The 55,307-nt window shown below is 72.7% G+C and carries 51 protein-coding genes and 1 tRNA gene (1 of these 52 running past the window's edge); 28 read left to right on the forward strand and 24 right to left on the reverse strand.

Going from position 1 to position 55,307, the window contains the following annotated elements:
• The 4 genes from ACZ6EG_RS04505 to ACZ6EG_RS04520 all read right to left on the reverse strand — a co-directional run.
• A protein-coding gene (locus tag ACZ6EG_RS04505) for a cation diffusion facilitator family transporter (protein WP_469601440.1) crosses the window boundary here: on the reverse strand, positions 1 to 220 show its 5' end (the start). Its footprint begins 761 nt before the window's first position; only the first 220 of its 981 coding nucleotides appear in the window; it begins with the start codon at positions 218 to 220; its stop codon lies off the left edge, out of view.
• 4 nt (positions 221 to 224) lie between these two features.
• Complete coding sequence (locus ACZ6EG_RS04510) at positions 225 to 1,097, reverse strand: acyl-CoA thioesterase (protein ID WP_391968100.1); 873 nt, start codon at positions 1,095 to 1,097, stop codon at positions 225 to 227.
• A gap of 31 nt (positions 1,098 to 1,128) precedes the next feature.
• The gene (locus ACZ6EG_RS04515; RefSeq protein WP_356603641.1) at positions 1,129 to 2,286 is read right to left on the reverse strand and encodes an acyl-CoA dehydrogenase family protein; all 1,158 of its coding nucleotides are present in this window, start codon (positions 2,284 to 2,286) and stop codon (positions 1,129 to 1,131) included.
• 97 nt (positions 2,287 to 2,383) lie between these two features.
• Positions 2,384 to 3,046, reverse strand: coding sequence for a TetR/AcrR family transcriptional regulator (locus tag ACZ6EG_RS04520; protein ID WP_391968101.1), 663 nt, complete (start codon positions 3,044 to 3,046; stop codon positions 2,384 to 2,386).
• A gap of 98 nt (positions 3,047 to 3,144) precedes the next feature.
• Here ACZ6EG_RS04520 and ACZ6EG_RS04525 point away from each other — a divergent pair, with 98 nt between their 5' ends.
• From ACZ6EG_RS04525 to ACZ6EG_RS04570, 10 genes are all read left to right on the forward strand, one after another.
• A complete protein-coding gene (locus tag ACZ6EG_RS04525) occupies positions 3,145 to 4,761 on the forward strand; it encodes a carboxyl transferase domain-containing protein (RefSeq protein WP_391968102.1) in 1,617 nt (538 codons plus the stop codon).
• Between the two features lie 24 nt (positions 4,762 to 4,785).
• Positions 4,786 to 6,726, forward strand: coding sequence for an acetyl/propionyl/methylcrotonyl-CoA carboxylase subunit alpha (locus ACZ6EG_RS04530; protein ID WP_469601684.1), 1,941 nt, complete (start codon positions 4,786 to 4,788; stop codon positions 6,724 to 6,726).
• Entirely contained in the window at positions 6,723 to 7,670 is a 948-nt protein-coding gene (locus ACZ6EG_RS04535) for a hydroxymethylglutaryl-CoA lyase (RefSeq protein WP_391968103.1), read from the forward strand. The genes ACZ6EG_RS04530 and ACZ6EG_RS04535 overlap by 4 nt, the downstream gene beginning before the upstream one ends.
• Positions 7,671 to 7,674: 4 nt before the next feature.
• Positions 7,675 to 8,835, forward strand: coding sequence for an acyl-CoA dehydrogenase family protein (locus ACZ6EG_RS04540; RefSeq protein WP_469601447.1), 1,161 nt, complete (start codon positions 7,675 to 7,677; stop codon positions 8,833 to 8,835).
• 119 nt (positions 8,836 to 8,954) lie between these two features.
• On the forward strand, positions 8,955 to 9,998 hold the full coding sequence (locus ACZ6EG_RS04545; protein ID WP_469601451.1) for an ABC transporter substrate-binding protein: 1,044 nt from the start codon (positions 8,955 to 8,957) through the stop codon (positions 9,996 to 9,998).
• 26 nt (positions 9,999 to 10,024) lie between these two features.
• A complete protein-coding gene (locus tag ACZ6EG_RS04550) occupies positions 10,025 to 10,885 on the forward strand; it encodes a siderophore-interacting protein (RefSeq protein ID WP_391968106.1) in 861 nt (286 codons plus the stop codon).
• Positions 10,886 to 11,089: 204 nt separating this feature from the next.
• Positions 11,090 to 12,532, forward strand: coding sequence for a lysine decarboxylase DesA (desA, locus tag ACZ6EG_RS04555; protein ID WP_391968107.1), 1,443 nt, complete (start codon positions 11,090 to 11,092; stop codon positions 12,530 to 12,532).
• Positions 12,516 to 13,796 carry a lysine N(6)-hydroxylase/L-ornithine N(5)-oxygenase family protein gene (locus ACZ6EG_RS04560; protein ID WP_391968108.1) on the forward strand — a complete coding sequence of 427 codons (1,281 nt, stop codon included), beginning with the start codon at positions 12,516 to 12,518 and terminating at the stop codon, positions 13,794 to 13,796. The genes desA and ACZ6EG_RS04560 overlap by 17 nt, the downstream gene beginning before the upstream one ends.
• A complete protein-coding gene (locus tag ACZ6EG_RS04565) occupies positions 13,793 to 14,347 on the forward strand; it encodes a GNAT family N-acetyltransferase (protein WP_391968109.1) in 555 nt (184 codons plus the stop codon). The genes ACZ6EG_RS04560 and ACZ6EG_RS04565 overlap by 4 nt, the downstream gene beginning before the upstream one ends.
• Positions 14,344 to 16,116 carry an IucA/IucC family protein gene (locus tag ACZ6EG_RS04570; RefSeq protein WP_469601457.1) on the forward strand — a complete coding sequence of 591 codons (1,773 nt, stop codon included), beginning with the start codon at positions 14,344 to 14,346 and terminating at the stop codon, positions 16,114 to 16,116. The genes ACZ6EG_RS04565 and ACZ6EG_RS04570 overlap by 4 nt, the downstream gene beginning before the upstream one ends.
• A 69-nt stretch (positions 16,117 to 16,185) precedes the next feature.
• Here the strand turns inward: ACZ6EG_RS04570 and ACZ6EG_RS04575 are convergent, their stop codons facing one another.
• A complete protein-coding gene (locus ACZ6EG_RS04575; RefSeq protein ID WP_391968111.1) occupies positions 16,186 to 17,790 on the reverse strand; it encodes a beta-N-acetylhexosaminidase in 1,605 nt (534 codons plus the stop codon).
• 98 nt (positions 17,791 to 17,888) lie between these two features.
• Between ACZ6EG_RS04575 and ACZ6EG_RS04580 the strand changes: the two genes are divergently transcribed.
• From ACZ6EG_RS04580 to glmS, 3 genes are all read left to right on the forward strand, one after another.
• On the forward strand, positions 17,889 to 18,779 hold the full coding sequence (locus tag ACZ6EG_RS04580) for a DUF4429 domain-containing protein (protein ID WP_391968112.1): 891 nt from the start codon (positions 17,889 to 17,891) through the stop codon (positions 18,777 to 18,779).
• Between the two features lie 88 nt (positions 18,780 to 18,867).
• Positions 18,868 to 19,125, forward strand: coding sequence for a hypothetical protein (locus ACZ6EG_RS04585; protein ID WP_004987724.1), 258 nt, complete (start codon positions 18,868 to 18,870; stop codon positions 19,123 to 19,125).
• Positions 19,126 to 19,158: 33 nt separating this feature from the next.
• The gene (gene glmS / locus ACZ6EG_RS04590; RefSeq protein WP_356603668.1) at positions 19,159 to 20,976 is read left to right on the forward strand and encodes a glutamine--fructose-6-phosphate transaminase (isomerizing); all 1,818 of its coding nucleotides are present in this window, start codon (positions 19,159 to 19,161) and stop codon (positions 20,974 to 20,976) included.
• A 120-nt stretch (positions 20,977 to 21,096) separates the two neighbouring features.
• Here glmS and ACZ6EG_RS04595 read toward each other — a convergent pair whose 3' ends face one another.
• Positions 21,097 to 21,663 carry a GPR1/FUN34/YaaH family transporter gene (locus ACZ6EG_RS04595; RefSeq protein WP_391968113.1) on the reverse strand — a complete coding sequence of 189 codons (567 nt, stop codon included), beginning with the start codon at positions 21,661 to 21,663 and terminating at the stop codon, positions 21,097 to 21,099.
• A 129-nt stretch (positions 21,664 to 21,792) separates the two neighbouring features.
• Positions 21,793 to 22,320, reverse strand: coding sequence for a universal stress protein (locus tag ACZ6EG_RS04600; RefSeq protein ID WP_053131343.1), 528 nt, complete (start codon positions 22,318 to 22,320; stop codon positions 21,793 to 21,795).
• 293 nt (positions 22,321 to 22,613) lie between these two features.
• On the opposite strand from ACZ6EG_RS04600, the gene ACZ6EG_RS04605 reads away from it, so the two are divergent.
• The 4 genes from ACZ6EG_RS04605 (at position 22,614) to ACZ6EG_RS04620 (ending at position 25,766) form a co-directional block, all read left to right on the forward strand.
• Entirely contained in the window at positions 22,614 to 22,964 is a 351-nt protein-coding gene (locus ACZ6EG_RS04605) for a hypothetical protein (protein WP_391968114.1), read from the forward strand.
• 387 nt (positions 22,965 to 23,351) lie between these two features.
• A complete protein-coding gene (locus ACZ6EG_RS04610) occupies positions 23,352 to 24,542 on the forward strand; it encodes a helix-turn-helix domain-containing protein (protein ID WP_391968115.1) in 1,191 nt (396 codons plus the stop codon).
• 425 nt (positions 24,543 to 24,967) lie between these two features.
• Positions 24,968 to 25,570, forward strand: a complete 603-nt coding sequence (gene orn, locus ACZ6EG_RS04615) for an oligoribonuclease (protein WP_356603676.1) — start codon at positions 24,968 to 24,970, stop codon at positions 25,568 to 25,570.
• A gap of 123 nt (positions 25,571 to 25,693) precedes the next feature.
• Positions 25,694 to 25,766, forward strand: a tRNA-His gene (locus tag ACZ6EG_RS04620).
• Positions 25,767 to 25,864: 98 nt separating this feature from the next.
• Here ACZ6EG_RS04620 and ACZ6EG_RS04625 read toward each other — a convergent pair.
• Positions 25,865 to 26,920, reverse strand: coding sequence for a LacI family DNA-binding transcriptional regulator (locus ACZ6EG_RS04625; protein ID WP_469601467.1), 1,056 nt, complete (start codon positions 26,918 to 26,920; stop codon positions 25,865 to 25,867).
• Positions 26,921 to 27,284: 364 nt separating this feature from the next.
• Between ACZ6EG_RS04625 and ACZ6EG_RS04630 the strand changes: the two genes are divergently transcribed.
• The 4 genes from ACZ6EG_RS04630 to ACZ6EG_RS04645 all read left to right on the forward strand — a co-directional run bounded on the left by ACZ6EG_RS04630 (position 27,285) and on the right by ACZ6EG_RS04645 (position 32,100).
• Positions 27,285 to 28,610: an ABC transporter substrate-binding protein gene (locus ACZ6EG_RS04630; RefSeq protein ID WP_391968117.1), complete on the forward strand. Its 1,326-nt coding sequence runs from the start codon at positions 27,285 to 27,287 to the stop codon at positions 28,608 to 28,610.
• 5 nt (positions 28,611 to 28,615) lie between these two features.
• The gene (locus tag ACZ6EG_RS04635) at positions 28,616 to 29,626 is read left to right on the forward strand and encodes a carbohydrate ABC transporter permease (RefSeq protein ID WP_383640495.1); all 1,011 of its coding nucleotides are present in this window, start codon (positions 28,616 to 28,618) and stop codon (positions 29,624 to 29,626) included.
• 12 nt (positions 29,627 to 29,638) lie between these two features.
• On the forward strand, positions 29,639 to 30,550 hold the full coding sequence (locus tag ACZ6EG_RS04640; protein WP_391968118.1) for a carbohydrate ABC transporter permease: 912 nt from the start codon (positions 29,639 to 29,641) through the stop codon (positions 30,548 to 30,550).
• Between the two features lie 110 nt (positions 30,551 to 30,660).
• A complete protein-coding gene (locus ACZ6EG_RS04645; RefSeq protein WP_391968119.1) occupies positions 30,661 to 32,100 on the forward strand; it encodes a GH1 family beta-glucosidase in 1,440 nt (479 codons plus the stop codon).
• Between the two features lie 140 nt (positions 32,101 to 32,240).
• Here ACZ6EG_RS04645 and ACZ6EG_RS04650 read toward each other — a convergent pair whose 3' ends face one another.
• Together ACZ6EG_RS04650 and ACZ6EG_RS04655 are read right to left on the reverse strand one after the other, a co-directional pair.
• Positions 32,241 to 33,677, reverse strand: coding sequence for a sensor histidine kinase (locus tag ACZ6EG_RS04650; protein ID WP_391968120.1), 1,437 nt, complete (start codon positions 33,675 to 33,677; stop codon positions 32,241 to 32,243).
• Complete coding sequence (locus tag ACZ6EG_RS04655) at positions 33,674 to 34,402, reverse strand: response regulator transcription factor (RefSeq protein ID WP_391968121.1); 729 nt, start codon at positions 34,400 to 34,402, stop codon at positions 33,674 to 33,676. Before ACZ6EG_RS04655 ends, ACZ6EG_RS04650 begins: the two co-directional genes overlap by 4 nt.
• Before the next feature lie 130 nt (positions 34,403 to 34,532).
• Here ACZ6EG_RS04655 and ACZ6EG_RS04660 point away from each other — a divergent pair, with 130 nt between their 5' ends.
• Entirely contained in the window at positions 34,533 to 35,090 is a 558-nt protein-coding gene (locus tag ACZ6EG_RS04660; RefSeq protein WP_391968122.1) for a hypothetical protein, read from the forward strand.
• Between the two features lies 1 nt (position 35,091).
• Here the strand turns inward: ACZ6EG_RS04660 and ACZ6EG_RS04665 are convergent, their stop codons facing one another.
• The gene (locus ACZ6EG_RS04665) at positions 35,092 to 35,961 is read right to left on the reverse strand and encodes a spermidine synthase (protein WP_391968123.1); all 870 of its coding nucleotides are present in this window, start codon (positions 35,959 to 35,961) and stop codon (positions 35,092 to 35,094) included.
• 45 nt (positions 35,962 to 36,006) lie between these two features.
• Positions 36,007 to 36,390, reverse strand: coding sequence for a hypothetical protein (locus ACZ6EG_RS04670; protein WP_391968124.1), 384 nt, complete (start codon positions 36,388 to 36,390; stop codon positions 36,007 to 36,009).
• A gap of 297 nt (positions 36,391 to 36,687) precedes the next feature.
• Here ACZ6EG_RS04670 and ACZ6EG_RS04675 point away from each other — a divergent pair, with 297 nt between their 5' ends.
• Positions 36,688 to 38,172: a tetratricopeptide repeat protein gene (locus ACZ6EG_RS04675; protein ID WP_391968125.1), complete on the forward strand. Its 1,485-nt coding sequence runs from the start codon at positions 36,688 to 36,690 to the stop codon at positions 38,170 to 38,172.
• A gap of 263 nt (positions 38,173 to 38,435) precedes the next feature.
• Here ACZ6EG_RS04675 and ACZ6EG_RS04680 read toward each other — a convergent pair whose 3' ends face one another.
• Positions 38,436 to 39,032 carry a histidine phosphatase family protein gene (locus ACZ6EG_RS04680; RefSeq protein WP_391968126.1) on the reverse strand — a complete coding sequence of 199 codons (597 nt, stop codon included), beginning with the start codon at positions 39,030 to 39,032 and terminating at the stop codon, positions 38,436 to 38,438.
• A 194-nt stretch (positions 39,033 to 39,226) separates the two neighbouring features.
• On the opposite strand from ACZ6EG_RS04680, the gene ACZ6EG_RS04685 reads away from it, so the two are divergent.
• The 5 genes from ACZ6EG_RS04685 to ACZ6EG_RS04705 all read left to right on the forward strand — a co-directional run bounded on the left by ACZ6EG_RS04685 (position 39,227) and on the right by ACZ6EG_RS04705 (position 44,979).
• The gene (locus ACZ6EG_RS04685; protein ID WP_469601477.1) at positions 39,227 to 40,192 is read left to right on the forward strand and encodes a phosphatase PAP2 family protein; all 966 of its coding nucleotides are present in this window, start codon (positions 39,227 to 39,229) and stop codon (positions 40,190 to 40,192) included.
• Entirely contained in the window at positions 40,089 to 41,291 is a 1,203-nt protein-coding gene (locus ACZ6EG_RS04690; RefSeq protein ID WP_469601480.1) for a hypothetical protein, read from the forward strand. The genes ACZ6EG_RS04685 and ACZ6EG_RS04690 overlap by 104 nt, the downstream gene beginning before the upstream one ends.
• The gene (locus ACZ6EG_RS04695; protein ID WP_469601483.1) at positions 41,282 to 42,880 is read left to right on the forward strand and encodes a hypothetical protein; all 1,599 of its coding nucleotides are present in this window, start codon (positions 41,282 to 41,284) and stop codon (positions 42,878 to 42,880) included. The genes ACZ6EG_RS04690 and ACZ6EG_RS04695 overlap by 10 nt, the downstream gene beginning before the upstream one ends.
• The gene (locus ACZ6EG_RS04700; RefSeq protein WP_391968129.1) at positions 42,877 to 44,238 is read left to right on the forward strand and encodes an AAA domain-containing protein; all 1,362 of its coding nucleotides are present in this window, start codon (positions 42,877 to 42,879) and stop codon (positions 44,236 to 44,238) included. Before ACZ6EG_RS04695 ends, ACZ6EG_RS04700 begins: the two co-directional genes overlap by 4 nt.
• Positions 44,239 to 44,430: 192 nt before the next feature.
• Entirely contained in the window at positions 44,431 to 44,979 is a 549-nt protein-coding gene (locus tag ACZ6EG_RS04705) for a MarR family winged helix-turn-helix transcriptional regulator (RefSeq protein ID WP_356603706.1), read from the forward strand.
• Here ACZ6EG_RS04705 and ACZ6EG_RS04710 read toward each other — a convergent pair.
• The 11 genes from ACZ6EG_RS04710 to ACZ6EG_RS04760 are packed head-to-tail and all read right to left on the reverse strand — an operon-like array spanning position 44,958 to position 55,062.
• Positions 44,958 to 45,986 carry a Rieske 2Fe-2S domain-containing protein gene (locus tag ACZ6EG_RS04710; protein WP_391968130.1) on the reverse strand — a complete coding sequence of 343 codons (1,029 nt, stop codon included), beginning with the start codon at positions 45,984 to 45,986 and terminating at the stop codon, positions 44,958 to 44,960. The two genes, ACZ6EG_RS04705 and ACZ6EG_RS04710, sit on opposite strands and share 22 nt — an antisense overlap.
• Position 45,987: 1 nt before the next feature.
• Positions 45,988 to 46,212 (reverse strand): recombinase-like helix-turn-helix domain-containing protein, encoded by a 225-nt coding sequence (locus ACZ6EG_RS04715; protein WP_391968131.1) that lies wholly within the window; start codon positions 46,210 to 46,212, stop codon positions 45,988 to 45,990.
• A gap of 18 nt (positions 46,213 to 46,230) precedes the next feature.
• The gene (locus ACZ6EG_RS04720; protein WP_391968132.1) at positions 46,231 to 47,175 is read right to left on the reverse strand and encodes a PDR/VanB family oxidoreductase; all 945 of its coding nucleotides are present in this window, start codon (positions 47,173 to 47,175) and stop codon (positions 46,231 to 46,233) included.
• Positions 47,176 to 47,189: 14 nt separating this feature from the next.
• Complete coding sequence (locus ACZ6EG_RS04725; RefSeq protein ID WP_391968133.1) at positions 47,190 to 48,821, reverse strand: thiamine pyrophosphate-binding protein; 1,632 nt, start codon at positions 48,819 to 48,821, stop codon at positions 47,190 to 47,192.
• A gap of 9 nt (positions 48,822 to 48,830) precedes the next feature.
• Entirely contained in the window at positions 48,831 to 49,622 is a 792-nt protein-coding gene (locus ACZ6EG_RS04730; RefSeq protein WP_469601490.1) for an SDR family oxidoreductase, read from the reverse strand.
• A 59-nt stretch (positions 49,623 to 49,681) separates the two neighbouring features.
• Complete coding sequence (locus ACZ6EG_RS04735) at positions 49,682 to 50,434, reverse strand: SDR family oxidoreductase (protein ID WP_469601493.1); 753 nt, start codon at positions 50,432 to 50,434, stop codon at positions 49,682 to 49,684.
• Entirely contained in the window at positions 50,427 to 50,948 is a 522-nt protein-coding gene (locus ACZ6EG_RS04740; protein WP_217254410.1) for a cupin domain-containing protein, read from the reverse strand. The genes ACZ6EG_RS04735 and ACZ6EG_RS04740 overlap by 8 nt, the downstream gene beginning before the upstream one ends.
• Positions 50,949 to 50,953: 5 nt before the next feature.
• A complete protein-coding gene (locus ACZ6EG_RS04745) occupies positions 50,954 to 51,757 on the reverse strand; it encodes an alpha/beta fold hydrolase (protein WP_391968136.1) in 804 nt (267 codons plus the stop codon).
• Positions 51,754 to 52,554, reverse strand: a complete 801-nt coding sequence (locus ACZ6EG_RS04750; RefSeq protein ID WP_391968137.1) for an aspartate dehydrogenase domain-containing protein — start codon at positions 52,552 to 52,554, stop codon at positions 51,754 to 51,756. Before ACZ6EG_RS04750 ends, ACZ6EG_RS04745 begins: the two co-directional genes overlap by 4 nt.
• Positions 52,551 to 53,549, reverse strand: a complete 999-nt coding sequence (locus tag ACZ6EG_RS04755) for a VOC family protein (protein ID WP_469601498.1) — start codon at positions 53,547 to 53,549, stop codon at positions 52,551 to 52,553. The genes ACZ6EG_RS04750 and ACZ6EG_RS04755 overlap by 4 nt, the downstream gene beginning before the upstream one ends.
• 25 nt (positions 53,550 to 53,574) lie before the next feature.
• A complete protein-coding gene (locus ACZ6EG_RS04760) occupies positions 53,575 to 55,062 on the reverse strand; it encodes an aldehyde dehydrogenase family protein (RefSeq protein ID WP_469601501.1) in 1,488 nt (495 codons plus the stop codon).
• Between the last annotated feature and the right edge of the window lie 245 nt (positions 55,063 to 55,307).

The following is a 55,307-nucleotide window of genomic DNA, read 5'->3' on the forward strand; positions in this document are numbered from 1 at the left end:
CGGGGCGCACGCTGCGCTTCAGCGAGGTCAGCAGTAGCACCTCGGTGACGGTGTCGGCGACCGAGTGGGCGGCCTCCGACAGCATCGCGCTGGACCCGCTGACCACGCCGGCGACCGCCTTGGCGATGGCGATGCCCAGATTGGCGAAGGCGGCGACGAGCACCGTGAAGGTGCTCTCGCCGCCGTCCGTCTCACGTCTCCCGCGCGCAGGTTCCGCCATGCCCTCAGTGTTGCCGAGGGACGCGCACCACGCCTTCCTGGATGACCGTGAGGGCGAGCCGCCCGTCCTGCGTGTAGATGCGCGCCTGGCCGAGGCCCCGGCCGCCCGAGGCCGACGGCGACTCCTGGTCGTAGAGCAGCCACTCGTCGGCGCGGAACGGCCGGTGGAACCACATGGCGTGGTCCAGTGAGGCCCCGACGACGTCACCGACGGCCCAGCCGCCCCGGCCGTGCGCGAGCAGCACCGAGTCGAGGAGGGTCATGTCGGAGACGTACGTGGCGAGGACGACGTGCAGCAGGGGGTCGTCGGCGAGCTTGCCGTTGGTGCGGAACCACACCTGGGAGTGCGGCTCGCGGGGGGTGCCGAAGGCGCCGAAGGGCGGGTCGTCGACGTACCGCAGGTCCACCGCGGCCCGGGCCTGGAGGAAACGCTCCACGGTGTCGGCGGGCAGGTGCGGGTAGCTCCGCAGCCGCTCCTCGCCGGTGGGCAGCGTCGCCGGGTCGGGCGCGGCCGGCATCGGGGCCTGGTGGTCCAGGCCCTCCTCGTACGTCTGGAAGGACGCCGACAGGCCGAAGATCGGCTTGCCGTGCTGGACGGCGACCACGCGGCGGGTGGTGAAGGAGCGGCCGTCGCGCAGGCGGTCGACGTTGTAGACGATGGGGGCCCCGGGGTCGCCGGGGCGCAGGAAGTACGCGTGCAGGGAGTGCGCGAGCCGGTCCTCGGGGACCGTGCGCCCGGCGGCGACCAGCGCCTGGGCGGCGACCTGCCCGCCGAAGACCCGGGGGACGACGGCGGAGCGGGAGCGGCCGCGGTAGATGTCCTCCTCGATCCGCTCGAGGTCGAGCAGATCGAGGAGGGACTGGAGTGCTTCGCTCATGTCCGGTGGTTCGGTGGCTCCGGGGGACCCTCTACAGGCCCATGTCCTTCGCGATGATCATCTTCATGACCTCGCTGGTGCCGCCGTAGATGCGGTTGACGCGGTTGTCCGCGTACAGGCGGGCGATCGGGTACTCGTTCATGTAGCCGTAGCCGCCGTGCAGCTGGAGGCAGCGGTCGATGACGCGGTGGGCGACCTCGGTGCAGAACAGCTTGGCGCTGGCGGCCTCGGCGGGGGTCAGCTCGCCGGCGTCCAGGGCCTCGGTCGCGCGGTCGGCGACGGCCTCGGCGGCGTCCACCTCGGCCTGGCAGGCGGCCAGCTCGAACTTGGTGTTCTGGAAGGCGGCCACCGGCTTGCCGAAGACGGTGCGCTCCTGCACGTACTGCTTGGCGAACCGGACGGCGGCCTTGGCCTGGGCGTAGGCGCCGAAGGCGATGCCCCAACGCTCGGAGGCCAGGTTGTGGCCGAGGTAGGAGAAGCCCTTGTTCTCCTCGCCGAGCAGGTCCTCGACGGGGACCTTGACGTCGACGAAGGCCAGCTCGGCGGTGTCGGAGGTGCGCAGGCCCAGCTTGTCCAGCTTGCGGCCCACCGAGTAGCCCTCGGACTTGGTGTCCACGGCGAACAGGGAGATGCCGTGGCGGCGGTCCTCGGCCGTGGGGGCGGCGGTGCGGGCGCAGACGATCACCTTGTCGGCGTGCACACCGCCGGTGATGAAGGTCTTGGCGCCGTTGAGGACGTAGTGGCTGCCGTCCTCGGAGAGCTTCGCGGTGGACTTCATGCCCGCGAGGTCGGAACCGGTGCCCGGCTCCGTCATCGCGATGGCCCACATCTCCTCGCCGGAGACGAACTTCGGCAGGAAACGCTTCTTCTGCTCGTCGGAGGCGAGCATGTTGATGTAGGGCAGCGCGAGCAGCACATGCACGCCGGAGCCGCCGAACTGCACGCCCGCCCGGGCGGTCTCCTCGTAGAGGACGGCCTCGAACTTGTGACTGTCCATGCCCGCGCCGCCGAACTCCTCCGGCACGTTGATGCCGAAGATGCCCAGCTCACCGAGCTTGTAGTAGAAGTCTCGCGGCGCCTGGCCGGCGGCGAACCACTCGTCGTAGACGGGGACGACCTCGGCCTCGATGAAGGCGCGGATGGTCTCCCGGAACGCCTCGTGGTCCTCGTTGAACACCGTACGGCGCACAGCGCCACCTCCAGGATACGTATCTAAGCGCTTGCTCAGACTTCACCGTACCGGCGGGTAGGGAGAGGCGTCCAGAGCGGGAGGCGGGTAACCCTCGTCACTCCCCGCCGCCCGGGCGCCAGCCTTCCCCCACCGCCGCGAACGCCCCCCGCGCCATCCGGTGCAGCAGCGCCGCCGTGGCCGCGCGGCCCGGGAGGGCGCCGGGGCGGCCGAGGTGCGGGGTGGAGTTCAGGAGGCCGAAGACCGAGTGGACGGCGGAGCGGGCGGCGGGCTCGGCGACGGCCGGGTAGACCTCGCGCACCACCCCGACCCACAGCTCGACGTACTGCCGCTGCAACTGCCGCACCATCTTGCGGTCGGCGTCCCGGAGGCGGTCCAGCTCGCGGTCGTGCAGGGTGATGAGCGGGCGGTCGTCGAGGGCGAAGTCGATGTGACCCTCGATGAGCGAATCGAGGACCGCCTCGGCACCCGCGCCCGCCCCCGACCCCGGCCCGGAGCCCGACCCCGAGCCGGCCACCCCCTCGGCCTCCGCCAGCCGCCGCTTCGCCCCGGTCAGCAGCGAGTCGCTGATCCCGACCAGCAGCTCGGCGAGCATCGCGTCCTTGCCGGCGAAGTGCCGGTAGAGACCGGGGCCGCTGATCCCCACCGCGGCGCCTATCTCGTCGACGCCGACGCCGTGGAAGCCGCGCTCGGCGAAGAGCCGGGCGGCCTCCTTGAGGATCTGCTCGCGGCGGGTGGGGGCGTCGGTTCTGGTGGTCATGGTGCCGATTCTAGACAGGGAGGTTAGCGGTCGTTAACCTGTGGGGACATGCGTTAACGCTCATTAACTGATCGACCATCGGGTGAGGGGACCGCAGGATGCACGAGGCACCGGAGCTGACGACGGCGGCAGATCCCGCCTCAGAGGCCTTTCGGGCCAACGAGGAGGCGCACCGCGTCCTTGTGGACGAGCTGCGCGCCAAGCTGGCCGCGGCCCGGCTGGGCGGCGGCGAGCGGGCGCGGGCCCGGCACACCGCGCGCGGCAAGCTGCTGCCCCGCGACCGCGTGGACACGCTGCTCGATCCGGGCTCGCCGTTCCTGGAGCTGGCGCCGCTCGCCGCCGACGGGCTCTACGACGGACAGGCCCCGGCCGCGGGCGTGATCGCCGGGATCGGCCGGGTGAGCGGCCGGGAATGCGTGATCGTCGCCAACGACGCCACCGTCAAGGGCGGCACGTACTACCCGATGACCGTGAAGAAGCACCTGCGGGCGCAGGAGGTGGCGCTGGAGAACCGGCTGCCGTGCCTGTACCTCGTCGACTCGGGCGGAGCCTTCCTGCCGATGCAGGACGAGGTCTTCCCCGACCGGGAGCACTTCGGCCGGATCTTCTACAACCAGGCCCGGATGTCGGGCGCCGGCATCCCGCAGATCGCCGCCGTCCTCGGCTCCTGCACGGCGGGCGGCGCGTACGTCCCCGCGATGAGCGACGAGGCGGTGATCGTCCGCAATCAGGGGACGATCTTCCTGGGCGGCCCGCCGCTGGTGAAGGCGGCCACCGGCGAGGTGGTCACGGCGGAGGAGCTGGGCGGCGGCGAGGTCCACTCCCGGGTCTCGGGTGTGACCGACCACCTGGCCGAGGACGACCCGCACGCGCTGCGGATCGTGCGGCAGATCGTCTCCACGTTGCCCGCGCGCGGCTCGCTCCCCTGGGGTGTGGAGCCCGCCGTCGAGCCGAAGGCCGACCCGCAGGGGCTGTACGGCGCGGTGCCGGTCGACTCCCGCACCCCCTACGACGTGCGCGAGGTCATCGCGCGGGTGGTGGACGGCTCCCGGTTCGCCGAGTTCAAGTCCGAGTACGGGCAGACCCTGGTCACCGGCTTCGCCCGCATCCACGGCCATCCGGTCGGCATCGTCGCCAACAACGGCATCCTGTTCTCCGAGTCCGCCCAGAAGGGCGCCCACTTCATCGAGCTGTGCGACCAGCGCGGCATCCCGCTGGTCTTCCTCCAGAACATCTCCGGGTTCATGGTCGGCCGGGACTACGAGGCGGGCGGCATCGCCAAGCACGGCGCCAAGATGGTGACGGCGGTGGCGTGCACGCGCGTGCCGAAGCTGACGGTGGTCGTCGGCGGGTCGTACGGCGCGGGGAACTACTCGATGTGCGGCCGGGCGTACTCGCCGCGCTTCCTGTGGATGTGGCCCAACGCCAAGATCTCCGTCATGGGCGGCGAGCAGGCCGCGTCCGTGCTGGCCACGGTCAAGCGGGACCAGTTGGAGGCACGGGGCGAGGAGTGGTCGGCCGAGGAGGAGGACTCCTTCAAGGCGCCGGTCCGCGCGCAGTACGAGCACCAGGGCAACGCCTACTACGCGACCGCCCGCCTGTGGGACGACGGGGTGATCGAGCCCGCCGACACCCGGCAGGTGCTGGGTCTGGCCCTGACCGCGTGTGCCAACGCGCCGCTGGGCGAGCCCCGGTTCGGCGTCTTCCGGATGTGAGGAGGGGACTCGATGGGGAGTTCGATGTTCGACACGGTACTGGTGGCCAACCGCGGGGAGATCGCGGTGCGCGTCGTCCGGACGCTGCGTGCGCTGGGTGTGCGCTCGGTGGCGGTCTTCTCCGACGCCGACGCGGACGCGCGGCACGTGCGGGAGGCCGACGAGGCGGTACGGATCGGTCCGGCGCCGGCGGCGGAGAGTTATCTGTCCGTCGAGCGGCTGCTGGAGGCGGCGGCCCGGACGGGGGCGCGGGCCGTGCACCCGGGGTACGGGTTCCTCGCCGAGAACGCCGCCTTCGCGCGGGCCTGTGAGGAGGCGGGGCTGGTCTTCATCGGACCGCCCGCCGACGCCATCGCCCTGATGGGCGACAAGATCCGCGCCAAGGAGACGGTGAAGGCGGCCGGGGTGCCGGTCGTGCCCGGCTCCAGCGGCAGCGGGCTGACGGACGGGCAGCTCGCCGAGGCGGCCCGCGAGATCGGGACTCCGGTGCTGCTGAAGCCGTCGGCCGGCGGGGGCGGCAAGGGCATGCGCCTGGTGCGGGACACCGCCGCGCTCGCCGACGAGATCGCCGCCGCCCGCCGCGAGGCCCGCGCCTCCTTCGGCGACGACACGCTGCTCGTGGAGCGGTGGATCGACCGGCCCCGGCACATCGAGATCCAGGTGCTGGCCGACGGCCACGGGAACGTGGTGCACCTGGGCGAGCGCGAGTGCTCGCTCCAGCGGCGCCACCAGAAGATCATCGAGGAGGCGCCCAGCGTGCTCCTCGACGAGGCGACCCGCGCCGCGATGGGCGAGGCGGCCGTGCAGGCGGCCCGCTCGTGCGGCTACCGGGGCGCCGGCACGGTGGAGTTCATCGTGCCGGGCGGCGACCCCTCGCAGTACTACTTCATGGAGATGAACACCCGCCTCCAGGTGGAGCACCCGGTGACCGAGCTGGTCACGGGCCTGGACCTGGTGGAGTGGCAGCTGCGGGTGGCGGCGGGCGAGCCGCTCGGGTTCACGCAGCAGGACGTACGGCTGACCGGGCACGCGGTCGAGGCGCGGCTGTGCGCCGAAGACCCCTCGCGCGGCTTCCTCCCCTCCGGCGGCACGGTCCTGCGGCTGCACGAGCCCCAGGGCGACGGCGTGCGCACCGACTCGGGGCTCAGCGAGGGCAGCGAGGTCGGCAGCCTCTACGACCCGATGCTGTCCAAGGTGATCGCGTACGGCCCGGACCGCGCGACCGCCCTGCGCAGGCTCCGCGCGGCCCTCGCCGGGACGGTCACCCTGGGCGTGCAGACCAACGCCGGTTTCCTGCGGCGGCTCCTCGCCCACCCGGCGGTGGTGGCGGGCGAGCTGGACACGGGGCTGGTGGAGCGCGAGGTCGACGGCCTGGTCCCCACCGGCGTGCCGGAGGAGGTGTACGAGGCGGCGGCGGCCGTCCGGCTGGACGCGCTGCGTCCGCGCGGGGACGGCTGGATCGACCCGTTCTCCGTGCCGAGCGGCTGGCGCACGGGCGGCGAGCCGAAACCGGTCGTCTTCCCCCTGCGCGTCACCGATCCGGTGGAACACACCCCGCGCGGCACCCACACCGTCACCGAGGACCGCGTGTCGGTGACCCTGGACGGCGTCCGGCACACCTTCCACCGCGCCGCCGACTGGCTGGGCCGCGACGGCGACGCCTGGCACGTGCGCGACCACGACCCGGTCGCCGCCTCCCTCACGGGCGCCGCCCACGCGGGCGCCGACTCGCTGACCGCGCCCATGCCGGGCACGGTGACGGTGGTGAAGGTCGCCGTCGGCGACGAGGTGGCCGCCGGGCAGAGCCTGCTGGTCGTGGAGGCGATGAAGATGGAGCACGTCATCTCCGCCCCGCACGCCGGCACCGTCGCCGAACTGGACGTGGCGCCGGGCACGACGGTCGCCATGGACCAGGTGCTGGCGGTCATCACCCCGGCCGGCGAGGGCGAGGACGAGACGGCATGAACACCCCGGAGACGGGCCTGCCCATGGTCGTACCGGCCGAGGGCCTGCCCGCCCGCGTCCGCGTCCACGAGGTCGGCGCGCGCGACGGCCTGCAGAACGAGAAGGCGGTCGTCCCGGTGGAGGTCAAGGCGGAGTTCGTCCGCCGGCTGGCCGGCACCGGTCTGACCACCATCGAGGCGACGAGCTTCGTGCACCCCAAGTGGGTGCCGCAGCTGGCCGACGCGGAGGAGTTGTTCCCGGCGGTGGCCGGCCTGCCGGTGGACCTGCCCGTGCTGGTCCCCAACGAGCGGGGCCTCGACCGGGCGCTGGCGCTCGGCGCCCGCCGCGTCGCGGTCTTCGCCAGCGCCACCGAGTCCTTCGCCAAGGCCAACCTCAACCGCACGGTGGACGAGGCGCTGGCCATGTTCGCGCCGGTGGTGGCGCGGGCGAAGGAGGCGGACGTTCACGTACGGGGCTACCTCTCGATGTGCTTCGGCGACCCGTGGGAGGGGCCGGTCCCCGTCGAACAGGTGGTGACGGTGTGCCGGGCCCTGCTGGACATGGGCTGCGACGAACTCAGCCTGGGCGACACCATCGGGGTGGCGACGCCGGGCCATGTCGGCGCCCTGCTCACCGCGCTGACCGGCGCCGGTGTCCCGGTGGACGCGCTCGGCGTCCACTTCCACGACACCTACGGCCAGGCCCTGTCCAACACGCTGACCGCGCTGCGGCACGGCGTCACCACGGTCGACGCCTCCGCCGGCGGGCTCGGCGGCTGCCCCTACGCCAAGTCCGCCACCGGCAACCTCGCCACCGAAGACCTCGTGTGGATGCTGCGCGGCCTCGGCATCGACACCGGCATCGACCTCGGCCGTCTCGTCGCCACCAGCGTCTGGATGGCCGCCCACCTGGGCCGACCCAGCCCGTCCCGGACCGTTCGAGCCCTCTCCCACCAGGAGCAGTGACAGCATGGACCACAAGCTCTCCCCCGAACTCGAGGACCTCCGCCGCACGGTGGAGGCGTTCGCCCACGACGTCGTGGCGCCCAAGATCGGCGACTTCTACGAGCGGCACGAGTTCCCGTACGAGATCGTCCGGGAGATGGGCCGCATGGGCCTGTTCGGCCTGCCGTTCCCGGAGGAGTACGGCGGCATGGGCGGCGACTACCTCGCCCTCGGCATCGCCCTGGAGGAGCTGGCCCGCGTCGACTCGTCGGTGGCCATCACCCTGGAGGCGGGCGTCTCGCTGGGCGCGATGCCGCTGCACCTGTTCGGCACCGAGGAGCAGAAGCGCGCGTGGCTGCCCCGGCTGTGCTCCGGCGAGATCCTCGGCGCCTTCGGCCTGACCGAGCCCGACGGCGGCTCGGACGCGGGGGCGACGCGGACGACGGCCCACCTGGACGAGGCGACCGACGAGTGGGTCATCAACGGCACCAAGTGCTTCATCACCAACTCGGGCACGGACATCACGGGCCTGGTGACCGTCACGGCGGTCACGGGCCGCAAGCCGGACGGCCGTCCGCTGATCTCGGCGATCATCGTCCCCTCCGGCACCCCGGGCTTCACGGTGGCCGCCCCGTACTCGAAGGTCGGCTGGAACGCCTCGGACACCCGTGAGCTGTCCTTCTCCGACGTCCGGGTCCCGGCGGCGAACCTGCTGGGCGAACAGGGCCGGGGCTACGCCCAGTTCCTGCGCATCCTGGACGAGGGGCGGATCGCCATCGCCGCGCTGGGCACGGGGCTCGCGCAGGGCTGTGTGGACGAGTCGGTCGCCTACGCGAAGGAACGTCACGCCTTCGGCAAGCCGATCGGCGCCAACCAGGCCATCCAGTTCAAGATCGCCGACATGGAGATGAAGGCCCACACCTCCCGACTCGCCTGGCGCGACGCGGCCTCCCGGCTGGTGACGGGCGAGCCCTTCAAGAAGGAGGCGGCACTGGCGAAGCTGTACTCGTCGACGGTCGCGGTGGACAACGCCCGGGACGCGACGCAGATCCACGGCGGGTACGGCTTCATGAACGAGTACCCCGTGGCCCGGATGTGGCGGGACGCGAAGATCCTGGAGATCGGCGAGGGCACCAGCGAGGTCCAGCGGATGCTGATCGCCCGGGAGTTGGGCCTGGTCGGCTAGGCGCCGGACGGCGGGGCGGGGTTGGTCACAGCCCCGCCACTGGACAAGATCTGAGGTTAGGCTAACCTACCTTGGACTTGTCCCGCGGAGGCTCCGCACCGTTCGAAAGCAGCCACACCATGCCCAACGCCAGAGCTACCCACCTGACCCGCCGCGGAATCCTCGCCGCGGGCGGCGCCCTCGGCCTCGGCGCCGCGCTCACGGCCTGCGGTGACGACGACGCGAAGAGCGGTGGCTCGGACGACAAGGCGGCCGCCGAGTCCGGCCCCTGGTCCTTCAAGGACGATCGTGGCACGACCGTGAAGCTCGAGAAGGTCCCCACGAGCATCGTCGCCTTCACCGGCGTCGCCGCCGCCCTCCACGACTACGGCGTCCAGGTCAAGGGCGTCTTCGGCCCCACCACGACCAAGGACGGCAAGCCCGACGTCCAGGCCGGCGACCTCGACGTCGACAAGGTCACCGTCCTCGGCAACGAGTGGGGCAAGCTCAACGTCGAGAAGTACGCCACCCTCGCCCCCGAGCTGCTCGTCACCACGACCTTCGACACCGCGGGCACCCTCTGGTCCGTTCCCGAGGACTCCAAGGACAAGGTCGCCAAGCTCGCCCCGAGCGTCGCGATCTCCGTCTTCGACCGCCAGCTCACCCAGCCGCTCCAGCGCATGTGGGAGCTGGCCGAGTCGCTCGGCGCCGACATGAAGGCGAAGAAGGTCACCGACGCCAAGGCCGCCTTCGAGAAGGCCGCGGCCCGGCTGCGCGCCGCCGCCAAGGCCAAGCCGGAGATCCGGGTCCTGGCCGGCTCCGCGAGCGCCGAGCTGTTCTACGTCTCCGGCACCAACCTCTCCGTCGACCTGGAGTACTTCAAGGCCCTCGGCGTGAACTTTGTCGAGCCCTCGGAGGACGCCAAGAAGGCGACCGGCGGCTGGTTCGAGTCCCTGAGCTGGGAGAACGTCGACAAGTACCCGGCCGACGTCATCATCATGGACGACCGAGCCTCCACCATCCAGCCGGCGGACATCACCGAGGGCACCTGGAAGCAGCTCCCCGCGGTCAAGGCCGGCCAGGTCATCGCCCGCTCCCCCGAGCCGATCCTGTCCTACGACAAGTGCACGCCGCTGCTCGACAACCTGGCCGAGGCGATCGAGAACGCCAAGAAGGTCGGCTGACCCTCCCCTTCTCCCCGGAGCCCTCCATGACGACGGCCGTAGCCGCCCCGTTCCGTTTCTTCTCCCTCCAGGTCGTACGGACGAGGCGGCTCGGTCCGTCTCTGGCCCGGGTCACCTTCGCGGGCCCCGACCTGAGCGCCTTCCACTCCGACGGGCGGGACCAGTCCCTGTCGCTGTTCCTGCCGCACCCGGGCCAGACCGAGCCGGCCGTACCGGTCGAGCTGGGCGACGGGTGGTGGCAGGGCTGGCGCGAACTGCCCGACGACGTGCGGGCGGTGATGCGGTCCTACACGCTGCGGGCCCTGCGCCGGGACGCCGACGGCGACGCCGTCGAGATCGACATCGACTTCGTGCTGCACGGGGTCGACCCCCGGTCGCCGGTCCAGCCCGGCCCCGCCGCCCGCTGGGCCGCGGGCGCCGCCCCCGGCGACCGGGTCCTGCTGCTCGGCCCGGCGGTCGCCGACAACCGGGCGATCCGCTTCCGCCCGCCCGAGGACACCGACCTGGTGGTGGTCTGGGGCGACGAGACCGCCGTGCCGGCCGCCTGCGCGATCGTCGAGTCCCTGCCGGCCGGCACCCGCGCCCGGGTCTGGCTGGAGGTCCCGCACGCCGAGGACGTCCAGGACCTGGAGACGGCGGCGGACGCCGAGGTCACCTGGCTGGTCCGGGACACCTGCGACGACCCCGGGGCCACCCTCGCCACCCTCCGCGCGGCCCAGCTCCCGCCCGCCGCCCACCCCTACGTGTGGATCGCCGGCGAGTCCGGACACGTCAGGCAACTGCGCCGGCACTTCGTGGGCGAGCGCGGCGTCGACCGCCGCCGCGTCACCTTCGTCGGCTACTGGCGCCAGGGCCTGACGGAGGAACAACTCCGCGAGCAGGGCTGACGCGCGGGCCGTGCACGCCCGGCCGGACCGGCCGGCGCGGCCCCAACTCCCCGCGCGTCACCCACGGTTGTGACGCGAGTGACGTCAGTCACGTCCTGACATGCACGTGATCGAAAAAAGTTAGGTTAGGCTAACCTAAGTAACCTGAAGGCTCCTGCCCCTCTCCCGCCCCTCTCGGACCTGTCCCCACCGGAGGACCCCCACATGCGCTCGCACCTGCTCAACGACGCCACGGCGGAGCAGTACCGCCGCTCCGTGACCGAAGGAGTCGAGCGGGTGGCCGCCAGAATCGCCACCACCGACCGCCCGTTCACCGGCATCGCGGTCGACGCCCTCTCCCCCCGCATCGACGAGATCGATCTCGACCGGCCGCTGCACGACACGGCCGCGGTCCTCGACGAGCTGGAGGACGTCTACCTCCGCGACGCCGTCTACTTCCACCACCCGCGCTACCTCGCCCACCTCAACTGCCCGGTCGTCATCCCGGCCGTGCTCGGCGAGGCGGTCCTGTCCGCCGTCAACTCCTCGCTGGACACCTGGGACCAGTCGGCCGGCGGCACGCTCATCGAGCGCAAACTGATCGACTGGACCACCGCCCGCATCGGCCTCGGCCCCGCCGCCGACGGCGTGTTCACCTCCGGCGGCACGCAGTCCAACCTCCAGGCGCTGCTCCTGGCCCGCGAGGAGGCGAAGACCGAGAACCTCGCCGACCTGCGCGTCTTCGCCTCCGAGGTCTCCCACTTCAGCGTGAAGAAGTCGGCGAAACTGCTCGGCCTCGGCCCCGACGCCGTCGTCTCGATCCCCGTCGACCACGACAAGCGCATGCAGACGGTCGCCCTCGCCCGCGAGCTGGAACGGTGCGCGCAGGACGGCCTCGTCCCCATGGCCGTCGTCGCCACCAGCGGCACCACCGACTTCGGCTCCATCGACCCGCTGCCGGAGATCGCCGGACTGTGCGAGCAGTACGGCGTGTGGATGCACGTGGACGCGGCCTACGGCTGCGGGCTGCTCGCCTCCCTGAAGTACCGGGACCGGCTGACCGGCATCGAGCGGGCCGACTCGGTCACCGTGGACTACCACAAGTCCTTCTTCCAGCCGGTGAGTTCCTCCGCCGTGCTGGTCAGGGACGCGGCCACGCTGCGCCACGCCACCTACCACGCGGAGTACCTCAACCCGCGTCGCATGGTGCAGGAACGTATCCCCAACCAGGTGGACAAGTCCCTCCAGACCACCCGCCGCTTCGACGCACTCAAGCTGTGGATGACGCTGCGCGTGATGGGCGCCGACGGCATCGGGCAGCTCTTCGACGAGGTGTGCGACCTGGCCGCCGAGGGCTGGCAGCTGCTCGCCGCCGACCCCCGCTTCGACGTCGTCGTCGAGCCGAGCCTGTCCACCCTGGTCTTCCGCTACATCCCGGCGGCCGTCACCGACCCCGCCGAGATCGACCGCGCCAACCTGTACGCCCGCAAGGCCCTGTTCGCCTCCGGCGACGCCGTGGTCGCGGGCACCAAGGTGGCCGGACGCCACTACCTGAAGTTCACCCTGCTCAACCCCGAGACGACCACGGCCGACATCGCCGCCGTCCTCGACCTGATCGCCGGCCACGCCGAGCAGTACCTGGGAGAGTCCCTTGACCGCGCTTCCTGAGTCCACCGCGACGTACGACTTCGTGGGGATCGGCCTCGGCCCCTTCAACCTCGGCCTGGCCTGCCTGACCGAGCCCATCGCCGAACTGAACGGCGTCTTCCTGGAGTCCAAGCCGGACTTCGAGTGGCACGCCGGCATGTTCCTGGACGGCGCCCACCTCCAGACCCCGTTCATGTCGGACCTGGTCACGCTCGCCGACCCGACGTCCCCGTACTCCTTCCTCAACTACCTGAAGGAGAAGGGCCGGCTCTACTCGTTCTACATCCGGGAGAACTTCTACCCGCTGCGCGTCGAGTACGACGACTACTGCCGCTGGGCCGCGAACAAGCTGAGCTGCGTCCGCTTCTCCACGACGGTCACCGAGGTGACCTACGACGAGCGGGAGGAGCTGTACGTCGTCGCGACCACCGGCGGTGACACCTACCGCGCCCGCCGCCTCGTACTCGGCACCGGCACCCCGCCGCACATCCCGGACGCCTGCCGCGGCCTGGCGGGGGACTTCCTCCACAACTCGCGCTACATGCAGCACAAGGCCGAGCTCCAGAAGAAGGACTCGATCACGCTGGTCGGCAGCGGCCAGTCCGCCGCCGAGATCTACTACGACCTGCTCAGCGAGATCGACGTCCACGGGTACCGGCTCAACTGGGTGACGCGCTCCCCGCGCTTCTTCCCGCTCGAGTACACCAAGCTCACCCTGGAGATGACCTCCCCGGAGTACGTGGACTACTACCACGCGCTGCCGGAGGACACCCGCTACCGCCTCACGGCCGAGCAGAAGGGCCTCTTCAAGGGCATCGACGGCGACCTGATCAACGAGATCTTCGACCTGCTCTACCAGAAGAAGCTCGGCGGCCCGGTCCCCACCCGGCTGCTCACCAACTCCGCCCTGACCGACGCCCGGTACGCGGACGGCACGTACACGCTCGCCTTCCGCCAGGAGGAGCAGGGCCGGGACTTCGAGATCGAGACCCAGGGCCTGGTCCTGGCCACCGGCTACAAGTACGCCGAGCCGGAGTTCCTCAAGCCCGTCCGGGACCGGCTGCGCCACGACGCGCGGGGCAACTTCGACGTCGCCCGCAACTACGCCGTCGACGTCACCGGGCAGGGCGTGTTCCTGCAGAACGCGGGTGTCCACACGCACAGCATCACCAGCCCCGATCTGGGCATGGGTGCCTACCGCAACAGCTACATCATCCGAGAGCTGCTCGGCACCGAGTACTACCCGGTCGAGAAGTCGATCGCGTTCCAGGAGTTCAGCGCATGACCACCCCCACGAAGGCCGCCGGCATCGGCGCCCTGACCATCCGCCCCCTCGACCCGCTGAAGGACGCCGCCCTCCTGCACGGCTGGGTCACCCACCCCAAGTCCGCGTTCTGGATGATGCAGGAGGCGAAACTGGTCGACGTCGAGCGCGCGTACATGGAGATAGCCGCCGACGAGCACCACCACGCCTTCATCGGCCTGCACGACGGCGTCCCCGCCTTCCTGATGGAGAAGTACGACCCGGCCCACCGCGAGCTGACCGGTCTGTACGAGCCCGAGCCGGGCGACGTCGGCATGCACTTCCTGGTCGCCCCCACCGACCGCCCCGTGCACGGCTTCACCCGGGCCGTCATCACCGCCGTCATGGCCGAGCTGTTCGCCGACCCGGCGACCGCCCGGGTCGTCGTGGAGCCGGACGTCGACAACAAGGCCGTCCACGCCCTGAACGCAGCCGTCGGATTCGTGCCCGAGCGCGAGATCCAGAAGCCGGAGAAGAAGGCGTTGCTGAGCTTCTGCACCCGCGAGCAGTTCGAGAAGGCGGTGTCCGCATGAGCCTCGCCGACGCCGTGGCCCACCTCTCCCCCGAGCGCTGGGAGCAGGCCAACCGCCTCCTGATCCGCAAGGCCCTGGCCGAGTTCACGCACGAGCGGCTGCTCACGCCGGAGCGCACCGCCGGCGACGCCTACGTCGTCCGCGGCGACGACGGCGGGACCGAGTACCGCTTCACCGCGACCGTCCGCGCGCTGGACCACTGGCAGGTCGACCCCGACTCGATCACCCGGCACCGCGACGGCGCGGAGCTGCCCCTGGCCGCGCTCGACTTCTTCGTCGAGCTGAAGGAGACGCTGGGGCTGAGCGACGAGATCCTGCCCGTCTACCTGGAGGAGATCTCCTCCACCCTCTCCGGGACCTGCTACAAGCTCACCAAGCCGAAGCTCACCTCGGCCGAGCTGGTGGACAGCGGCTTCCAGGCCGTCGAGACCGGCATGACCGAGGGCCACCCCTGCTTCGTCGCCAACAACGGACGGCTCGGCTTCGGCGTCCACGAGTACCTGTCGTACGCCCCCGAGACCGCGAGCCCGGTCCGCCTGGTGTGGCTGGCCGCGCACCGCTCGCGGGCGGCGTTCACGGCGGGCGTGGGCATCGAGTACGAGTCCTTCGTCCGCGACGAGCTGGGCGAGGGGACCGTCGACCGCTTCCACGGCGTGCTGCGCGAGCGGGGCCTGGACCCGGCCGACTACCTCCTCATCCCGGTCCACCCCTGGCAGTGGTGGAACAAGCTCACCGTCACCTTCGCCGCCGAGGTCGCCCGCGGGCACCTGGTCTGCCTCGGCGAGGGCGACGACGAGTACCTGGCCCAGCAGTCCATCCGGACCTTCTTCAACTCCTCGCACCCCGAGAAGCACTACGTGAAGACGGCCCTGTCCGTCCTCAACATGGGCTTCATGCGCGGCCTGTCGGCGGCGTACATGGAGGCGACCCCGGCCATCAACGACTGGCTCGCCCAGCTCATCGAGGGTGACCCGGTGCTCAAGTCGACGGGTCTGACGATCATCCGGGAGCGGGCGGCCGTCGGCTACCGGCACCTGGAGTACGAGCGGGCCACCGACCGCTACTCGCCGTACCGCAAGATGCTGGCGGCGCTGTGGCGGGAGAGCCCGGTCCCGTCCCTCCAGGAGGGCGAGACGCTCGCCACCATGGCCTCGCTCGTCCACGTCGACCACCGGGGCGCCTCCTTCGCGGGCGCGCTGATCGAGCGGTCGGGGCTCACGCCCACCGAGTGGCTGCGGCACTACCTGCGGGCCTACTTCGTCCCGCTGCTGCACAGCTTCTACGCCTACGACCTGGTCTACATGCCGCACGGGGAGAACGTCATCCTCGTCCTGAAGGACGGCGTCGTGCAGCGGGCGATCTACAAGGACATCGCCGAGGAGATCGCGGTGATGGACCCGGACGCGGTGCTGCCGCCGGAGGTCTCCCGGATCGCGGTCGAGGTCCCCGAGGACAAGAAGCTGCTGTCGATCTTCACGGACGTCTTCGACTGCTTCTTCCGCTTCCTCGCCGCGAACCTGGCCGGCGAGGGGATCGTCGAGGAGGACGCCTTCTGGCGGACGGTGGCCGAGGTCACCCGCGAGTACCAGGAGTCGGTGCCGGAGCTGGCCGACAAGTTCGAGCGGTACGACATGTTCGCGCCCGAGTTCGCGCTGTCCTGCCTCAACCGGCTCCAGCTGCGCAACAACAAGCAGATGGTGGACCTCGCCGACCCGTCCGGCGCGCTCCAGCTGATCGGCACCCTGAAGAACCCCCTCGCGGGCCGGTAGCGAAGGCCCCCACGGACGAGCGGGCACCCCGGAGACGGTCATCCGGCGTGCCCGCTTCCGCGTGTGCCGTCAGTCGGCCCAGGGGACCTGCGGTGACCGGTAGTAGTCGATGCCCATCGCCTCCCAGCGCGGGGCCTGCGCGGCGAGCCGCACCTTGTAGGTGTCCCAGTCGTGCGTCGAGGCCGGGGACCAGCCCAGCTCGGCGGCGCCCGGCAGCCGCGGGAAGGCCATGAAGTCGAGCTGGTCCGGGTTCTCCAGGGTCTCCGTCCACATCGGCGCCTCGACCCCGCGCACCGCGGAGGCCGGGGCGCCCGGCAGATAGGCGCCCGGGTCCCAGTCGTAGGAGCGCCGCACCTCCACGTAGCCCGCCCAGGACAGGCCCAGCGGGGTGTCCTTGGTGTACTTCATGTCGAGGTACGTCCGGTCGGCCGGGGACAGGATCAGTCCGGTGCCGTTCCGCGCGGCCTCGGCGACCCGCGCCTTCTCCGCGTCGCTGGTCCGGTCCAGGCCCCAGTACTGGACCAGCGCGCCCTCGGCCGGGTTCGCCCCGGCCAGCTGGTGCCAGCCGACGACCGTCTTGCCGTGCTCGGCGACGATCGGCTGGACCCGGTCCATGAACGTCACGTAGTCGTCGTGCGGGGTGGAGTGCGCCTCGTCGCCGCCGATGTGCACGTAGCGGCCCGGGGTGAGGGCGGCCAGTTCCCCGACGACGTCGTCGACGAAGTCGTAGGTGACCTCCTTGTCGACGCAGAGCGAGCTGAAGCCGACCTCGATGCCGGTGTACAGCGGGGGCGCCACGCCGTCGCAGTTCAGCTCCGCGTAGGAGGCGAGGGCCGCGTTGGTGTGGCCGGGCATGTCGATCTCCGGGACGACCTCCAGGTGGCGGGAGGCGGCGTAGCGGACGATCTCCTTGTAGTCGGCCTTCGTGTAGAAGCCGCCGGGACCGCCGCCCACCTCGGTGGAGCCGCCGTACGTCGCCAGGCGCGGCCAGGAGTCGATGGCGATGCGCCAGCCCTGGTCGTCGCTGAGGTGCAGGTGGAGCTTGTTGTACTTGTAGAGGGCGATGCGGTCGATGTAGCGCTTGACCTCGTCGACGCCGAAGAAGTGCCGGGAGACGTCCAGCATGGCGGCCCGCCATGCGTAGCGCGGGGTGTCCTCGATGGTGCCGCCCGCGACCAGCCAGGGGCCGGGCTGCACGGAGTCCTTCTCGACGCCGGCGGGCAGGAGCTGGCGGAGGGTCTGGACGCCGTGGAAGAGGCCGGCCGTCTCCCGGGCGGTGATGGTGACACCGGCGCGGCCGCTGTCGAGGCGGTACCCCTCGGCGCCGTACGGTCCCGCCGCCAGACGCAGCCGGATGCCGCCCTGGCCGTGCGAGGTGACGGGCAGTCGGTAGCCGGTGGAGGGCCGCAGGACGTCCGCGAGGTAGTCGCCGACCCGGCGTGCCCCGCGCGCGTCGTCCACGCGAATGCGGGTGCCGCTGGTGATGCGGTACGGGGCGCCGCCCGGGTCCACCGAGGCGGGGGCCGGGATCACCTGGTGCAGGGGGGTCGCCGCCGTCGCCCGGGTCGGCGCCGCGCCGGTGGTGACGGCGCAGGCCGTCGCGACCAACAGCAACGAGCCCAGCAGACGGGTCAGTCGGGGAGTCGTGCTGTGGTGCCGTCGATGAGGTCTCACGTGCGCTCCCTTGTGAGGCGTACAGAGATGTGTCCCAGAGGGTATGGACCACGGTCCCGCACCACCACCCCGCGCAACGACGATGGAACAATCTCCACATGGCGGAAATCATCCAGAAGGACGGCACGTGGGTCTTCGACGGCGACACCCTGCGGCTGACTCCCGGACGGGACAAGAACGTCAGCCTGCTCCGCCGGGAGCTGGGTGAACTGAGCGTCCCGCTGACGGCGTTGGCGGGCATATCGTTCGAGCAGGGCAAGAAGTCCGGGCGGCTGCGGCTGCGGCTGCGGGACGGCGCCGACCCGTTGCTGCACGCCACCGGCGGCCGGCTGGCCGAGCCGCACGACCCGTACCAGCTGACCGTGGAGGCCGACCGGTACGGCGTCGCCGAGTACTTCACCGACGAGGTGCGCAACGCCCTGCTCCTGGACCAGGTTCCGTCCGGTCCGGTCGACGCCTACCTGCTGCCCGGGCCCTCCGTGCCGCTGTCGGTGTCGGCCGGGGACGGCGTCGCGAGCTTCGACGGGGAGCGCGTCCGCCTGGAGTGGAAGTGGCAGGCGGAGGACGCCAAGTCGGCCGCCGGTCCGCGCACCCTCCCCCTCGCCGACATCGTCGCGGTGGAGTGGCAGCCGACGGTCGGCCTGGAGAACGGCCACCTCCGCTTCACCGTACGGGCCGCGCCGAGCAAGGTGCCGCCCAAGTATGACCCCAACGCCGTGGAGCTGTGGGGTTTCAAGCGGGACCCGCTGATGGCCCTGGTGGCCGCGGCCGTACAGGCCCGCCTTCCGCATCCGTCGGCCCCCGCGGCCCTGGAGGACGCCCGGCCGGCCGAGGACGCGCCGGCCCCGGCCCCGGCCCCCGCCGCCGCCGAGGACGACCACGACGCGCTGCTGCGTCGGCTGCGGGAGCTGGGCGAACTGCACCGCTCCGGGGTGCTCACGGACGAGGAGTTCACCCTCGCCAAACAGGCGGTGCTGAAGCGCATGTAGCGGTGCTCACCGACCGGCCGACAGCGCGCCTGCCCGAAATCGGGCAGGATTCTTGCGAAACCCTCACCGGTACCCCAGGATCTACCGGGTGCACGACGAACTCGTTGATCATCTGACGCGGTCCACGCCCCTCAGCCGGGGCGAGGCGCTGCGCGTGGTCCAGGACGTGCTCGCCTACTTCGACGAGACGACCGAGGAGTACGTCCGTCGCCGCCACCGCGAGCTCCAGGCCCAGGGCCTGGTGAACGCGACGATCTTCGAGCGGATCGAGGCGGACCTGAAATACCGGGCGGTCGCACCGCCGGAGCTCTCGCTCCGCCAGCTGCGCCGCATCGTCTACGGCTGAGAAGCCGAAGAGGAACACGAGGTTTACGTATACATGTGCGGAATCGTCGGATACATCGGCAAGCGTGACGTCGCGCCCCTGCTCCTCGAGGGCCTCCAGCGACTCGAGTACCGCGGCTACGACTCGGCGGGCATCGTCGTCACCTCCCCGAAGGCGACCGGCCTGAAGATGGTCAAGGCCAAGGGCCGGGTCCGCGACCTGGAGGCCAAGGTCCCGGCGCGCTTCAAGGGCACCACCGGCATCGCCCACACCCGCTGGGCCACCCACGGCGCCCCGTCCGACGCCAACGCCCACCCGCACATGTCGGCCGACCAGAAGGTCGCCGTCGTCCACAACGGCATCATCGACAACGCCGCCGACCTGCGCCGCAAGCTGGAGGCGGACGGCGTCGAGTTCCTCTCCGAGACCGACACCGAGGTCCTCGTCCACCTCATCGCCCGCTCCGAGGCGGCGAAGCTGGAGGACAAGGTCCGCGAGACCCTGCGGGTCATCGAGGGCACCTACGGCATCGCCGTGATGCACGCCGACTTCCCCGAGCGCATCGTCGTCGCCCGCAACGGCTCGCCGGTCGTCCTCGGCATCGGCGAGAAGGAGATGTTCGTCGCCTCGGACATCGCCGCGCTGGTGGCCCACACCCGCCAGATAGTCACCCTCGACGACGGTGAGATGGCCACCCTCAAGGCGGACGACTTCCGCACCTACACCACCGAGGGCACCCGCACCACCGCCGAGCCGACCACCGTGGAGTGGGAGGCGGCCTCCTACGACATGGGCGGCCACGACACCTACATGCACAAGGAGATCCACGAGCAGGCGGAGGCCGTGGACCGCGTGCTGCGCGGCCGGATCGACGACCGCTTCTCCACCGTGCACCTCGGCGGCCTCAACCTGGACGCCCGCGACGCGCGGGCCGTGCGCCGGGTGAAGATCCTCGGCTGCGGCACCTCGTACCACGCGGGCCAGATCGGCGCCCAGATGATCGAGGAGCTGGCCCGCATCCCCGCGGACGCCGAGCCCGCCTCCGAGTTCCGCTACCGCAACGCGGTCGTCGACCCCGACACCCTGTACATCGCCGTCTCCCAGTCCGGTGAGACGTACGACGTGCTGGCCGCCGTCCAGGAGCTGAAGCGCAAGGGCGCCCGCGTCCTCGGCATCGTCAACGTGGTCGGCTCGGCGATCGCCCGCGAGGCCGACGGCGGCATGTACGTGCACGCCGGCCCCGAGGTCTGCGTCGTCTCCACCAAGTGCTTCACCAACACCTGCGTCGCCTTCGCGCTGCTCGCCCTGCACCTCGGCCGCACCCGCGACCTCTCCGTGCGCGACGGCAAGCGGATCATCGAGGGCCTGCGCAAGCTGCCCGCGCAGATCGCCGAGATGCTGGAGCAGGAGGAGGACGTCAAGAAGCTGGCCGCGCAGTACGCCGACGCCCGCTCGATGCTCTTCATCGGCCGCGTCCGGGGCTACCCGGTCGCCCGCGAGGCCTCCCTGAAGCTCAAGGAGGTCTCCTACATCCACGCCGAGGCCTACCCGGCCTCCGAGCTGAAGCACGGCCCGCTCGCCCTGATCGAGCCGGCCCTGCCGACGGTCGCGATCGTGCCGGACGACGACCTGCTGGAGAAGAACCGCGCGGCGATGGAGGAGATCAAGGCCCGCAGCGGCCAGATCCTCGCGGTCGCCCACCAGGAGCAGGAGAAGGCCGACCACACCATCGTCGTCCCGAAGAACGAGGACGAGCTGGACCCCATCCTGATGGGCATCCCGCTGCAACTCCTCGCTTACCACACGGCCCTGGCCCTCGGCCGGGACATCGACAAGCCGCGCAACCTCGCCAAGTCGGTGACGGTGGAGTAGCTCTCCCGGGCCGGCCCTCCCGATCCGGCCGGACGCCCAAGACGGGCCCCCGCGTGCGCCACCACGCACCGGGGGCCCGTCCTCGTCGCCGGGGAGCCGCCCGCCCCCCGGCCCGCGCGGTCAGCCGGTGGCCGTCACACCCCGGCGCCCGGCGCGTCGCGGGACGGCCGTCGGCCAGTGGGCCAGGGCCGCGGTCGCCGCGTACCAGGCGACCGCCCCCGCGGCGACCGCGAACCAGCCGCCCGCCTTGCCCAGCACCTCACCGTCCGCGAGGACGGCGATCGCGAGGAGCAGCAGGGACACGCCGAGCAGCCCGTGCGTCGCCTGCCCGAGCAGGTCGCCGCCGGCGGCCGTCAGGGAGAGGGCGACCAGCGCGAACAGGAGCAGGAAGAGCCCCGACGCGTTGGCGGAGACCTGGTGGCCGGCCGAGACGGCCCAGGTGAACCAGAGCGCGCCCAGGACGGCGAAGGCCGTGCCGGTGACGGTGTCCCGGTCGCGCAGGGCCAGCAGACCGGCGACGAACAGCGCGACCCCGCCGACGTACTGAGCGATGGTCACGGCGTCCGCCGCCGTCACGCCGTCGATCACGCCGGTGTGACCGAGGCCGAAGGCCAGCAGGGTGATGCCGAGGGCGAGTCGGCCGACGACGATGGTGGTGGTGCTTCCCGCGGAGACGTCATTGTCCACGGCGGGCTCCCTTCGTGCGGGTGCGTGGTGCGGTGCACCGTATATGCCCTTCACAAGGGCACAAACACCTCTACGCGTCGGTAGGTTCACGCTGCATGACGGGAAGGGACCGGCTCGCCGCCGAGTCCGCTACGGGATGACCACCACGGGCCGCTGCGCCCGCTTGGCGAGCCGTCCGGCGACGGAGCCGAAGAGCCGGCCCACCAGGCCGTGGCTGGACCCGACGACGATGGCGTCCGCCTCGTACTCCCGGCCCACCTCTTCGAGCTCGTGGCAGATGTCGCCGCCGCGCTCGACCAGGATCCAGGGCACCTCGGAGAGGTAGTCCGCGCACGCCAGCTCCAGACCCAGCACCTCGGTGCGGTGGTCCGGCACGTCGACGAAGACGGGCGGCTCGCAGCCGGCCCACACCGTGGTGGGCAGTCGGTTGGCGACATGCACGATGACCAGACCCGAGCCGAGCCGGCAGGCCATGCCGATGGCGTAGGCGAGGGCTCGCTCACTGGACGTGGAACCGTCGAAGCCCACGACGACACCGTGCTTGAAGGCTGGGTCGCAGGACTGGCGTGGCTCTTCGGCCGCCAGGGGCTCGGCCGCCGTAGGCTCGGCGACGGGCCGCTTGCGGTCCGCGGGTTCGAAGAATGAGTGACCGGCCATGGCTGTCTCGGCGTTTTTATCCTCTATGGGGGACGACAGTGAGCGGCGGAGCTGTGTCCGGGAATGGTCTTCCCAAGCCCATACCCCCAAGGGTACGGGGCCACGCCTCCTTCGCCCGGATCCCGCGGATGGTCCGCCGCGGGGTTCACCGGAGCATGCACGAGGGGCGCCCGTAACGCAATGGTTGCTGCGCTGTACAGGCGGTTTGCGCAGGATTCAACTGTCCGTGATCGGTCGTGACCGACGCGCTCCCCGGGCGTTGATCTCCGTGCCGCCAGCCCCAGGGAGCACGCATGTCCGGACCGCACCGCACCGCCCGGCCGCCCTCCGGAGCGACCGAACCCGCGCCCGCCGCGCCGCCCCGGGACGGCGTCACCGATCTCCTCCGCTGGGCGGCCTTCAGCTGCTTCCTCGTCCCGCTGGTGCTCCTCTGGTACGGAGCCTCCTTGGCCGGCACCGCCGGCACGGCCCTGGGCCTGGCCGCCGTCACCGGCGCCTGCCGTCTGCTGCTGCGCCGGTCCGAACGGGTCGCGGCCCGGCAGACGGGCCCGGCCCACGCACCGCGGGCCGGTCACCGGCACCGCGCCGCACCGGCCGCGCGACGGGGCGGACGGCACGCCGGAGAAAACACACCGGTCGGCTGACCGGTTTCCGCGCACGCGTCCGCTCCTTTTCAGCCAACTTCCAGGGGTGGCTCATCCCTGCCCCCCACCACCCCCCATCCCCCGTTCCACCTGCACGGAAAGGGTCTCAGGGGCCCTGCGCACCCTACGGGGATTGGCCACTGACACAAGGCGCACTTCCCTGTGGCGCCCCGGAGTGCAACGCTTCGTGATCGACTGCTTCACGCCAAGTTGCCATGTCGACAATGTCCCAAGTGCCGAACCGGCCACCTCGGCACGACCGGACACAGTAGATTCGATCTTGACTGTCTACGGCGGGGGACTCGTGCAGGACCGAGGGGAAACGTGCTGGAGCGACAGGCCCGACCAGTTAGGGGCGCCGCGACCACCGAGGGGGGCTTAGCAGTTATGAGCCACGACTCCACTGCCGCGCCGGAAGCCGCGGCCCGGAAGCTCTCCGGGCGACGCCGCAAGGAGATCGTCGCAGTGCTGCTGTTCAGCGGCGGTCCCATCTTCGAGAGTTCCATACCGCTGTCGGTGTTCGGGATCGACCGCCAGGACGCCGGCGTACCGCGCTACCGACTACTGGTGTGCGCCGGTGAGGAAGGCCCCCTGCGGACCACAGGGGGACTGGAACTCACCGCGCCCCAGGGGCTGGAGGCGATCGCCCGCGCAGGGACGGTCGTCGTGCCCGCCTGGCGGTCGATCACCTCGCCGCCACCGGAGGAAGCCCTCGACGCCCTGCGCAGGGCGCACGAGGAGGGTGCCCGCATCGTCGGCCTGTGCACCGGCGCGTTCGTGCTGGCGGCGGCCGGGCTGCTCGACGGCCGGCCCGCCACCACCCACTGGATGTACGCGCCGACGCTGGCCAAGCGCTATCCGTCGGTCCATGTCGATCCGCGCGAGCTGTTCGTGGACGACGGGGACGTGCTGACGTCGGCGGGCACGGCCGCGGGCATCGACCTGTGCCTGCACATCGTGCGCACCGACCACGGCAACGAGGCGGCCGGCGCGCTGGCCCGCCGCCTGGTGGTACCGCCGCGCCGCGCGGGCGGACAGGAGCGCTACCTCGACCGGTCTTTACCGGAGGAGATCGGCGCCGACCCGCTCGCCGAGGTCGTCGCCTGGGCGCTGGAGCACCTCCACGAGCAGTTCGACGTGGAGACGCTGGCGGCCCGCGCGTACATGAGCCGGCGCACCTTCGACCGGCGGTTCCGATCGCTGACCGGCAGCGCGCCGCTGCAGTGGCTGATCACCCAGCGGGTGCTCCAGGCGCAGCGCCTGCTGGAGACGTCGGACTACTCGGTCGACGAGGTCGCGGGCCGCTGCGGCTTCCGCTCACCGGTCGCCCTGCGCGGCCACTTCCGCCGGCAGCTCGGCTCGTCGCCGGCCGCCTACCGGGCCGCCTACCGGGCGCGCCGCCCCCAGGGCGAGCGTCCGGTGGACCCGGAGTCCGGCGCCGAGGGGGTCTCCCGGGCCCCCGTGCCGCCGGAGAACGGGGCCCTGCCGTCGGAGGGCGCGGTCCCGTACCAGACCCGCCGCACGGCAGCACCGATGCCGGCGGCGGCCGGCCTGCCGGGGCCGCGCAGCGCACCGTGACATGACACCGCCCACGCCGGACGGCCCCACCCGGGCCGTCCGGCACCGCGGCTTGCGGGGGGGGGCTACTGCCCGTCGGGGGTTACGGCCCGTAGAGGGCTACGACCCGGTCGGGCACCCCGGCCGTCCGGCGTTCCCGGCCCGTTCCGCACTCCCGGCCCGTCCGGCGCCCCCAGTCCCTTGGGCACTCCGCCCGCTCGGCCCTCCACTCCCCCGACCCGCTCCTACGCGCGTCCCGGCGCCGAGTGCGAGGGCGGACGGCGCCGGCCGGTCGCGGCGGGACGCGGGGCACGGGCGCAGGGGCGGTACCCGGGGTGCGGCACAGGGGCGGGACCCGGGGCTCGGGACCCGGGGCGTCGGCCTCGTGCCAGGCCGACGCCGACGCCGGGGGACCGGACCGCGGGCGCCCGCCGTAGGGTGTCCGCATGAACGATCGCATGGTGTGGATCGACTGCGAGATGACCGGCCTCTCGCTGTCCGACGACGCGCTCATCGAGGTTGCCGCCCTCGTCACCGACTCCGAGCTGAACATCCTCGGCGAGGGTGTCGACATCGTCATCCGTCCGCCGGAGCGGGCGCTGGAGACGATGCCGGAGGTGGTGCGTCAGATGCACACCGCGTCCGGCCTGCTCGCCGAGCTCGACGGCGGCACGACCCTCGCCGACGCCGAGGCGCAGGTCCTCGCGTACGTGCGCGAACACGTGAAGGAACCGGGCAAGGCCCCGCTGTGCGGCAACTCCGTCGGCACCGACCGCGGCTTCCTGCTGCGGGACATGGCCACGCTGGAGAGCTACCTCCACTACCGCATCGTCGACGTCTCCTCGATCAAGGAGCTGGCCCGCCGCTGGTACCCGCGGGCGTACTTCAACAGCCCCGAGAAGAACGGCAACCACCGCGCGCTCGCCGACATCCGCGAGTCCATCGCCGAGCTCCGCTACTACCGCGAGGCCGTCTTCGTCCCGCAGCCGGGCCCCGACTCCGACACCGCGAAGGCGATCGCCGCCAAGCACGTGGTGCGCGCCCCGTAGGGGCACCGGCCCGGCCCGCGGCGGCGCCGGGAAAAGGCTGGCGCGAGCACCCCTTCGGACCCTGTACACTTTTTCTCAGCCGGTCGGGGAAGCCCACCACACGGGATTCCAGCGCCGGCCTCGGTGGGTGTAGCTCAGTTGGTAGAGCACCTGGTTGTGGTCCAGGTGGCCGCGGGTTCAAGTCCCGTCACTCACCCTGAAAGATCAGCCGGTGCCCCTCGCAAGAGGGGCACCGGCTGATCGCGTTCCCGGGCCGCCGGGGCCGCACGCCTCCGCGCGGCCCCTCCCCCGCCCTCACGACGACCTGCGCTCCACCAGCTCCGTCGCCAGCACCACCTGATGGCGGTCCAGGCCGCGCGAGACCGCCGGCCGGCGGTCCGCGATCTCGGTCAGCAGCAGGTCGATCATCGCGCGGCCCATCCCCTCGATGGGCTGCCGCACACTGGTCAGCGGCGGCTCCATGTGACGGGCGATGGCCGAGTCGTCGTAGCCGACCAGCGCCACGTCGTCCGGGATGCGCCGGCCCGCCTCGCGCAGGACCTGACCCGCTCCGGCCGCGGTGACGTCCGAGGCGGCGAAGACCGCGTCCACGTCGGGGCGGCGGCGCAGCAGCTCCGCCATGGCGCGGCGCCCGCCCTCCTCGGTGAAGTCCCCCGCCTCGATCAGCCCCTCGTCCGGCTCGTGGCCCGCGTCGCGCAGGGCTTCCCGGTAGCCGTCGACGCGCCGCTGGGCGCCGTAGACGTCGAGGCGGCCGGTGATGTGCGCTATGCGGCGACGCCCCCGGGCCAGCAGGTGCTCGACGGCCGAGCGGGCGCCGCCGAAGTTGTCCGAGTCCACCGACGCCAGCGACTCCGCGGCCGAGCGCGGGCCGCTGATCACCGCGGGGATCTCCAGCTGGGACAGCAGGTCGGGCAGCGGGTCGTCGGCGTGCACCGAGACCAGCAGCACCCCGTCCACCCGGTGCGCCGCCAGGTACTGGGCGAGGCGCTGCCGCTCGCGGTCACTGCCCGCGAAGATCAGCAGCAGCTGCATCTCGGTGTCGGACAGCTCGGAGCCGACACCCTTCAGCATGTCCGAGAAGTACGGTTCCGCGAAGAAGCGCGTCTCCGGCTCGGGCACGACCAGCGCGATCGCGTCCGTGCGGTTGGCGGCCAGCGCACGGGCCGCCGTGTTCGGGACGTAGCCCAGCTCCGCGACCGCCGCCTCGACAGCCGCCCGGGTCGCGTCGCTGACCCGGGGGGAGCCGTTGATCACCCGGGAGACCGTGCCGCGGCCGACGCCCGCCCGTGCCGCCACCTCTTCGAGGGTGGGCCGGCCACCGCTCCGCCCACGCGCTCCGTGGCTTGCCATCGGCTCCGCCTCCCGTCGAGACCCCGCACTCTGCGGCTGGCCTGGAATTTAACAGGCCGGTCGGGTCTAATGACCGGCTCCGGGCCCGCCACCCGTCGCCGGGAGGCGTCCCATCGCCGCTCGCAACGTCCAGTTAACAGGCCGATAACTGAACGCACTTCGTCGCGTCCGTTCCCTTGACACCCCCGCCCGGACCGACGACTCTTCAACACATCACTTGTGGGAGCGCTCCCACACTACCTGGCACATACACATCCCGCACGTTCCCCGCCCGAGCCGCAGCGTCGAACGAACCACATGAAGCAGCGGGTCCAACCCAGTAGTTGGCCGGGGGGTCGGCACGTCAGGGCAACAGGAGGACGCAATGCGAGCAGCACGCACACGAACCGCCCGCAGAGCGGTGGTCATCGCGGCCGTCGCGTCGCTGGGCGCCGGGCTGCTGGCCGGCTGTGCCGACGACGGCAAGGACGAGGACAACTCTTCCTCGGGCGACAGCAGCGGCAAGACCACCATCACCCTCGGCCTGTTCGGCACCATGGGCTTCAAGGAGGCCGGGCTCTACGAGGAGTACGAGAAGCTCAACCCGGACATCAACATCGAGGAGACGGTCACCGAGCGGAACGAGAACTACTACCCCGCTCTGGTCAACCACCTCACCACCGACAGCGGTCTCCAGGACGTCCAGGCCATCGAGGTCGGCAACATAGCCGAGGTCGTCAACACCCAGGCCGACAAGTTCGTCGACCTGTCCAAGGTCGAGGGCGTGCAGCCCGCCGGCTGGCTGGACTGGAAGTGGAAGCAGGGCGTCACCAAGGACGGCCAGGCGGTCGGCCTCGGCACCGACATCGGCCCGATGGCCATCTGCTACCGCAAGGACCTCTTCGAGAAGGCGGGTCTGCCGACCGACCGGGACGAGGTCAGCGCGCTGTGGGCGGGCGACTGGAAGAAGTTCATCGCGGCCGGTGAGAAGTACAAGAAGGGCGCCGGCAAGGACACCTACTTCATGGACTCGCCCGGCGGCCTGATCAACGCCATCCTCGGCGGTGAAGAGGAGAAGTTCTACGACGCCTCGGGCAAGGTCATCTACAAGGACAACCCCGCCGTCAAGGAGGCCTTCGACCTGACCGCGGAGGCGGCCGAGAAGGACCTGGTGCAGGCGCAGACCCAGTTCCAGCCGTCCTGGGAGCAGACCATCTCCAACAACCTGTTCGCCACCGTGGCCTGCCCGCCGTGGATGATCGGCACCATCAAGGGCAAGTCGCAGCCCGACGCGGCCGGCAAGTGGGACGTGGCCGCGGCGCCCACCGCCGGCAACTGGGGCGGCTCCTTCCTGGGCGTGCCCAAGAGCGGCAAGAACGTCGAGGAGGCGCAGAAGTTCGTCGCCTGGCTGACTGCGCCGGAGCAGCAGGCCAAGCTCTTCGCCGTGCAGGGCAGCTTCCCGAGCGCGCCGGCCGCGTACGAGATGCCGCAGGTGAAGGACGCCAAGAACGAGATGACCGGTGACTCGCCGATCGGCGACATCTTCGCCAAGGCCGCCGAGGCCATCCCGGCCCAGGTGATCGGCCCGAAGGACCAGATCATCCAGCAGGGTCTGACGGACAACGGCGTCATCCTCGTCACCCAGGGCAAGTCGCCCAAGGAGGCCTGGGAGAACGCCACCAAGACCATCGACAACAACCTGGAGAAGTGACCGGAATGACCACCCGGCACGACACCGCCGCGCCCCCCGTCAAGGGGGGCGCGGCCCCGGGCCGGCCGCCCGGTGACGCGGCCTCCCCCGAGGAGGCGAGGAAACGGGCCCGGCTCTCCCGCCGCTGGCAGCGGGACCTGCGCTGGAGCCCGTACGCCTTCGTCTCCCCGTTCTTCCTGCTCTTCGCGGCCTTCGGCCTGTTCCCGCTGCTCTACACCGGCTGGGCCTCGCTGCACACGGTGGAGCTGACCGCGCCCACCGACATGAAGTGGGTGGGCCTGGACAACTTCACCAGGATCTTCGACGACGAGTTCTTCTGGAACGCCGCGCAGAACACGCTGACCATCGGCGTCATCTCCACGGTGCCGCAGCTGCTGATGGCGATGGGCCTGGCGCACATCCTCAACTACAAGCTGCGCGGTTCCACCTTCTACCGCGTCGTGATGCTCGCGCCGTACGCGACGTCCATCGCCGCCGCGTCGCTGGTCTTCGTGCTGCTCTTCGGCCGCGACTACGGCATGATCAACTGGGCACTCGACCTGGTCGGCCTCGACAAGATCGACTGGCAGAGCGACAAGTGGCCGTCCCAGATCGCCGTCTCGTCGATCGTCATCTGGCGCTGGACCGGCTACAACGCGCTGATCTACCTGGCCGCGATGCAGGCGATCCCGCAGGACCTGTACGAGTCGGCGGCGCTGGACGGTGCCAGCCGGTGGCGGCAGTTCATCCACGTCACGCTGCCCCAGCTGCGTCCGACGATCCTCTTCACGGTCGTCGTGTCGACCATCGGCGCCTCGCAGCTGTTCGGCGAGCCGCTGCTGTTCGACGCCAACAAGGGCGCCTCGGGCGGCTCCCAGCACCAGTTCCAGACGCTCGGCCTGTACCTGTACGAGCAGGGCTGGATCAACCAGCACCTGGGCCGCGCCTCCGCGATCGCCTGGACGATGTTCCTGATCCTCATCGTGATCGGGATCGTCAACTACGTCATCTCGCGCCGGTTGCGCGCCAGTAGTTAAGGAGAACCGGCCGTGACGACGACCCTGACGAAACCCCCGGCCGAGCCGGTGCCCGAGCCGCCCAGGCGGGGCCGGCGCCGGTCCAAGTCGGCCCGGGCCGGCGGCCAGATGCACGCCGGTCCCATCGCGTACATCATCCTCGCCCTGTTCACCCTGGGCTCGCTGTTCCCGCTGGTGTGGACGGCGATCGCCGCGTCCCGCGACAACCAGCGGCTGGCCCAGACGCCGCCGCCGTTCTGGTTCGGCGGCAACCTCTTCGACAAGATCGAGATCGCCTGGACCGACGCCAACATGGGCGAGGCGATCCTCAACACCACCATCGTCGCGGGGATCTCGGCGGTCACCGTCGTCTTCCTGTCGACGATCGCCGGCTTCGCCTTCGCCAAGCTGAAGTTCCGCGGCCGCAGCGCGCTGATGCTGACCGTGGTCGGCACGATGATGATCCCGCCGCAGCTCAGCATCATTCCGCTGTACATGATGGTGGCCGAGCTGGACTGGACCGACCAGCTCCAGGCGGTGATCTTCCCGTCGCTGGTCAGCGCGTTCGGCGTGTTCTTCATGCGGCAGTACCTGCTCCAGGCGCTGCCGGACGAGATCATCGAGGCCGCGCGCGTGGACGGGGCCGGCAGCTGGCGCGTGATCTGGCACGTGGTGTTCCCGGCGGCGCGGCCCGCGATGGCCGTGCTGGGCATGCTGATGTTCGTGCAGGTGTGGAACGACTTCCTGTGGCCGTTCCTGGTGCTGACGCAGAACGGCAACCCGACCGTCCAGGTGGCGGTGGCGGGCCTCGGCCGCGGCTTCACCCCGGACCAGGCCCTGATCATGGGTGGCGCGCTGCTCGGCACGCTGCCCCTGCTGCTGGTCTTCGCGATCTTCGGCAAGCAGATCGTGGGCGGCATCATGCAGGGCGCCGTCAAGGGCTGACACCCCACCCCGGGGGCCGGGTCACCGTCGTCCCGGCCCCGTCCTCCCCCTCGTCCTTCCCACCCGTCGGTCTTCCACGACCCGTCACGACCTGCTATGGGAGCGCTTCCATGCTTGAGTCCGCAAAGCCGGTGACCCCGGTGACCTTCCCGCCCGCCTTCCTCTGGGGAGCCGCCACCTCGGCGTACCAGATCGAGGGCGCGGTGCGGGAGGACGGCCGTACCCCCTCGATCTGGGACACCTTCAGCCATACGCCAGGGAAGACCGCCGGCGGGGACCACGGTGACATCGCTGTCGACCACTACCACCGCTACCGCGACGACGTGGCGCTGATGGCGGAGCTGGGGCTGGGCGCGTACCGCTTCTCCATCTCCTGGCCGCGGGTGCAGCCGACCGGCCGCGGGCCCGCCGTCCAGCGGGGCCTGGACTTCTACCGCCGTCTGGTGGACGAGCTGCTGGCCGCCGGGATCAGGCCGGCCGTCACCCTCTACCACTGGGACCTGCCGCAGGAGCTGGAGGACGCGGGCGGCTGGCCCGCGCGGGACACGGCATACCGGTTCGCCGAGTACGCGCAGATCGTCGGCGAGGCGCTCGGCGACCGGGTGGAGCAGTGGATCACGCTCAACGAGCCCTGGTGCGCGGCCTTCCTGGGCTACGCCTCCGGGGTGCACGCGCCCGGCCGGACCGACCCGCTGGCCTCGCTGCGCGCCGCGCACCACCTGAACCTGGCCCACGGCCTGGGCACGGTGGCCCTGCGCTCGGTGATGCCGGCCCGCAACTCGGTCGCGATCAGCCTCAACACCTCCGTCGTCCGGCCGCTGTCGCGGCAGCCCGCGGACCAGGCGGCGGCGCGGAAGATCGACGACCTCTCCGGCGGGATCTTCCACGGCCCGATCCTGCACGGCGCCTATCCCCAGACGCTGCTGGAGGCGACGGCACCGGTCACCGACTGGTCCTTCGTCGAGGACGGCGACCTGGGCCTGATCCGCCAGCCGATCGACGCGATCTGCCTCAACTACTACACGCCCACCGTGGTGTCGGCCGCCGACGCCGACTCGCGCGCCCCGCGGGCCGACGGCCACGGCGCGAGCGACCACTCGCCGTGGCCCGCCGCCGAGGACGTCGCCTTCCACCAGCCGCCGGGCGAGCGCACGGAGATGGGCTGGAGCGTCGACCCGACCGGCCTGCACGAGCTGATCATGCGCTACAGCCGTGAGGCCCCGGGCCTGCCGCTGTACATCAGCGAGAACGGTGCCGCCTACGACGACAAGCCCGGCGCGGACGGCACGGTGCACGACCCCGAGCGGGTCGCCTACCTCGACGGCCACCTGAGGGCGGTGCGCCGGGCCATCACCGACGGCGCCGACGTGCGCGGCTACTACCTGTGGTCGCTGCTGGACAACTTCGAGTGGGCCTACGGCTACGAGAAGCGGTTCGGCGCGGTGTACGTCGACTACGCCTCCCAGCAGCGCACCCCGAAGTCGAGCGCCCTCTGGTACGGGCGGGCGGCCCGCACGGGGACGCTGCCGCCGGTGGACGCGGCCGAGTAGACCACCGCACCCGGGGGGGAGCGGTGGCGGGGCGCGGCATCCGGGGGGTGCCGCGCCCCGCTTTGCGTGCTCCGCGCTCACTCACGGGCGGCGAGGGCCTTCTTCGACAGCCGGCCGAGTCCCCTGTGGCTCGGCGAACCTCACGAGCTGGGTGGCGTCGTCGACCTGAGGGAGGAGATCAGCCGGGGGTTGCGGCGGCGTCGGACCGGGCCCCGGTGCCCGCGCCGGGCCGGCGCCGCCCGTCCGTCCAGCTGTATCCAGATGCGTACTTCGGTGCCGCCGAGCACGGAGGAGCCGATCCGGACGTCGCCGCCCGTGGACTCCGCCAGCCTGCGCACGATGTCCAGGCCGAGGCCGGTCGACCCGTCGTGGCCCGAACCCCGGCCGCGGGCCATCGCCGCCTCGGGGTCGGGTATGCCGGGCCCCGCGTCCGAGACCAGCACGATCACCGCGTCCTCCCCGTTGTGCAGGTCGACGGCGAAGGCCGTGCCCTCGGCGGTGTGCCGGAAGACGTTGCCGAGCAGGGCGTCGAGGGAGGCGGCCAGGTCGGCGCGGGCCACGGGGATGCGCACCGGACGGTCGGCCCCGGCCACGCGCCACTTGCGGCCCTCGTCCTCGGCGAGCGCGGACCAGAACCCCATCCGCTCCCGGACCACCTCGGCCGCGTCGCACCCGGCGCCGGGACCGGCCGCGGCCGTCTGCGGCTTGGCGTCCCGGGCGGTGCGGATGATCGTGTCGACCTCGCGCTCCAGTTGTTCGACGGCGGCCCGGGTCTGCTCGGCGGCCGGTCCCTCGCCGAGCGAGGCCGCGTTGAGCCGCAGCACGGTCAGCGGGGTGCGCAGGCGGTGGGAGAGGTCGGCGGCCAGTTCCCGTTCGTTGGCCAGGAGCTGGACGACCTGGTCGGCCATGGAGTTGAAGGCGACCGCCGCGAGCCGCAGTTCGTTCGGCCCCTCCTCCGGCACCCGGGCGCCCAGCTTGCCCTCCCCCAGTTCGTGGGCGCCCTCCACCAGGCGCCGCGCGGGCTGCACCATGCGCACGCCCAGCCGGTCGGCGACCGCCACCGAGCCGACGATCAGGGCGACGCCGACCCCGGCGAGCACCGCCCACGCCGTCGCGACGCCGTTGGTGACCGCGGACTCCGGGACGTACACCTCGACCACGGCGATCTCACCGGTGCTGAGCGCGACCGGCTGGAGCAGCGCGAAGCCGCCGGACACCTCGGTGGTGGAGGCACGGCCCATCTCCCGGACGGCGGCGATGTCCTCGTCCCCCACGCGCCTGCGGCCGATCTCGGTGCCGGGCCGTGCTCCGCCGTCCGTGCCGTCGGCCCGCGCACCGGGCGCCGGAAGGTGCACGGCCATCCCGGCGTCGGAGCCGGCGGAGGCGACGACGCGTTCCAACTGGTCGCGATCGGTGGTGATGGACAGCGCCGGGGCGACGGCGGCGGCCTCCCGCTCGGCGCCCGCGAAGGCCCGGTCCCGGGCCATCTCGCGGATGACGAGGCCGAGCGGGACCGCGAAGGCGACCACGACCATCGCGGTGACCGCCAAGGACACCTTGACCAGGGCCCATCTCATCGTGGCGGCTCCACCGCGGACGGGTCCGCGGGCCGGTCGGCGGGCGGTTCCAGCTTCACGCCGACACCGCGCAGGGTGTGCAGGTAACGGGGCCGGGCCGCGGTCTCGCCGAGCTTGCGCCGCAGCCAGGACAGATGGACGTCGATGGTCTGGTCGTCGCCGTAGGACTGCTGCCAGACCTCGGCGAGCAGCTCCCTGCGGGGGACGACCACGCCCGGGCGTCCGGCCAGGAAGGCGAGCAGGTCGAACTCACGGCGGGTCAGGTCGAGCCGGGCGCCGTCCAGTTCGGCCTGGCGGCGCAGCGGGTCGACGGTGAGTCCGCCGACCCGGATGACGGTCGACGGCGCCGCCTCGGCCGGGCCGGACCTGGCCCGGCGCAGGACGGCCGCCATCCGGGCCGACAGGTGCTCCACGGAGAACGGCTTGGTGAGGTAGTCGTCCGCGCCCGCGTTCAACAGCCGTACGACCTCCGCCTCGTCGTCCCGGGCGGTGGCGACGATCACCGGGACGTCGGTGATGCCGCGCAGCATCTTCAGCGCCTCGGAGCCGTCCAGATCGGGCAGTCCGAGGTCCAGGATCACCACGTCGAAGCGGAAATGGGCGACCTCGCGCAGCGCCTCCAGTGCCGTACCCACGCTGCGCACGGTGTGTGCGGCGTCGGTCAGGTGCCGGATGAGCGCCGAGCGTACGAACTGGTCGTCCTCGACCACGAGCACACTTGCCATGGGCGGCACCGTACGCCATGCGGACGAGCCCGGTGCGGGCCTGTGGACAACTCCGGTCCGCACCCGGGCCCTTGCCGTTCCGCCCGCGCAGGGGCGACACGCGTGTGACGCGTGAGGCAGTATGGCCGCGATGCGCAGAGGACTCGTACACGTACTGGCCTGGCTGCTCGCCACGGGCGCGGCGGTCACCCTGTCGTGGTGGGGCGTCCACACGGTGATGGCGGGCACGGCCTACGACGCGCCCCGCGCGCTGCCCATCACGGCGGCCGACGCGTCCGTGCGGGACACCCGTGAGCCGGACGGTGCCGCGGACTCGGTGCCGTCGGTGTCGTCCACCCGGCGGCCGTCGCCGTCGGGCAGCGCCTCGCCCACCCGGAGCGGGACACCTCGCGAGCCGGACCCCGCACCGTCGCGGAAGGCGACGCCCTCCGCCCCCGCCGCGTCCGAGCACTCCCCCACGGCGTCCGGCCGCGTCCGGAGCTACGACACGGACGGCGGCCGCGCGGTCTTCGACCTCGGTACGTCCTCCGCGTCCCTGGTGTCGGCGACGCCTGGGGCCGGCTGGTCGATGCAGGTGTGGAAGACGGAGTCGTGGATCCGGGTGGAGTTCACCTCGGGCGCCGACCGGGTGTCGGTGTTCTGCACCTGGCACGACGGGCCGCCGCGGGTGGAGATCGGGAGCTACTGAGTCACTGGAAGACGGAGGCCGGCGGGGCGGGCGAGGCCACCGCCGCCGCGTCCGTCACGGGTGCGGCCCCGCCGGCGAAGTCGGTCAGCGCGCGGCCGTGCTCCACGCGCGCCGGGTGGGGGTCGGAGGCGGCCCGGCGGGTGAGTTCACCGACCGGCAGCGGCTGGTCGGAGGCGACGAGGACCGCGTTGCCGAACCGTCTGCCGCGCAGCACGGCCGGGTCGGCGACGAGCGCGAGCTGCGGGAACCGGGCGGCGGCGGTGGCGATCTGGCCGCGCAGGTGGGCGAGGGGCGGGCCGTCGGCGATGTTGGCGGCGTAGACCCCGCCGGGCGCGAGGACGCGCCGGACCTCGTCGAGGAACTCGGTGGACGTCAGGTGGGCCGGTGTCCTGGCCCCGCTGAACACGTCCGCGAGGACCAGCCGCGCCCAGCCGTCGGGCACCTTCGCCAGCCCGGCGCGGGCGTCGGCGGAGCGCACCCGGATGCGTGCGCCGGGGTCCGGCGGCAGCTCACGCCGGACCAGCTGGACGAGGCCCGCGTCCCGCTCGACGACCTGCTGGGTGGAGCGGGGGCGGGTGGCGGCCACGTAGCGGGCGAGGGTGAAGGCGCCCCCGCCGAGGTGCACGGCCTGGACGGGCTTGCCGGGCGGGGCGGCCAGGTCGATGACGTGTCCGAGGCGGCGCTGGTACTCGAAGGAGAGGTACGCCGGGTCGTCGAGGTCGACGTGCGACTGGGGGGCGCCGTCGATCAGCAGGGTCCAGGCCCTGGGCCGCTCCCGGTCCGGGACCAGCTCGGCGAGCCCGCCGTCGACGTGCTCGGCGACGGTTTCGGCGGCAGCGCGCCCGCGGCGGGCGTTCCTGGACTTTCCCATCGGGCCATTATCGGACCGCCCGCCGACCGCGGGTCGAGGGGTGGCTCAGCGGCAGCTGTCGGCGGCCTCGATCAGCCGGGCCGCCTCGCCCAGCGCGGCCCGCAGCACGGCCGGGTCGGTCGCGAGGTCGGCCTCGCCGGGCGGCACCAGCCAGCCCGAGCCCTCGACGGGGGGCTGGGGGTCCGGGACGAGGCGCAGTCCCCGGCCGTCCGTCTCCGTGCAGGTGCTGCCCGGCACGTCCCAGGCGGCGGCCGTGCCGGAGGGCACCAGGAACCCCAGGGTGTCGCAGCCGTCGTCGTGGATCACCGGCCCCACTCCCTCGCCGGCGCCCCGCCTGAGGATGTCGACCGCCTCCAGACCCTGCCGGGTCGGCACGGTCACGACGTCGCAGGCGTCGCAGGGGGGATCGCTGCTTGGTCTGGTATCCATCCCGGCCTCCACCACGGAACTCCTCCTCGGACGAGCGGGTCGGGAGTCGGGGGTCTCCCGGTCCACAGGGTCCAACGCGTCAGGCCGTCAACGGCTACGGCGGAAGTCAGCCGCAAAGGATGGCAGTTCATGGCAGATCGTGGATGGGATATCCGGTTTGTAGGCAAACACCGCGTAGTCGCACCGTCACAGCAGGTACGTTCTTGCTCGCCGGACGCGAGGGTGACAAGCGGAGCAATCCGCACAAGTCGCCTTCGCTCCGGCATGGTTCGACGGTTCGCACGAGAGGACCCGGCCATGGCGTCGTCGACGGTGACCTCCGCCCAGCCCGACCGGCCCCCGCGGCCCAACCTTGCCTTCCGGCGGTTGCGCGGGAAGCGCTCGCCGGCCGAGTTCGCGGCGGCGGTGCGCCGGGCCGCCCGCGAGATCGGCGAGCGGGTCAGCTGTGACGCGCGCTACGTCGGCCGGGTCGAGGCGGGTGAGATCCGGTGCCCCAACTACGCGTACGAGCGGGTGTTCCTCCACATGTTCCCCGGCCGCACGCTCACCGACCTGGGGTTCGCGCCCCGCTCGTCGGTCCGCGGGCGCCGGGCGCGCACCGCCGAGGACGCGCTCCCGGCGCACCTCGGCGGGGCGCCGCACGCCTCGTGTGAGACAAGAGGCGTGGCCGAGCCCTATGGGCTCCATGAGCTGCATCGGCTGCATGCGCCGTCTGAGCCGTGTGACACGCAGGACCCGTACCACACGCACGACAACAACGAGGAGAGCGACGTGCTGCGTCGCGCATTCATGACGAGCGGTGCCACGATGGCCGCCGCCTCGCTGGGCCCTCTGGGGCTCGCCCTCGACGCCGCGGCGGCGGGACGCCCCGTGCGCCGGGCGGGGGCAGGCGACGCGGGCGCGCTGGAGGAGGCCGTCCGCCGGATCCGGCTGCTCGACGACCGGCACGGCGCGGACGGTCTCTACCGGCGTGCGACGGCCCCGCTGCGCACCGCCTACGCGCTCCTGGACGCCGGCGCGACCCGGCAGGCGACGGCCGACCGGCTCTACTCGGGCGCCGGGGAACTGGCGATCTCCGTGGGCTGGCTGGCACACGACTCCGGGCGCTTCGACGACGCGCGCTCCCATTACGCCGAGGCCCTCGCCACCGCCCGGGTGACGGGCGACCCGGGGCTGGAGGCGCACGCCTTCTGCAACATGGCGTTCCTCGCCCGTGACGCCGGGCGTCCCCGCGAGGCGGTGCGGGCGGCGCAGGCCGCGCAGCGCGCCGCCCGTCCGCTGGGCTCGGCGCGGCTGATGTCCCTGCTCGCGTTGCGCGAGGCAGGCGGCTGGGCCGGGCTCGCCGACCGGGTCGGCTGCGAACAGGCGCTGGCCCGCGCGCAGGCCTTCTTCGGGCGGGGTGTCTCGGACGCCGACCCCGAGTGGATGAGCTTCTACGGCGAGGCCGAGCTGGCGGGACTGGAGGCCCAGTGCTGGTCCACCCTGGGCGACTGGCCGCGTGCGGCCCGGCACGCGCGCCGCGCCGCCGATTCGCAGGACCCGCACTTCACCCGCAACCTCGCGCTGTACACGGCGGAACTCGCGGACGACCTCGCCCGCGGCGGCCGCCCCGACGAGGCGGCCGGGGCGGGCCTGAGGGTCCTGGACCTGCTGGGCGAGGTCCAGTCGTCCCGCATTCACACGATGCTGGCGGGCACGGCCCGGGTGCTGCTGCCGCACCGGCGGGCGTCGGGGGTGTCGGCCTTCCTGGAACGCCACGCGTCACTGCCGCGCACGGCATGACCTTCGTCACCGCGGGGTGCCTCCGGCGGTGAGCAAGGATGTCTCGCGGTGTCGACAGCGAGGGGTGGCCGCTGGTCCGCGCCTTCCGACCGCCGTCCGCCGCGCTCGGTGCGCGGCGGCGCGGCGGCACGGCAGCACGGCGCTGCGGGCTGCGGGCTACGTGCCACGGCCACCGCCACCGCCACGGACCACGGCAGCACAGCCGCACGGCGCGCTACGGCAGCACAGCGGGACCGCGGAACCGCGGAACCGCGGTGCTTCGGTCAGCCCGCCAGGTGTCCCAGGTCGTTCCAGCTCTCCAGGGCCGGTTCCCCGTAGGCCCAGCCCAGCACCGACAGCGACGTCGGGTTCAGGCGTATCCGGGCCGCGAAGTCCAGCGGCAGCCCCAGCCACCGCGCCCCGATCGACCGCAGGATGTGCCCGTGGGCGAAGACCAGCACGTCGCGGTCCGCCTCGCGCGCCCAGGCGACGACCTCGTCCGCACGCGCGGTGACGTCCGCCAGGCTCTCCCCGTCCGGGACCCCGTCCCGCCAGATCAGCCAGCCGGGCCGCACGGCCTGGATCTCGGCCGGCGTCATGCCCTCGTACGCCCCGTAGTCCCATTCCATCAGCGTGTCCCAGGGCCGGGCGCGGTCACCGAAGCCGGCGAGTTCGCAGGTCTCCCGCGCGCGGGCGAGGGGGCTGGTGCGCACCTCGAGGCCGGGCAGCCCGTCGAGCGGCGCCCGGTGCAGCCGCTCGCCGAGCAGCTTGGCTCCGCGCCGGCCCTCCTCCAGCAGCGGCACATCGGTCCTGCCGGTGTGCTTGCCGGACAGCGACCACTCGGTCTGTCCGTGCCGGGCCAGCAGGATGCGCGGTGCCATGAAGGGGCCTTTCCGGGAGGAATGTCATAGGGGCCCCTCCATCATCGCGCACCCCCCGCGCGGGCAACCCGGGGGGCGATCGCGGCGTCTTCCAGGGCCGAGGGCGTCCCGTGAGGCGGGCCCGGCAAGGCCGTAGAGTGGCACGTCCGTGTCGGTCCAGGCGCGCGCGAGAACGAAGGGGGAGGGCGATCGGATTGCCGCACACCAGGACACCGGGCACCGATGCGCCCCCGAGGTCCCGACCGCGCTGGTGGACCGAGCTGCCGCTCATCCTCCTCGTCTACGCCTGCTACTCCGCGGGCCGTCTGATGGTGCGGGGCGACGAGGCGGACGCGGTCGAGCACGGGCTGGCGATCCTGCGCGTGGAGAAGGCCCTCTTCCTGAACGCGGAGCACCCGCTCAACCGGCTCTTCACCCGCGAACCCTGGATAGGGATACCGGCCGACTTCTGGTACGCGTCGCTGCACTACCTGATCACCCCGCTGATCCTGATATGGATCTTCCGCTCGCGCACGGTCCGCTACCGGGCCGCCCGCACCTGGCTGATGACCTCCACCTTCATCGGCCTCATCGGCTTCACCCTGCTCCCGACCTGCCCGCCCCGGCTGCTGGAGGCGGGCCACGGCTTCGTCGACACGATGGCGCAGTACAGCACGTACGGCTGGTGGGGCGGCGAGGCGAGCGCGCCGCGCGGTCTGGGCGGGATGACCAACCAGTACGCGGCCATGCCGAGCCTGCACGTGGGCTGGTCGCTGTGGTGCGGGGTGATGCTGTGGCGCTACGGCGGCACCCGCGCGACGAAGGTGGCCGGCGTCCTCTACCCGCTGGTGACCACGATCGTGGTGATGGGCACCGCGAACCACTACTTCCTCGACGCGGTCGCGGGCGCGACCGTGATGGGCGCCGGTCTGCTGCTGACGCCGTACGTGCAGCGGACGGCGGAGCGCGTCCGGGGCGGCCTGATAGCCCGCTTCACCACCCGTTCCGCACCGGCCTCACCTGCCCCGGACGGCGCGGGTTCCCCGATTGTCAGTGGTGGATGCCAGACTTCCGCGGGTGAGCGATTTCCACGTCAGCGCGAGCCACGGGTCGGACCGGGAGCCGAGCCGGACCCCTCCCCCTCGGACGCGGGGGACGAGACTCCGGCACCGGCTCGCTGAGCTGCGCGGCCCCGACGTGCCGGCCAAGGCGCTGGACGCGCGGGCCCTGGCCGCCCTCGCCGCCAACCCGGGCTGCCGGCGGCGCGCGATCCTCGACGGCGCCGGAGTGGACAAGGCCTCGCTCGCCGACGCGCTGGGCTCGCCGGCGGTCTTCGGGCAGTCGCAGTTCGCGTTCATGCGGGGCAACGCCTTCGAGGCCCGGGTCAAGGCGGACGGCGGCGCCGAGCTGCTGCGGCTGGCGCACGAGCGGCTGGACCGGGGCGCCGAGCCGCCCGCCGGCGCCCATGTGCCCGACCTGTCGGCGACCGGACCCGAGGGCCGCGCGGCCCGCACCTCGCTGGCGCTGCGGGAGGCCACCGGCACACCCGGCACCTGGACGCTGCTCGATCACCCGATGCTCGCCCTGGACGTCGCCGGCTCCCCCGCGTTCCTCGAGCCGGACGCGGTGGTCGTGCATCCGGACGGCAGCTGGAGCGTCGTCGAGATCAAGTCCTTCCCGATGCTGGACGGCTCCGCCGACCCGGCGAAGGTCGGCGCCGCCGCGCGGCAGGCCGCGGTGTACGTGCTGGCACTGGAGCGGGTCGCCGCCCGGCTGGAGCCGGCCCCCCGGGTGCGCCACCGCGTCCTCCTCGTCTGCCCGAAGGACTTCTCCAACCTGCCCGCCTCCTCCGCGGTCGACGTGCGCAAGCAGCGTGCGGTGACCGAGCGCCAGCTGGCGCGGCTGACCCGCATCGAGGACATCGCCGACGCGCTTCCCGACGGCGTCTGCTTCTCCCCCGAGCTGCCGGCCGAGGAGCTGGCGACCGCCGTCGAGGCGGTGCCGGCGACGTACGCGCCCGAGTGCCTCTCCGCCTGCGAGCTGGCCTTCCACTGCCGTGCCCGGTCCCGCGAGGCCGGTGCGGTGACCGCACTGGGCCGATCGGTACGGGCCGAGCTGGGCGGCCTGGCGACGGTCGAGGACGTGCTGGCCGCGGCCCGCGGGGAGGCCGGTGATCCGGACGACCCGGCGGTGGCCGCCCTGCGCAGGGCGGCGCGGCTGCGCGCGGAGGCCCTCGCGGCGGCCGGTGCGGGGACGAGCGGAGTGCCCGGATGTCGCTGATCACCACGCTCGCCCGGCTGGAGGCCGTGCGCGCGGGCCGCGCCGAGCCCGCCGCCACCGTCCGGCACCGGCATCTGTCCGACCGTCCGCTGGTCTTCGTCCCGCTGACCACCGCCGGTGAGGCCGGTGCCCCGCTCGGCGCCCTGGTCGGCACGGACCGGGACGCGCCGCGGCTGCTGGTCGTGCCGCAGCCCCGCGACCGCGACCTGCGGTTCGCCTTCCTGGCCGAGCTGGCCGACATCGTGCTGCCGCACGTGGAGGCGTACGCCGACAGCGTCGAGGCCGCCGAGCGCACCGAGACCGACCCGGAGACGGGCAGGCGGGTCAAGGTCGAGGTCGACCTGTGCGCCGACGCGGCGCAGCTGATCGTGCCCAGCCGCGCGGGCGTCGACTTCGTACGGCTGCTGGGCCGGTCGATGCGGTTCCGGCGTACGGCGGAGCAGGACCCGGACACCCCGCACCCGGCGCCGCCGAGGGTGCCGCTGCTCGGCCGGTGGCTGACCCACTACGGCGAGCGGGCCCGGGTCCCCGGCTCCTCCCTCCTCCTCGCCGTGACCGACCTGCTGGGCCGGCACTGGGCGACCGGGCAGTCCACGCTGGAGGACCAGCACCTGGGCGCGCTGCTGGCCTGGATCGCGCCGGGCGCCGAGGGGCCGACCGGTGCGGAGGCCGCGCGGCGGGCCGAGCTGGCCCGCGACGCCGACGGCCAGTTGCTGTGCCCGCCGGCGGGCCCGGCGACCGACCCGGCCTTCGACAACAGGCTCCTCGCCCCCGCCATCGAGCGCTACGACCGGGCCCGCACCGCGCTCGCCGCCGCCGAGGACGGCCTGGAGGCGGACGACCGCCTCGGCGCGCTCACCGCCGCCGAGCGGGAGATCCGCGCCCTGGTCGAGAGCCGTACGCGGCCCACCTGGGACGCGGTGTGGCGGGGACTGGACCTGCTGCGGGCACTGCCCGCCGGCGGGCACGTCGAGGAGCGCTGGACCCGGGACCGCTGGTCGTTCACCTCCCACCGCGACCGCATCCTGGCCGGCGAGCCCCCGCAGCCGCGCCACGACGACGCGGTGACCGCGGCCAACAAGCTCGCCACCCGCGAGCGGGAGCAGGCCCGGCTCGATGCCCAGGAGGCGTTGGACGATCCGCTGGTGATGGCCGGGCGGCGGCTGGCCGGGGAGGCCTTCGCCGGGGAGGTCGTCGAGGTCGTGATGGCGTACAGCGAGAGCAAGCGGCCCAGTCCGCGTCCGCTGGTGACGGTCCGCACGGACGACCGGCCGCAGCCGGCCGAGCGGGCCAGGGTGTTCCGGTCGCTGGGCGGTCGGCCGCAGGCGGCGGAGTACGTCGGGCAGGAGGACGAGGGCGTCCTCGTGCTGCGCCTCGTGGACAAGATGGGCCGCGGCAGGGAGCCCGAGGCCGGTTCGGTGCCCGAGAAGGGGGACCGGGTCTGCTTCACCCTGTTCGAGCACGAGCAGCGGGGCGGGGCGAAGCTGCCCGACCCGGACCGGACCCCGTGGACGCACGGCGGACCGCCCGGTGAGACGGCCGCCGTACCGGAGGCGGCCGACGCCCAGACCGAGGAGGACGTGCTGTGACCGCCGAGGCCCCCGCCGCGCCCGCCGCCCCGGCCTTCGACCCGGGCGCGGAGGCCGCCCGCGCCACCGCCGCGATCCTCCACGACACGTTGCACGGCACCGAGCGCGGTGTCGTCGTCGACTCCCCGCCCGGCGCCGGCAAGTCCACGCTCGTCGTGCGGGCGGCGCTGGAGCTGGCCGAGGCCGGCCGTCCGCTGATGGTCGTGGCGCAGACCAACGCCCAGGTCGACGACCTGGTCCTGCGCCTCGCCGAGAAGAACCCGGACCTGCCGGTGGGGCGCCTGCACAGCAGTGACGCCGACCCGTACGACAAGGCGCTCGACGAGCTGGCGAACGTACGCAAGTCGGCGAAGGCCGCCGATCTCGCCGGACAGGCCGTCGTCCTGTCGACCGCCGCGAAGTGGGCGCACGTCGCGGTGGACGAGCCGTGGCGGCACGCGATCGTCGACGAGGCGTACCAGATGCGCTCCGACGCGCTGCTGGCCGTGGCGGGGCTGTTCGAGCGGGCGCTGTTCGTGGGCGACCCGGGTCAGCTGGACCCGTTCGCGACGGTGGGCAGCGAGCAGTGGGCGGGCCTGGCGTACGACCCGTCGGCCTCCGCCGTGACGACGCTCCTCGCGCACAACCCGTCGCTGCCGCAGCACCGGCTGCCGGTGTCGTGGCGGCTGCCGGCGTCGGCGGCTCCGTTGGTGTCCGACGCCTTCTACCCGTACACGCCGTTCCGCAGCGGCACGGGGCACGGTGACCGGAGTCTGGCCTTCGCGGTGGCGTCGGACGGGTCGGGTCCGGACCGGGTGATCGACGAGGCGGCACGGTCCGGCTGGGGTCTGCTGGAGCTGCCCGCGCGGCACACGCCCCGCACCGACCCGGAGGCGGTGCGGGCGGTGGCGGCGGTGGTCCGGCGGCTCCTCGACCGGGAGGGGGCGGCGACGTCCGAGCGCTCGCCCGATCCGGTGCCGCTGGGCGCGGACCGCATCGCCGTCGGCACCGCGCACCGCGACCAGGCGGCGGCGGTGCGGGCCGCGCTGGCCGACCTCGGGGTGACCGAGGTGACCGTCGACACGGCCAACCGTCTGCAGGGGCGTGAGTACGACGTCACGGTCGTCCTGCACCCGCTCTCCGGCCGCCCCGACGCCACCGCCTTCCACCTGGAGACGGGCCGCCTGTGCGTCCTGGCCTCCCGGCACCGGCACGCGTGCATCGTGGTCTGCCGGGAGGGGGTGGGCGACCTGCTGGACGACTATCCGTCCACCGAGCCGGTGCAGCTCGGCACCCTGGTGAAGTTCCCGGACGGGTGGGAGGCGAACCACGCGGTGCTGGCCCTCCTGGCGGAGCACCGGGTGGCGTGGCGCCCCTGACGCACCGGGTGACCCGGCACCGCGACGCCCCCGATGGGCCGGACGGAGTCCGGCACGCCGCCGGAGGCGGCCCGAAGACACAGCCCGGACGGGGGGGGAGGCCCACCGTGAACACCCCCTGGCCGCGTCGGTGTCGGTGGTTTCCTTTAGGGCTAAGATTTCAGCACCGAACACGTGCCGCGAGGGGATGACATGGCTCAGGGCAGGGCGGCGAAGCGGCCGGACGCTGTGGCGGGGATCGTCGAGGACTGGGCGCGGGAGCGGCCCGAGCTGGACACGTCGCCGCTGGAGGTGCTGGCCCGGCTGCACCGGTCGTATCTGCAGTACCAGTCGCGGATGACCTCGCGGCTCGACGAGCACGGGCTGTCCGTCGCCGGGTTCGACGTGCTCACCGCGCTGCGCCGGGCGGGCGCCCCCTACCGGCTGACCGCCGGGCAGCTCGCGGACTCCGGGCTGATCTCCTCCGCGGGGGTGACGCTGCGCCTGGACCGGCTGGAGAAGGACGGTCTGCTCGTGCGCGAGCGCGATGCCGCCGACCGGCGCGTGGTGTACTCGCGGCTGACCGAGGCCGGGCTGGCGAAGGTGGACGAAGTGTTCGCCGAGCACCTGGAGAACGAGCGCCGGATGCTCGGCGGGATCTCCCCCGCCGAGCGTCGTCAGCTGAGCCGTCTGCTGTCCAAGCTGGAGCGTTCCATCGTGGACTCCGACGACATCCCCGCTCAGCGCGCCGAGACGGGCTGAGCCTTCGACTGCTGCCCGGCCCGGGCCTGGTAGAGGCGGCGCAGGCGGACCACGCCGAGGTCGTGCTGGTAGAGGTTCTCCCGCTGGTCGGCGTCGGCGGGCATGCTCTCCAGGATGACGCGGTCCTGCTCCAGGACCTCCCAGTGGCGGGCCTCGATGAGGGTCTTGTAGAGGAAGCGCCAGGTGTCGCGCTGCCAGTCGCTCACCCTGCGGTAGCGCCAGAAGAAGACGCCGGTGCGCCCCGCGTCCACCGGACAGGCCATGCCGACGATGCCGAAGGGGCCCCCGGGCCCGGCCGACGGCGGGTAGGGGATGGACAGGTCCACCCAGTCGACGCCGGTGTGGCACAGCTCGACCCAGTCGAAGTTGACGCCGCGCTGGTCGGTCTTCTCGAAGAAGTAGCCCCGCTCGGTCTCCCGGATGCGGAACTTCGCGGACGTGTCGCCGGCGAACATGGTGTGCGACTCGGAGTGCAGGAACGCGCCGTGCATCGGGTCGAGGAGGTTCTCCATGGCGAACCGCCACGGCACGTCCCACTCGGCGTAGCAGAGGAAGGCGGAGATCTCCTCGTCGGCGAGCGGTTCGGGGAGGGTCAGTTCCACCGGCTCCGGGTGCTCCTCGTCGCCGAAGTAGGCGAGGATCGCGCCGCCGACCTCGCGCACGGGCAGCGAGGTGACGAGGGTCTTGCCCTCCAGGTTGCAGCCGGGCAGGCCGGGCACCGAGGTGACCGTGCCGGTGCCGTCGACCTCGACGCCGTGGTACCAGCAGGCGACCCGGTCGCCCAGGTGCTTGCCGAGGGACAGGGGCGCCCCGCGGTGGGGGCAGCGGTCGGCGAGCATGGAGAGCCCGCCGTCGGCCTTGCGGAAGAGCAGCCAGTCCTCGCCGAGGGCGGTCACCTTGCGCAGGCCGCCGGGCTCGACGAAGTGGGAGGGCACCACGGGGTGCCACTGGTTGCGCAGGCCGTGGGCGTAGATGTGGTCGGCGGTGTCGCGGGTGGAGAGGGTCATGTCAGGCTCCCAGGCGGTGCATCTCGGCGCGGAAGGACTCCTCGGTCCAGGGCTCCCCGGTGGGTGTGCGCAGCTGGCGGGAGTTGAGGCCGTCGATCACGTCGGACAGCTCGTGGCCGTCCTTGGTGAAGATGTCCTCCAGGGTGCGCGCGAGTTTGGTCTCGTACGGGGTGGGTTCGTGGTCGCGGGTCTGGTGGGTTTCCAGGTGGGGCCAGGTCTCGGGCACGGCGTTCTCCACAGGGGGTCAGAGGTTCAGGACGAGGCGGTCCGATGCGCAGCGCGAGACGCAGATCATCATCGTCTCGCCGGTGGCGCGCTCGGCGTCGCTGAGCAGGAAGTCGCGGTGGTCGGGCGTGCCGGCGAGGACGCGGGTCTCGCAGGAGCCGCAGATGCCGTCGCGGCAGGAGGAGGCGACGTCCAGCCCGGCGTTCTCGGCGGCCTCCAGGATGGAGGTGCCGGGGGCGACGTTCAGGGTCACCCCCGACGCCCGGCACTCCACCTCGAAGGCGCTGTCGTCGTCCTCGCGGGTCACCGTCGGCGCGGCGAAGCGCTCGGTGCGCAGCCGCCCTTCCGGCGCCGCCTCCTCGACCGCTTTCAGCAGCGGCTCGGGGCCGCAGCAGTAGACCAGCGCGTCGGCCGGCAGGTCCGCGAGGACACCGGGCACGTCGATGTGTCCCTGTTCGTCCTGCGGTACGAGGGTCACCTCGCCGCCGAGCGCCGCGAGTTCGCCGCCGAAGGCCATCGAGGCGCGGGTGCGGCCGCCGTGGACGAGCCGGTACGGGACGCCGTCCCGCTCCGCGCGGCGGGCCATCGCCAGGATCGGCGTGATGCCGATGCCGCCCGCGAGGAAGACGTAGGAGGCGGCCGGTTCGAGGGCGAAGTGGTTGCGCGGCCCGGCCACCCGCACGGTCTGGCCGGGCCGCACCCTGGTGTGCACGTGGCGGGATCCGCCGCGTGACGCCGGCTCGTTGAGGATGCCGAGCCGGTACACCCCCGTCTCCTCCGGGTCGCCGCACAGGCTGTACTGGCGGACGTGGCCGCCCACGTGCAGGTCCAGGTGGGCGCCGGGCGTCCAGGCGGGCAGGGGTTTGCCGTCCGGGTGGACCAGCTCGACGGAGAGGACTCCGTCCGCCTCCCAGGTCGTGCGGTGGACCAGGAGGTCCAGTTCCTGCTCTTCGGTGGCGCTCATGTCGGCGGGCCTCCCTACCGGGTGGGGATCTTGACGGGCGGGGTGAACGGGTTCTTCATCGGGCCGAGCGCGGCCAGGTCGACCTCGACGAGGGTCGGGCCGTCGGAGGCGACGGCCGCGTCGATCACCTTCGCGGCCTCGCTCGCGTCGCCGATCCGCGCGTACGGGAGGGAGCAGGCGGCGGCGAGCCGGGCGAAGTCGGGCGTGAACAGGTCGACGCCCGAACGGCGTTCGGTGTACGTGGCCTGCATGTTGCGCAGCACGCCGTAGCCGCCGTCGTTGAAGACGATCAGGGTCAGCCGGGGCCGTTCCTGGGCGAGGGTGAGCAGTTCACCGAGGTGGACGGCGAGTCCGCCGTCCCCGGCGATGACCACGGTGGGCTCGTCGGGGCGGGCCAGGGCCGCGCCGAGGCCCATGCCGAGGCCCTGGCCGATGCCGCCGCCGCGCGGGAAGACGTTGGCCCGCGGGTCGTGGATCGGCAGCAGGCGGTTGCCCCAGGACGACGACGGGATGGTCACGTCCCGGGCGACGACGGCGCCGCGCGGCAGGGCGGCGGCGAGGGCGTCGCAGATCGCGGCCTGCGGGCCGATGCCGTCGTGCAGGGCGGCCCGCACCTCCTCCCGCACCCGGCGCACGCGTGCCGTCCAGTCCGCGTCGGCCCGTACGGCGGCCTCGGTGAGGCTGGGCAGGACGGCCGCCGCGTCGCCGTGCAGGGCGTGCGGCGCGGGGTACACCCGGCCGAGGGCGGCGGCGTCGATGTCGATCTGGAGGTGGGCCTCGGGGAGCCGGAGCCCGTAGTCGGCGGTCTCGTTGGAGCGGAAGTGGGTGCCGACGGTGACGAGGACGTCGGCGTCGGCGAGGAGGGCGCGGGCGGCGGGCGTGGTGGCGAAGTTGCCGATGACCTGGTCGTGGTCCTCGGGTACGGAGCCGCGCCCGGAGTTGCTGGTGAGCAGACCGGCGCCGGTGGTCTCCAGCAGGGCGAGGAGCTGGTCGCGGGCGGTGCCCGCGCCGCCGCCGGCCCAGATCAGGGGGCGCCGGGCGGTGGCGAGCAGGTCGCGGGCGGCGGCCAGGCGGGCCGGGTCCGGCACCGGCGTCCCGGGAGCCGGGGCGCTCTCCCCGTCGTCCTCCTGGGCCGCGTACTGGAGGTCGATCGGCCACTCCACACTCGCCGGTCCGCCCGGGGCGGTGAGCGCGGCGGCGGTCGCCTCGCGCAGGACGCGGCCCGCGTCCCGGGCGGAGGTGACGGTCGCGGCGTACCGGGACACCGCGGTGAGCATGCCGAGCTGGTCCTTGGTCTCGTGGATGAAGCCGCGTCCGCTGCCGAGGTACGCCGACTCGACCTGCCCCGTGACGTGCAGCACCGCCGTGCCCGACGCCAGCGCCTCGATCAGGGACCCGGCCGCGTTGCCCGCGCCGGTGCCGGTCGAGGTGAGGGCGCAGCCGATGGTGCCGCGGGCGCGGCCGTAGGCGTCGGCGGCGTTGACGGCGCTCGCCTCGTGGCGCACCGGCACGAACCGCAGCTCCGGGTCGGCCTCGACGGCCTCCACCAGCGGCAGGTTGTGCACGGACACGATGCCGAACACGGTGTCGACGCCGAGGGACTTGAGGTGGGCGGTCAGGAGTCCGCCACCGTGGTCGTAACGCATGCGAACTCCTCAGAGGATGCCGCGGCCGACTCCGCCGCAGACGTCGATGCTGGTTCCGGTGATGTACGAGGCGCGCGGGGACAGCAGCGAGACGATCGCGTAGGCGACCTCCTCGGCGCGGCCGAGCCGCCCCAGCGCGATGCCCCGGTCGGCGGCGATCTCCGCCTGCCACTCCTCGTAGGTGAGCCCGCTGTCGGCCGCGGCGTGGCGGCGGGTCCACTGGCCGGTGTCGACCAGGCCGAGGCAGACGGAGTTGACGCGGATGCCCTCGGGGGCGAGTTCGCGGGCGAGGGAGGTGGAGAGGTTGAGGATGCCGGCGCGGGCGGCGCTCGTGGTGATCAGCCGGGTCTCCGGCTGCTTGGCGAGGACGGCGTTGACGTTGACGATCGCGGCGGCCTCGGAGTCCCTGAGGTGTGCGCGGGCGGCGCCGAGGGGGTGGAGGACGCCCGCGAACTTCAGTTCCAGTTCGTCGCGCCAGTCGGCCTCCGTCGTCTCGTCGAGGGTCTTCATCCGGGACTGGCCCGCGTTGTTGACGAGCCCGTCGAGGCGTCCGCCTAGGTGGGCGGCGGCGCGCTCGGTGAAGTCCCGTACGGCGTCGGCGTCCCGGACGTCGCAGACGCCGGTGTACAGCCGGTCCGGGCCGGCGCCGAGACCCGCCGCGGCCTTGGCGAGCCGGTCGGCGTCGCGTCCACAGGTGGCGACGCGGGCGCCTTCCGCCAGCAGGGCCCGGACCGTGGCCAGGCCGACGCCGGAGCTGCCGCCGGTGACCATCACGGTGCGGTCGGCGAGGCCGAGATCCATGGGTACTCCTTGCGGGGGGGACGCGTGTCGGTGGGGCGGGGTGGGGCGGTGCGGGTGGGTCAGTGCATGGTGAAGCCGCCGTTGACGGCGACGACCTGTCCGGTCAGGTAGCGGGACTCCGCGCCGAGCAGGTAGGAGACGAGCCCCACCAGGTCGTCGGGGGTCTGCGGCCGGGCGATGGCGCGGTTGGCCGCGTACAGGGCGTGCCGCTCGGCCGGTACGGTCTCGGTCGCCTCGACCTCGGTGAGGCCCGGCGCCACCGCGTTCACGGTGATGCCGTGCTCGCCCAGTTCGCGGGCCATCGCCCGGGTCAGGGCGACGACCGCGCCCTTGGAGGCGATGTAGTGGGCGAGTCGCGGGGAGCCGTAGAGCGCCGCGTCGGAGGCGATGTTGACGATGCGGCCCGGGGCGGACATCAGCGGCAGCAGGTGTTTGGCGACGAGCCAGGGGCCGCGGGCGTTGACGGTCATCAGCCGGTCCCAGGTCTCGACGTCGATGTCCTGGAACTCCCGCCCGCCCACGCCGTTGGCGAGCGCCGCGTTGTTGACCAGCCCGTACAGGGGGCCGGCGGGACCGAGGCGGGCGGCCAGCGCCTCGACCGAGGCGGGGTCGGCGACGTCCAGCGGCACGAACTCCGCCGCGCCGCCCGCCTCGCGGATCGCGGCCGCCGTACGGGAGCCCCACTCCTCGTTCAGCTCGGCGACGACGACCCGGTACCCGTCGGCCGCCGCCCGGCGGGCCATGGCCTCCCCCAGGCCACGGCCCGCGCCGGTCACGACGACCGTAGGGCACCCGGTGGCCGGGTCAGTCACGGGTGACGCCGTACAGCGGGGAGTACTCGGGGTACGTCGGCACCTGCGGCTTCTGCGTGCCGATGATCACGCAGAACAGTGCGTCGGTGTCGCCCTCGTTCTTCAGCGAGCGGGTCACCCCGGCCGGCACCACGATCATGTCGCGGTAGCCCAGGGTGCGGTACTCGGTCTCGTCGGGGCCGCGGTGGATGCCGACGCGGACCTCGCCCTCCAGGACGAAGAAGGCCTCCTCCACGTCGTGGTGGGTGTGGGCGGGGCCTTCGGCGCCGGGCGGCAGCAGCATGTTGGAGAAGGTGAAGCCGCCGGAGGGGAGGATGCGGCCGTCGTTCTCGTGGTTGCCGGTGGCGCCGGAGCCGACGTAGCGGATCTGCGCCCGCTTGTACTGCGGGCCGGCCTTCTCCTGGAAGGACAGGGTGCCCCAGTCCGGCTCGCGGGACGCCTTGGAGGCGATCAGGGAGTCGGTGTACTTGGCGAGGTCCGAGCCGTTGTCGTAGTCGTCGGTGGTCAGCGGCATGGTGGTCAGCCCTTCGTGGTGCGCGTGTTGGTGACGATGTGCAGGTGCGAGAGCAGCCAGGCGTTGACGTGCTCGGGCTGCTCCTGGTTGGCCAGGTGACCGGCGTCCTTGACGATCACGTAGGCGGTCTTGTGCAGGCCGCCGGCCAGGACCTGTGAGGCGTCGGGGCCGGTGATCCGGTCCTTCTCACCGCACAGGACGAGGGTGGGCGCGGTGACCCGGGAGAGTTCGCCGCGCAGGTCGGTGCGGGCCATGGACTCGGCCGCCGACGCGTAACCGGGCGTGCGGACCGCGTCGGCCATGGTGTCGACGACGCGTCGCACCAGCTCGGGCGGCGCGTCCTCGGACACCAGGCGGGGGCCGCGCTTCTCCGCGAAGGCCCGTGGTCCGAGGCGCTCCAGTTCCGGGACCCGGGCGCGCATCGCGGCGGCCTTCTCGGGGCTGGTGCCGGAGCCGGGCGTGGAGTCGGCGACGGTGAGGGAGGCGACGAGGTCCGGGTGCCGGGTGGCGAGCCGCAGGGCGATCACGCCGCCCCAGGAGACGCCGACGACGTGGGCGTCGCTGCCGCGGGCGCGGATGACGGCGGCGGCGGTGTCGGCGTAGTCGTCGAGCGTCAGGTCGCCGTCCGGGTCGGCGGACCTGCCGTATCCGGGAGCGTCCCAGGCCACCATGCGGTGTGCGGCGGCGAGCGCCTCGGTCTGCGGGGCGAAGGCGGCGGAGGAGGAGCCGATGCCGTGCAGGCACAGCACCAGCGGCCCTTCGCGGCCGGCTTCCTCCAGGTGCAGCCCGGCGGGGTCGTGGGCGGTCACAGGATCTGCCCCCGGCGTCCGGCCAGGGCCGCGAGCGAGCGCAGCACGGCGTAGGGCACGACCTGGCTGGTCGCCGGGTTGGCCGCGTCGGGGACGTGGCGCACCTCGAAGCGGTACGAGCCCTGCGGTCCGCTCGCCTCGATCACGTGCGAGGTGTGCGAGGCCGCCGGGTCCGCGACGACCCGGACCTGTACGGCGTCGAGGTCGCCGACGGCGAGGGCCACCGAGGCGGCGACGTTGGTGGACTTGGGGAACTTGACCGGCACGTCGCGCGCCGTCCCCCGCATGACCTCCACGGGGGTGGTCGTGGACCGCATCCGGGCGAGCGTCTCCTCGTCCATCCAGGGCTGTTCCAGGGTGGACGGCAGCTTGGTGGTGGTCAGCGTGACCTCGCCGAGCGGTCCCATGGCGCGTACGGCCTGGAGCAGGTCGAGTCCGCCGACCGCGCCGCCGGTGAAGTACACCCGGCCGGGCCCGGCGGCGAGGAGCCGCTTGGACAGCTCGTCGTCGGTGAGCGCCCCGGTGGACGCGACGAGCAGGTCGGTGCCGGAGGTGAGGATCGCCTCGCCGCATTCCCGTACGACGCCCTGGCCGGCGGCCTCGACGATCAGGTCGCAGGAGGCGAGGGCCTGTTCCAGGGACAGCTGCGGGGCGGGGACCGCGTCGCCGAGCGGCCGGTTGTCGACGATGCCGGTCAGCTCGGCCCCCGGCACCTCGCCCGCGGCGAGGGCGCCGCCGACGGTGCGGCCGATGGCGCCCCAGCCGATGAGGCCGACCTTGCGCGTGCCGCCGTTCATGCCGTTGCTCCTTCGGTGCCGGTTTCGGTGCCGGCCGGGGTCTTCGCGGCGGCACCCGCGGGTGCGTCGACGGGGGCGTCCAGGGGCGGGACGACGGGGCTGCCGTCGGGTGTGCCCGCCATGTGGGCGCGGATCCGCCGCGACGGCGGGCCCGCGGTCCCCCACAGGTCGGACAGCTCGGGGGTGCGCCGCCACACCTTGCAGATCCAGCTGTCCTCGACGATCTGGGCGACCTCGGTCGTGTACTCGCACACCAGGCCGGTGGGGTCGGTGAAGTAGGAGAAGGTGTTGTTGCCCGGGCCGTGCCGGCCGGGGCCCCACTCGGGGGTGATCCCGTGGTGCCGGAGCCGGCCGAGGCCGCGCATGAAGTGGTCGATCGAGGTCATCTCGTAGGCCACGTGGTTGAGGGAGACCCACGGGGCCTGGTTGAAGGCGACGCAGTGGTGGTCGGAGCCGCAGCGCAGGAAGGCCATCTGGTGCTCGGACCAGTCCGAGACGCGCATGCCGAGCACGTCGCGGTAGAAGGCGACGGAGGCGTCGATGTCGGGGGTGTTGAGGACGGCGTGGGTGACGCCCACCGGCAGCGACGCGTCGCGGCTGCGCTCGGTGACCGCCCAGGTGTCGGCGGACAGTTCGATCAGCCGTCCGTCGAGGTCGTGGAAGCGCAGGCCGTAGCCGCCGCCGACCTGGTCGAGGGGGCCCGGTTCGGTGACGGGCGTGATGCCGCGCGCCCGGAGGCGACGGGCGGCCTCGTCGATCTCGGCGGGGGTGCCGAGCGCGAAGACCAGCCGTCCGAGGCCGATCGTCTCGGAACGGGTCAGGCGCAGGGCGTGGTGCTCCTCGCCGGTGCCGCGCAGCCAGCTCGCGCTGTGCTCGGCCTCGACGACCTGGAGGCCCCACACCTCCTCGTAGAAGTCGACGGCGTCGGCGTAGTTCGGGGTGAGCAGCTCGACCGAGCGCAGGGCGCGCAGCCGGCCGATCGGGGGGTGGGTCATGGCGGAGTCTCCCAAGGGGGGTCGGTCAGTTGGCCCAGGGCAGGGGCGTGGAGTCGGTGCCCCAGTACAGGGACTTCTGCCGCTGGTAGGCGCGGATCAGGTCGCGGCCCTTCTCGGTGCCGAGACCGGAGTCCTTCATCCCGCCGAAGGGGGTGGAGATCGAGAACTGCTTGTACGTGTTGATCCAGACGGTGCCCGCCTCGATCCGCCGCCCGAGCCGCCAGGCGGCCCGCGCGTCCCGGGTCCAGATGCCGCAGGCGAGGCCGTAGGCGGAGTCGTTGGCCTGCGCGACCAGCTCGTCCTCGTCGTCGTAGGGCAGTGCGACGAGCACCGGGCCGAAGATCTCCTCCTGGCAGACGCGGGCCGAGTTCGGCAGGGAGTCGATGACGGTGGGCAGGTAGTAGGCGCCCCCGGCGTAGCGCCCGCCCTCGGGCGCGGCCCCGCCGCACAGCACCCGGCCGCCCTCCTGCCGGGCGCGTTCGACGGCCTCGGCGACGGCGTCGCGGTGTGCGTGGTGGACGAGCGGCGCCACCTGGGTGTCGGGGGACGTGCCCGGTCCGACCCGCAGCTTCCGCACCCGTTCGACCAGTTCGCCGACGAAGGAGTCGTACAGCGAGGTGTGGACGAAGAGCCGCGATCCGGCGATGCAGGACTGGCCGCTGGAGGAGAAGACCCCGTACATCACGCCCGCGAGGGCCTGCTCGACGTCGGCGTCCTCCCGCACGATCGTCGGGGACTTCCCGCCCAGTTCGAGGGAGGCGGGGACGAGCTTGTCGGCGGCCGCGCGGGCGATGGAGCGCCCGGTGGTGGTGCCGCCCGTGAAGCCGATCCGGCCGACGAGCGGGTGTCTGACGATCGCGTCGCCCACGATGCGGCCCTTGCCCGGCAGGACGGACAGCAGCGCGGTCGGCAGCCGTTCCTCGGTGAGGACCTGGTGGACCAGGCGCCCGAAGGCGAGGGAGACCAGCGGTGTCCACTCGGCGGGTTTGAGCAGGACCGCGTTGCCGCCGCCCAGCGCGGGTGCGACCTTCTGCGCGTCGGAGGCGATCGGCGAGTTCCAGGGGTTGATCGCGCCGACGACGCCGATCGGTTCGTACGTGCTCATGGTGACGTACGGTCCGCGCGAGGGCGTGAGCGCGTCCTCGGCCGTCTCCAGGACCGCGGCCGTGTACCGGAAGGTGCCGGCGGCGCTCAGCGCGAGGGCGCGGGTCTCGCCGAGGGTCTTGCCCGTGTCGGCGGTCTGGAGCGCGGACAGCTGACCGGCGTGCTCCTCGATCAGGTCGCCGATCCGGTACAGGACGCGGGCCCGCCGGTGGGGTGCGAGCCCCCGCCACTCGGGAGCGGCGGCCGCCGCGGCGGCGGCGTGCGCGGCCTCGTCCACCTCGTCGGCCGAGGCGGCGTGGACGGTGGCGACGACGCTGCCGTCGGCCGGGTCCACGGTGTGGATGGGCAGCCCGCCGCCGCGTCGCCAGTGCCCCCCGATGAGGATCTCGTCGGCTGGGATGCGCGCCATGGTGGCCTCCGGGAAGGGACGGTGCGGGAACTCGCGGACACCGCGGCTGTGTTGCCGAACCGCTGTGTCTAAGTGCTCGAAATCTAAGGGCTTAACTATTTCGACCGCAAGGGACCCGGGGCGATGAATTTTTTACGACGTCAGGAGTAAGGCTTGCCTAACCTCGGCGGACTACCGGTAGAACTTAAGCCCTGAGACATTCAGCGCCTACATAAGTGGGGCGGCGGCACCGTCCGCGCGGCCCG

Source organism: Streptomyces sp. NPDC041968, from assembly GCF_055589025.1.

Bases quoted from the DNA above. Each gene is read 5' to 3' on its own strand.
- ACZ6EG_RS04720 (WP_391968132.1), bottom strand. From the start codon at position 47,175: ATGAGCGCCACCGAAGAGCAGGAACTGGACCTCCTGGTCCACCGCACG.
- glmS (WP_356603668.1), top strand. From the start codon at position 19,159: ATGTGCGGAATCGTCGGATACATCGGCAAGCGTGACGTCGCGCCCCTG.
- ACZ6EG_RS04740 (WP_217254410.1), bottom strand. From the start codon at position 50,948: ATGCCGCTGACCACCGACGACTACGACAACGGCTCGGACCTCGCCAAG.
- ACZ6EG_RS04610 (WP_391968115.1), top strand. From the start codon at position 23,352: ATGAGCCACGACTCCACTGCCGCGCCGGAAGCCGCGGCCCGGAAGCTC.
- ACZ6EG_RS04570 (WP_469601457.1), top strand. From the start codon at position 14,344: ATGAGCCTCGCCGACGCCGTGGCCCACCTCTCCCCCGAGCGCTGGGAG.
- ACZ6EG_RS04525 (WP_391968102.1), top strand. From the start codon at position 3,145: ATGCACGAGGCACCGGAGCTGACGACGGCGGCAGATCCCGCCTCAGAG.
- ACZ6EG_RS04630 (WP_391968117.1), top strand. From the start codon at position 27,285: ATGCGAGCAGCACGCACACGAACCGCCCGCAGAGCGGTGGTCATCGCG.
- ACZ6EG_RS04540 (WP_469601447.1), top strand. From the start codon at position 7,675: ATGGACCACAAGCTCTCCCCCGAACTCGAGGACCTCCGCCGCACGGTG.
- ACZ6EG_RS04605 (WP_391968114.1), top strand. From the start codon at position 22,614: ATGTCCGGACCGCACCGCACCGCCCGGCCGCCCTCCGGAGCGACCGAA.
- ACZ6EG_RS04655 (WP_391968121.1), bottom strand. From the start codon at position 34,402: ATGGCAAGTGTGCTCGTGGTCGAGGACGACCAGTTCGTACGCTCGGCG.
- ACZ6EG_RS04530 (WP_469601684.1), top strand. From the start codon at position 4,786: ATGTTCGACACGGTACTGGTGGCCAACCGCGGGGAGATCGCGGTGCGC.
- ACZ6EG_RS04565 (WP_391968109.1), top strand. From the start codon at position 13,793: ATGACCACCCCCACGAAGGCCGCCGGCATCGGCGCCCTGACCATCCGC.
- ACZ6EG_RS04675 (WP_391968125.1), top strand. From the start codon at position 36,688: ATGGCGTCGTCGACGGTGACCTCCGCCCAGCCCGACCGGCCCCCGCGG.
- ACZ6EG_RS04665 (WP_391968123.1), bottom strand. From the start codon at position 35,961: ATGGGAAAGTCCAGGAACGCCCGCCGCGGGCGCGCTGCCGCCGAAACC.
- ACZ6EG_RS04660 (WP_391968122.1), top strand. From the start codon at position 34,533: ATGCGCAGAGGACTCGTACACGTACTGGCCTGGCTGCTCGCCACGGGC.
- ACZ6EG_RS04695 (WP_469601483.1), top strand. From the start codon at position 41,282: ATGTCGCTGATCACCACGCTCGCCCGGCTGGAGGCCGTGCGCGCGGGC.
- ACZ6EG_RS04550 (WP_391968106.1), top strand. From the start codon at position 10,025: ATGACGACGGCCGTAGCCGCCCCGTTCCGTTTCTTCTCCCTCCAGGTC.
- ACZ6EG_RS04645 (WP_391968119.1), top strand. From the start codon at position 30,661: ATGCTTGAGTCCGCAAAGCCGGTGACCCCGGTGACCTTCCCGCCCGCC.
- desA (WP_391968107.1), top strand. From the start codon at position 11,090: ATGCGCTCGCACCTGCTCAACGACGCCACGGCGGAGCAGTACCGCCGC.
- ACZ6EG_RS04680 (WP_391968126.1), bottom strand. From the start codon at position 39,032: ATGGCACCGCGCATCCTGCTGGCCCGGCACGGACAGACCGAGTGGTCG.
- ACZ6EG_RS04545 (WP_469601451.1), top strand. From the start codon at position 8,955: ATGCCCAACGCCAGAGCTACCCACCTGACCCGCCGCGGAATCCTCGCC.
- ACZ6EG_RS04535 (WP_391968103.1), top strand. From the start codon at position 6,723: ATGAACACCCCGGAGACGGGCCTGCCCATGGTCGTACCGGCCGAGGGC.
- ACZ6EG_RS04750 (WP_391968137.1), bottom strand. From the start codon at position 52,554: ATGAACGGCGGCACGCGCAAGGTCGGCCTCATCGGCTGGGGCGCCATC.
- ACZ6EG_RS04705 (WP_356603706.1), top strand. From the start codon at position 44,431: ATGGCTCAGGGCAGGGCGGCGAAGCGGCCGGACGCTGTGGCGGGGATC.
- ACZ6EG_RS04650 (WP_391968120.1), bottom strand. From the start codon at position 33,677: ATGAGATGGGCCCTGGTCAAGGTGTCCTTGGCGGTCACCGCGATGGTC.
- orn (WP_356603676.1), top strand. From the start codon at position 24,968: ATGAACGATCGCATGGTGTGGATCGACTGCGAGATGACCGGCCTCTCG.
- ACZ6EG_RS04730 (WP_469601490.1), bottom strand. From the start codon at position 49,622: ATGGATCTCGGCCTCGCCGACCGCACCGTGATGGTCACCGGCGGCAGC.
- ACZ6EG_RS04510 (WP_391968100.1), bottom strand. From the start codon at position 1,097: ATGAGCGAAGCACTCCAGTCCCTCCTCGATCTGCTCGACCTCGAGCGG.
- ACZ6EG_RS04755 (WP_469601498.1), bottom strand. From the start codon at position 53,549: ATGACCCACCCCCCGATCGGCCGGCTGCGCGCCCTGCGCTCGGTCGAG.
- ACZ6EG_RS04710 (WP_391968130.1), bottom strand. From the start codon at position 45,986: ATGACCCTCTCCACCCGCGACACCGCCGACCACATCTACGCCCACGGC.
- ACZ6EG_RS04520 (WP_391968101.1), bottom strand. From the start codon at position 3,046: ATGACCACCAGAACCGACGCCCCCACCCGCCGCGAGCAGATCCTCAAG.
- ACZ6EG_RS04635 (WP_383640495.1), top strand. From the start codon at position 28,616: ATGACCACCCGGCACGACACCGCCGCGCCCCCCGTCAAGGGGGGCGCG.
- ACZ6EG_RS04725 (WP_391968133.1), bottom strand. From the start codon at position 48,821: ATGCGTTACGACCACGGTGGCGGACTCCTGACCGCCCACCTCAAGTCC.
- ACZ6EG_RS04670 (WP_391968124.1), bottom strand. From the start codon at position 36,390: ATGGATACCAGACCAAGCAGCGATCCCCCCTGCGACGCCTGCGACGTC.
- ACZ6EG_RS04760 (WP_469601501.1), bottom strand. From the start codon at position 55,062: ATGGCGCGCATCCCAGCCGACGAGATCCTCATCGGGGGGCACTGGCGA.
- ACZ6EG_RS04625 (WP_469601467.1), bottom strand. From the start codon at position 26,920: ATGGCAAGCCACGGAGCGCGTGGGCGGAGCGGTGGCCGGCCCACCCTC.
- ACZ6EG_RS04600 (WP_053131343.1), bottom strand. From the start codon at position 22,320: ATGGCCGGTCACTCATTCTTCGAACCCGCGGACCGCAAGCGGCCCGTC.
- ACZ6EG_RS04580 (WP_391968112.1), top strand. From the start codon at position 17,889: ATGGCGGAAATCATCCAGAAGGACGGCACGTGGGTCTTCGACGGCGAC.